The sequence below is a fragment of the Asanoa sp. NPDC049573 genome (assembly GCF_040676615.1).
Taxonomy (GTDB): domain Bacteria; phylum Actinomycetota; class Actinomycetes; order Mycobacteriales; family Micromonosporaceae; genus Asanoa.
On sequence record NZ_JBFAPI010000010.1, the window covers coordinates 175845 to 232108 of the forward strand.

Annotated in this window: 56 protein-coding genes and 1 pseudogene (2 of these 57 cut by a window edge); 35 read left to right on the top strand and 22 right to left on the bottom strand. The window is 70.5% G+C overall.

Annotation, left to right across the window (positions count from 1 at the left end):
* The 9 genes and pseudogenes from AB0J74_RS22855 to AB0J74_RS22895 form a co-directional block, all read right to left on the bottom strand.
* Window positions 1-909, bottom strand: the 5' portion of a protein-coding gene (locus tag AB0J74_RS22855) for a Gfo/Idh/MocA family oxidoreductase (protein WP_363451054.1). The gene continues 69 nt to the left of window position 1, outside the view; 909 of the gene's 978 nt are visible here — the first part of the coding sequence; its start codon is at window positions 907-909; the stop codon falls past the left edge of the window.
* Window positions 910-939: 30 nt separating this feature from the next.
* Entirely contained in the window at window positions 940-1356 is a 417-nt protein-coding gene (locus AB0J74_RS22860; protein ID WP_363451055.1) for a helix-turn-helix transcriptional regulator, read from the bottom strand.
* A 35-nt stretch (window positions 1357-1391) separates the two neighbouring features.
* Window positions 1392-3779, bottom strand: a complete 2388-nt coding sequence (locus AB0J74_RS22865) for an excinuclease ABC subunit UvrA (RefSeq protein WP_363451057.1) — start codon at window positions 3777-3779, stop codon at window positions 1392-1394.
* A gap of 69 nt (window positions 3780-3848) precedes the next feature.
* Window positions 3849-4217 carry a VOC family protein gene (locus tag AB0J74_RS22870; RefSeq protein ID WP_363451060.1) on the bottom strand — a complete coding sequence of 123 codons (369 nt, stop codon included), beginning with the start codon at window positions 4215-4217 and terminating at the stop codon, window positions 3849-3851.
* A gap of 55 nt (window positions 4218-4272) precedes the next feature.
* Complete coding sequence (locus AB0J74_RS22875) at window positions 4273-5982, bottom strand: MFS transporter (protein ID WP_363451061.1); 1710 nt, start codon at window positions 5980-5982, stop codon at window positions 4273-4275.
* Window positions 5983-6184: 202 nt separating this feature from the next.
* The gene (locus tag AB0J74_RS22880; RefSeq protein ID WP_363451063.1) at window positions 6185-7888 is read right to left on the bottom strand and encodes a glycerol-3-phosphate dehydrogenase/oxidase; all 1704 of its coding nucleotides are present in this window, start codon (window positions 7886-7888) and stop codon (window positions 6185-6187) included.
* A 69-nt stretch (window positions 7889-7957) separates the two neighbouring features.
* A complete protein-coding gene (gene glpK / locus AB0J74_RS22885; protein ID WP_363451065.1) occupies window positions 7958-9475 on the bottom strand; it encodes a glycerol kinase GlpK in 1518 nt (505 codons plus the stop codon).
* A 280-nt stretch (window positions 9476-9755) separates the two neighbouring features.
* Window positions 9756-10529, bottom strand: a pseudogene (locus tag AB0J74_RS22890) (MIP/aquaporin family protein); the annotation flags it as partial.
* Between the two features lie 413 nt (window positions 10530-10942).
* Entirely contained in the window at window positions 10943-11638 is a 696-nt protein-coding gene (locus tag AB0J74_RS22895; protein WP_363451067.1) for a PT domain-containing protein, read from the bottom strand.
* A gap of 331 nt (window positions 11639-11969) precedes the next feature.
* Between AB0J74_RS22895 and AB0J74_RS22900 the strand changes: the two genes are divergently transcribed.
* The 6 genes from AB0J74_RS22900 (at window position 11970) to AB0J74_RS22925 (ending at window position 17938) form a co-directional block, all read left to right on the top strand.
* Window positions 11970-12674: a response regulator transcription factor gene (locus AB0J74_RS22900; RefSeq protein ID WP_363451069.1), complete on the top strand. Its 705-nt coding sequence runs from the start codon at window positions 11970-11972 to the stop codon at window positions 12672-12674.
* Window positions 12674-14191 (top strand): HAMP domain-containing sensor histidine kinase, encoded by a 1518-nt coding sequence (locus AB0J74_RS22905; RefSeq protein ID WP_363451251.1) that lies wholly within the window; start codon window positions 12674-12676, stop codon window positions 14189-14191. The genes AB0J74_RS22900 and AB0J74_RS22905 overlap by 1 nt, the downstream gene beginning before the upstream one ends.
* Before the next feature lie 75 nt (window positions 14192-14266).
* Window positions 14267-14650: a DUF1622 domain-containing protein gene (locus tag AB0J74_RS22910; protein WP_363451071.1), complete on the top strand. Its 384-nt coding sequence runs from the start codon at window positions 14267-14269 to the stop codon at window positions 14648-14650.
* Window positions 14647-14919, top strand: a complete 273-nt coding sequence (locus AB0J74_RS22915; RefSeq protein ID WP_363451073.1) for a hypothetical protein — start codon at window positions 14647-14649, stop codon at window positions 14917-14919. The genes AB0J74_RS22910 and AB0J74_RS22915 overlap by 4 nt, the downstream gene beginning before the upstream one ends.
* A 293-nt stretch (window positions 14920-15212) precedes the next feature.
* Entirely contained in the window at window positions 15213-16529 is a 1317-nt protein-coding gene (locus tag AB0J74_RS22920; protein WP_363451075.1) for an N-acetylmuramoyl-L-alanine amidase, read from the top strand.
* 101 nt (window positions 16530-16630) lie between these two features.
* The gene (locus AB0J74_RS22925) at window positions 16631-17938 is read left to right on the top strand and encodes an N-acetylmuramoyl-L-alanine amidase (protein WP_363451077.1); all 1308 of its coding nucleotides are present in this window, start codon (window positions 16631-16633) and stop codon (window positions 17936-17938) included.
* Window positions 17939-17973: 35 nt separating this feature from the next.
* Here AB0J74_RS22925 and AB0J74_RS22930 read toward each other — a convergent pair whose 3' ends face one another.
* Window positions 17974-18624 carry a muconolactone Delta-isomerase family protein gene (locus tag AB0J74_RS22930; RefSeq protein ID WP_363451079.1) on the bottom strand — a complete coding sequence of 217 codons (651 nt, stop codon included), beginning with the start codon at window positions 18622-18624 and terminating at the stop codon, window positions 17974-17976.
* Between the two features lie 70 nt (window positions 18625-18694).
* On the opposite strand from AB0J74_RS22930, the gene AB0J74_RS22935 reads away from it, so the two are divergent.
* From AB0J74_RS22935 to AB0J74_RS22945, 3 genes are all read left to right on the top strand, one after another.
* Window positions 18695-19030, top strand: coding sequence for a heavy metal-binding domain-containing protein (locus AB0J74_RS22935; protein ID WP_363451081.1), 336 nt, complete (start codon window positions 18695-18697; stop codon window positions 19028-19030).
* Window positions 19031-19709: 679 nt separating this feature from the next.
* Entirely contained in the window at window positions 19710-20213 is a 504-nt protein-coding gene (locus AB0J74_RS22940) for a hypothetical protein (RefSeq protein WP_363451083.1), read from the top strand.
* 937 nt (window positions 20214-21150) lie between these two features.
* Window positions 21151-21615, top strand: a complete 465-nt coding sequence (locus AB0J74_RS22945; protein ID WP_363451085.1) for a hypothetical protein — start codon at window positions 21151-21153, stop codon at window positions 21613-21615.
* A 47-nt stretch (window positions 21616-21662) separates the two neighbouring features.
* On the opposite strand, the gene AB0J74_RS22950 is transcribed toward AB0J74_RS22945, so the two are convergent.
* Complete coding sequence (locus tag AB0J74_RS22950; RefSeq protein WP_363451087.1) at window positions 21663-23006, bottom strand: diacylglycerol kinase family protein; 1344 nt, start codon at window positions 23004-23006, stop codon at window positions 21663-21665.
* Between the two features lie 637 nt (window positions 23007-23643).
* Between AB0J74_RS22950 and chvE the strand changes: the two genes are divergently transcribed.
* The 7 genes from chvE (at window position 23644) to araA (ending at window position 32584) form a co-directional block, all read left to right on the top strand.
* Window positions 23644-24783 carry a multiple monosaccharide ABC transporter substrate-binding protein gene (chvE, locus tag AB0J74_RS22955; RefSeq protein WP_363451089.1) on the top strand — a complete coding sequence of 380 codons (1140 nt, stop codon included), beginning with the start codon at window positions 23644-23646 and terminating at the stop codon, window positions 24781-24783.
* 69 nt (window positions 24784-24852) lie between these two features.
* Entirely contained in the window at window positions 24853-26391 is a 1539-nt protein-coding gene (mmsA, locus tag AB0J74_RS22960) for a multiple monosaccharide ABC transporter ATP-binding protein (RefSeq protein WP_363451091.1), read from the top strand.
* Window positions 26388-27629, top strand: coding sequence for a multiple monosaccharide ABC transporter permease (mmsB, locus tag AB0J74_RS22965; RefSeq protein WP_363451093.1), 1242 nt, complete (start codon window positions 26388-26390; stop codon window positions 27627-27629). The genes mmsA and mmsB overlap by 4 nt, the downstream gene beginning before the upstream one ends.
* 8 nt (window positions 27630-27637) lie before the next feature.
* Entirely contained in the window at window positions 27638-28696 is a 1059-nt protein-coding gene (locus tag AB0J74_RS22970; protein WP_363451095.1) for a LacI family DNA-binding transcriptional regulator, read from the top strand.
* 8 nt (window positions 28697-28704) lie between these two features.
* Entirely contained in the window at window positions 28705-30375 is a 1671-nt protein-coding gene (gene araB, locus AB0J74_RS22975) for a ribulokinase (RefSeq protein ID WP_363451097.1), read from the top strand.
* Window positions 30372-31061: an L-ribulose-5-phosphate 4-epimerase gene (locus tag AB0J74_RS22980; RefSeq protein WP_363451099.1), complete on the top strand. Its 690-nt coding sequence runs from the start codon at window positions 30372-30374 to the stop codon at window positions 31059-31061. The genes araB and AB0J74_RS22980 overlap by 4 nt, the downstream gene beginning before the upstream one ends.
* Window positions 31062-31072: 11 nt before the next feature.
* Complete coding sequence (gene araA, locus AB0J74_RS22985; RefSeq protein ID WP_363451101.1) at window positions 31073-32584, top strand: L-arabinose isomerase; 1512 nt, start codon at window positions 31073-31075, stop codon at window positions 32582-32584.
* Between the two features lie 45 nt (window positions 32585-32629).
* Here araA and AB0J74_RS22990 read toward each other — a convergent pair whose 3' ends face one another.
* On the bottom strand, window positions 32630-33232 hold the full coding sequence (locus AB0J74_RS22990) for a DNA-binding response regulator (protein WP_363451103.1): 603 nt from the start codon (window positions 33230-33232) through the stop codon (window positions 32630-32632).
* A gap of 216 nt (window positions 33233-33448) precedes the next feature.
* Between AB0J74_RS22990 and AB0J74_RS22995 the strand changes: the two genes are divergently transcribed.
* A complete protein-coding gene (locus AB0J74_RS22995) occupies window positions 33449-33577 on the top strand; it encodes a hypothetical protein (RefSeq protein ID WP_363451105.1) in 129 nt (42 codons plus the stop codon).
* Between the two features lie 2 nt (window positions 33578-33579).
* Complete coding sequence (locus AB0J74_RS23000) at window positions 33580-33840, top strand: hypothetical protein (RefSeq protein WP_363451107.1); 261 nt, start codon at window positions 33580-33582, stop codon at window positions 33838-33840.
* A 12-nt stretch (window positions 33841-33852) separates the two neighbouring features.
* On the opposite strand, the gene AB0J74_RS23005 is transcribed toward AB0J74_RS23000, so the two are convergent.
* Complete coding sequence (locus AB0J74_RS23005) at window positions 33853-36903, bottom strand: TIR domain-containing protein (RefSeq protein ID WP_363451109.1); 3051 nt, start codon at window positions 36901-36903, stop codon at window positions 33853-33855.
* A 122-nt stretch (window positions 36904-37025) separates the two neighbouring features.
* Here AB0J74_RS23005 and AB0J74_RS23010 point away from each other — a divergent pair, with 122 nt between their 5' ends.
* Window positions 37026-37409, top strand: coding sequence for a MerR family transcriptional regulator (locus tag AB0J74_RS23010; RefSeq protein ID WP_363451111.1), 384 nt, complete (start codon window positions 37026-37028; stop codon window positions 37407-37409).
* Window positions 37388-37720 (top strand): thioredoxin domain-containing protein, encoded by a 333-nt coding sequence (locus AB0J74_RS23015; RefSeq protein ID WP_363451113.1) that lies wholly within the window; start codon window positions 37388-37390, stop codon window positions 37718-37720. Before AB0J74_RS23010 ends, AB0J74_RS23015 begins: the two co-directional genes overlap by 22 nt.
* Window positions 37721-37724: 4 nt before the next feature.
* Here the strand turns inward: AB0J74_RS23015 and AB0J74_RS23020 are convergent, their stop codons facing one another.
* Both AB0J74_RS23020 and AB0J74_RS23025 read right to left on the bottom strand, forming a co-directional pair.
* Window positions 37725-38570: a hypothetical protein gene (locus AB0J74_RS23020; RefSeq protein WP_363451115.1), complete on the bottom strand. Its 846-nt coding sequence runs from the start codon at window positions 38568-38570 to the stop codon at window positions 37725-37727.
* A complete protein-coding gene (locus AB0J74_RS23025) occupies window positions 38563-39066 on the bottom strand; it encodes a SigE family RNA polymerase sigma factor (RefSeq protein WP_363451117.1) in 504 nt (167 codons plus the stop codon). Before AB0J74_RS23025 ends, AB0J74_RS23020 begins: the two co-directional genes overlap by 8 nt.
* Window positions 39067-39272: 206 nt before the next feature.
* Between AB0J74_RS23025 and AB0J74_RS23030 the strand changes: the two genes are divergently transcribed.
* Window positions 39273-41243 (top strand): translation factor GTPase family protein, encoded by a 1971-nt coding sequence (locus AB0J74_RS23030; RefSeq protein WP_363451119.1) that lies wholly within the window; start codon window positions 39273-39275, stop codon window positions 41241-41243.
* On the opposite strand, the gene AB0J74_RS23035 is transcribed toward AB0J74_RS23030, so the two are convergent.
* The 4 genes from AB0J74_RS23035 to AB0J74_RS23050 form a co-directional block, all read right to left on the bottom strand.
* Window positions 41240-41749, bottom strand: coding sequence for a hypothetical protein (locus tag AB0J74_RS23035; protein WP_363451121.1), 510 nt, complete (start codon window positions 41747-41749; stop codon window positions 41240-41242). The two genes, AB0J74_RS23030 and AB0J74_RS23035, sit on opposite strands and share 4 nt — an antisense overlap.
* 89 nt (window positions 41750-41838) lie before the next feature.
* The gene (gene gndA / locus AB0J74_RS23040) at window positions 41839-43293 is read right to left on the bottom strand and encodes an NADP-dependent phosphogluconate dehydrogenase (RefSeq protein WP_363451123.1); all 1455 of its coding nucleotides are present in this window, start codon (window positions 43291-43293) and stop codon (window positions 41839-41841) included.
* Between the two features lie 132 nt (window positions 43294-43425).
* Complete coding sequence (gene malQ / locus AB0J74_RS23045; RefSeq protein ID WP_363451125.1) at window positions 43426-45339, bottom strand: 4-alpha-glucanotransferase; 1914 nt, start codon at window positions 45337-45339, stop codon at window positions 43426-43428.
* Entirely contained in the window at window positions 45339-45689 is a 351-nt protein-coding gene (locus tag AB0J74_RS23050; protein ID WP_363451127.1) for a hypothetical protein, read from the bottom strand. Before AB0J74_RS23050 ends, malQ begins: the two co-directional genes overlap by 1 nt.
* 213 nt (window positions 45690-45902) lie before the next feature.
* Between AB0J74_RS23050 and AB0J74_RS23055 the strand changes: the two genes are divergently transcribed.
* From AB0J74_RS23055 to AB0J74_RS23085, 7 genes are read left to right on the top strand one after another with little or no spacing between them, the layout of a single operon-like run.
* The gene (locus AB0J74_RS23055) at window positions 45903-46412 is read left to right on the top strand and encodes an Asp23/Gls24 family envelope stress response protein (protein WP_363451129.1); all 510 of its coding nucleotides are present in this window, start codon (window positions 45903-45905) and stop codon (window positions 46410-46412) included.
* Window positions 46409-46732: a hypothetical protein gene (locus tag AB0J74_RS23060; protein ID WP_363451131.1), complete on the top strand. Its 324-nt coding sequence runs from the start codon at window positions 46409-46411 to the stop codon at window positions 46730-46732. The genes AB0J74_RS23055 and AB0J74_RS23060 overlap by 4 nt, the downstream gene beginning before the upstream one ends.
* Window positions 46733-46737: 5 nt before the next feature.
* Entirely contained in the window at window positions 46738-46965 is a 228-nt protein-coding gene (locus AB0J74_RS23065; RefSeq protein ID WP_363451133.1) for a hypothetical protein, read from the top strand.
* Window positions 46962-47432 carry an Asp23/Gls24 family envelope stress response protein gene (locus tag AB0J74_RS23070; RefSeq protein ID WP_363451134.1) on the top strand — a complete coding sequence of 157 codons (471 nt, stop codon included), beginning with the start codon at window positions 46962-46964 and terminating at the stop codon, window positions 47430-47432. The genes AB0J74_RS23065 and AB0J74_RS23070 overlap by 4 nt, the downstream gene beginning before the upstream one ends.
* The gene (locus AB0J74_RS23075) at window positions 47432-47965 is read left to right on the top strand and encodes a DUF6286 domain-containing protein (protein ID WP_363451136.1); all 534 of its coding nucleotides are present in this window, start codon (window positions 47432-47434) and stop codon (window positions 47963-47965) included. The genes AB0J74_RS23070 and AB0J74_RS23075 overlap by 1 nt, the downstream gene beginning before the upstream one ends.
* Window positions 47965-48540 (top strand): alkaline shock response membrane anchor protein AmaP, encoded by a 576-nt coding sequence (gene amaP, locus AB0J74_RS23080; RefSeq protein WP_363451138.1) that lies wholly within the window; start codon window positions 47965-47967, stop codon window positions 48538-48540. The genes AB0J74_RS23075 and amaP overlap by 1 nt, the downstream gene beginning before the upstream one ends.
* 23 nt (window positions 48541-48563) lie before the next feature.
* A complete protein-coding gene (locus AB0J74_RS23085; RefSeq protein ID WP_363451140.1) occupies window positions 48564-50186 on the top strand; it encodes an AMP-binding protein in 1623 nt (540 codons plus the stop codon).
* A 48-nt stretch (window positions 50187-50234) separates the two neighbouring features.
* On the opposite strand, the gene AB0J74_RS23090 is transcribed toward AB0J74_RS23085, so the two are convergent.
* Together AB0J74_RS23090 and AB0J74_RS23095 are read right to left on the bottom strand one after the other, a co-directional pair.
* Entirely contained in the window at window positions 50235-51191 is a 957-nt protein-coding gene (locus AB0J74_RS23090; protein WP_363451142.1) for a sporulation protein, read from the bottom strand.
* Window positions 51192-51331: 140 nt separating this feature from the next.
* Window positions 51332-52183 (bottom strand): L,D-transpeptidase family protein, encoded by an 852-nt coding sequence (locus AB0J74_RS23095; RefSeq protein WP_363451144.1) that lies wholly within the window; start codon window positions 52181-52183, stop codon window positions 51332-51334.
* Window positions 52184-52210: 27 nt separating this feature from the next.
* On the opposite strand from AB0J74_RS23095, the gene AB0J74_RS23100 reads away from it, so the two are divergent.
* Genes AB0J74_RS23100 through AB0J74_RS23125 form a run of 6 tightly spaced genes read left to right on the top strand, consistent with a single transcriptional unit; the run spans window position 52211 to window position 55666 of the window.
* A complete protein-coding gene (locus tag AB0J74_RS23100; protein ID WP_363451146.1) occupies window positions 52211-52927 on the top strand; it encodes a M15 family metallopeptidase in 717 nt (238 codons plus the stop codon).
* A gap of 57 nt (window positions 52928-52984) precedes the next feature.
* Entirely contained in the window at window positions 52985-53284 is a 300-nt protein-coding gene (locus tag AB0J74_RS23105; RefSeq protein ID WP_363451148.1) for a hypothetical protein, read from the top strand.
* Window positions 53281-54360, top strand: coding sequence for a hypothetical protein (locus AB0J74_RS23110; RefSeq protein ID WP_363451150.1), 1080 nt, complete (start codon window positions 53281-53283; stop codon window positions 54358-54360). Before AB0J74_RS23105 ends, AB0J74_RS23110 begins: the two co-directional genes overlap by 4 nt.
* On the top strand, window positions 54360-54623 hold the full coding sequence (locus AB0J74_RS23115) for a hypothetical protein (RefSeq protein WP_363451152.1): 264 nt from the start codon (window positions 54360-54362) through the stop codon (window positions 54621-54623). The genes AB0J74_RS23110 and AB0J74_RS23115 overlap by 1 nt, the downstream gene beginning before the upstream one ends.
* 21 nt (window positions 54624-54644) lie before the next feature.
* Window positions 54645-55025, top strand: coding sequence for a hypothetical protein (locus AB0J74_RS23120; protein ID WP_363451154.1), 381 nt, complete (start codon window positions 54645-54647; stop codon window positions 55023-55025).
* Window positions 55022-55666 (top strand): NIPSNAP family protein, encoded by a 645-nt coding sequence (locus AB0J74_RS23125; RefSeq protein ID WP_363451156.1) that lies wholly within the window; start codon window positions 55022-55024, stop codon window positions 55664-55666. The genes AB0J74_RS23120 and AB0J74_RS23125 overlap by 4 nt, the downstream gene beginning before the upstream one ends.
* Window positions 55667-55730: 64 nt before the next feature.
* On the opposite strand, the gene AB0J74_RS23130 is transcribed toward AB0J74_RS23125, so the two are convergent.
* Complete coding sequence (locus AB0J74_RS23130) at window positions 55731-56015, bottom strand: hypothetical protein (protein WP_363451158.1); 285 nt, start codon at window positions 56013-56015, stop codon at window positions 55731-55733.
* 177 nt (window positions 56016-56192) lie between these two features.
* On the opposite strand from AB0J74_RS23130, the gene AB0J74_RS23135 reads away from it, so the two are divergent.
* On the top strand, window positions 56193-56264 hold the 5' portion of the coding sequence (locus AB0J74_RS23135; RefSeq protein ID WP_363451160.1) for a sortase. Its footprint extends 552 nt past the window's final position; 72 of the gene's 624 nt are visible here — the first part of the coding sequence; its start codon is at window positions 56193-56195; its stop codon lies off the right edge, out of view.

Consider the following 56264-nt stretch of genomic DNA (forward strand, 5'->3'; position numbering starts at 1 on the left):
GGCGGGCGGGGTCAGGTTGGTGTGGTCGCCGCCGACGGCACGGGCGAAGGCACGAAGCTGGTGTACGTAGGTCGGCTCGCCGTTGAAGCGTTCCTTGCGCCGCCGGCCGTCGACGGTCAGCGCGAAGCGCGACGGAAGCTGCGGCGTCGCGTAGTTGAAGACCGACATCGTGCCGCGGGTGCCGGTGACCTTGGCCGAGATGCTCAGCAGGTCGGACGACCACATCGAGGCCCTGATCCGGCCCGTGCCGCCGCCCGGGAGGGTGAAGTCGGCCGTCATCGCCCGGTCGACCCGCGGGTCGCGGCGCAGCGTCGCGGCCCGGGCCGCGGTGACCGTGGGCTCGCCGGGGCTGAGCATCCGCAGGCAGTGCACGGCGTAACAACCGGCGTCCATCAGCGCGCCGCCGGCCAGGTCGTACTGGTAGCGGATGTCGCCGAACCGGGGGAGCGGGAAGCACATCGAGGTCTCCACCCGCTCGATCGCGCCGAGGTCGCCCTCGCGGACCACGCCGGCCATCCGCCGGGCCAGCGGGTGATAGCGGTAGTGGAAGGCCTCCATCACCACCAGGCCGGTGCCCGCGGCGGCGTCGCGCACCTCGGCCGCCTGCGCGGCGTTGCTGGTGAAGGGCTTCTCGCAGAGTACGTGCTTGCCGGCCGCGACCGCCGCCAGTGTCCACCGTGCGTGGAGGCCGTTGGGCAGCGGCACGTAGACCGCGTCGAGGGTGGGGTCGGCGATCAGGTCCGCGTAGGAGCCGTGCACCGCGGGCACGCCGTGCCGGCGGGCGAAGGTCGCCGCCCGGCCGCGGTCGCGGGCCGCCACCGCGGCGACCTCGACGCCGTCGACCACCCGGGCCGACCGGATCAGCGCTGCCGGCGTGATGCGCGCGGCACCGAGCACTCCGATGCGCACGTCAGTTCTTCGGCCGGGTGTCCACGCGGATCAACCTACCGCCGGGCCGGTGTCCCGGGCGCGGACCGGGCGGGTGGCGATCTTGGCAACGCAGGCCGGGATGCCGGCCAGCTCGGCGTGGTTGCGGGCGCGGTAGGAGCTCGGCGACTCACCCATCAACTCGGTGAACCGCGAACTGAACGAGCCCAGCGACGAACACCCGACGGCCATGCAGACCTCGGTCACCGTCATGTCGCCGCGGCGCAGCAGCGCCGTGGCGCGTTCGATGCGGCGGGTCATCAGATAGGAGTAGGGCGTCTCCCCGAACGCCGTGCGGAAGCTGCGCGAGAAGTGGCCGGGCGACATGAGCGCGTCGCGGGCCAGCGCGGGCACGTCGAGCGGCTCCGTGTATTCGCGGTCCATCCGGTCGCGCGCGCGACGCAGGCGCACGAGGTCAGCGCTGTCCATGCGACCAGCATCGCATGCCACCTGCCACCTCCCGGTTACTGCTTCTTCGTCCGTTTCGACGCGGACCGGGAGCGGGTGCCGACATAGGCCGCCAGGTGCTCGCCGGTCAGCGTGGCCTGGCCGGCGACCAGGTCGGCCGGCGTTCCCTCGAACACGATCCGGCCGCCGTCGTGGCCTGCGCCGGGGCCAAGGTCGATGATCCAGTCGGCGTGTGCCATCACCGCCTGGTGGTGCTCGATGACGATCACCGACTTGCCGGCGTCGACCAGCCGGTCGAGCAGGGCCAGCAGGTGCTCGACGTCGGCCAGGTGCAGGCCGGTGGTCGGCTCGTCGAGGATGTAGACGCCGCCGTCGCTGCCCATGTGGGTGGCCAGCTTGAGCCGCTGCCGTTCGCCGCCGGACAGGGTGGTCAGCGGCTGGCCCAGTCGCAGATAGCCGAGCCCGACGTCGGCCAGCCGGCCGAGGATCGCGTGCGCCGCGGGGATGCGGGCCTCACCGGCGCCGAAGAAGTCGAGAGCCTCGGCCACCGGCATCGCCAGCACCTCGCTGATGTCGCGGCCGCCGAGCCGGTATTCGAGCACCGCGGCCTGGAACCGCTTTCCTTCGCATTCCTCGCAGACGGTGGCCACGCCGGCCATCATCGCCAGGTCAGTGTAGATGACGCCGTTGCCGTTGCAGGTCGGGCAGGCGCCCTCGGAGTTGGCGCTGAACAGCGCCGGCTTCACGCCGTTGGCCTTGGCGAACGCCTTGCGGATCGGCTCGAGCAGGCCGGTGTAGGTGGCCGGGTTGCTGCGTCGCGAGCCGCGGATCGCGCCCTGGTCGACCGAGACCACGCCGTCGCGGCCCGAGACCGAGCCCCGGATCAGCGAACTCTTGCCGGACCCGGCCACACCGGTGACCACGACCAGCACGCCGAGCGGGATGTCGACGTCGACGTCGCGCAGGTTGTTGGTGTTGGCGCCGCGCACCTCGAGGTGACCGGAGGGCGTGCGCACGGCCGGCTTCACCGCGGCCCGGTCGTCGAGGTGCCGGCCGGTGAGCGTGCCGCTCGCACGTAGCCCGTCGACGGTGCCCTCGAAGACCACCTCGCCGCCGCCGGTGCCGGCCAGCGGGCCGAGGTCGACCACGTGGTCGGCGATCGCGATGGCCTCCGGCTTGTGCTCGACGACCAGCACGGTGTTGCCCTTGTCGCGCAGCCGGAGCAACAGGTCGTTCATCCGGGCGATGTCGTGCGGGTGCAGGCCGATCGTGGGCTCGTCGAAGACGTAGGTGACGTCGGTCAGCGCGGAGCCGAGGTGCCGGATCATCTTGGTCCGCTGCGCCTCGCCACCGGAGAGCGTGCCCGACGGCCGGTCCAGCGAGAGGTAGCCGAGCCCGATCTCGACGAACGAGTCGAGCGTCTCGCGGAGCGCCTCCAGCAACGGAGCGACCGACGGCTCGTCGAGGCCCTTGACCCATTCGGCCAGGTCGTTGATCTGCATCGCGCAGGCGTCGGCGATGTTGACCTTGCCGATCTTCGACGACCGGGCCTGCTCGCTGAGCCGGGTGCCGCCGCAGTCGGGACAGGTGGCGAACGTGAACGCCCGCTCGACGAAGGCCCGGATGTGGGGCTGCATCGCCTCGACGTCCTTGGCCAGCATCGACTTCTGGAGCTTCGGGATCAGGCCCTCGTACGTCAGGTTGATGCCGTCGACCTTGATCTTGGTCGGCTCCTTGTGGAGCAGGTCGTTGAGCTCGCGCTTGGTGAACTTCCTGATCGGCTTGTCCATGTCGAAGAAGCCGGAGCCACCGAAGATCCGGCCGTACCAGCCGTCCATGCTGTAGCCGGGAATCGTCAGCGCGCCCTCGCTGAGCGACTTGGTGTCGTCGTAGAGCTGGGTCAGGTCGATGTCGTTGACCGAGCCGCGGCCCTCGCAGCGCGGGCACATGCCGCCCAGGATGCTGAAGCTGCGCCGCTCCTTGGTCGTCACGCCGCCCTTCTCCAGGGTGACCGCGCCGGCGCCACTGATCGAGGCGACGTTGAACGAGAACGCCTGCGCCGAGCCGATGTGCGGCTTGCCGAGCCGGCTGAACAGGATGCGCAGCATCGCGTTGGCGTCGGTGGCCGTGCCGACGGTCGACCGCGGGTCGCTGCCCATCCGCTCCTGGTCGACGATGATCGCGGTGGTCAGCCCGTCGAGCACGTCGACCTCCGGGCGGGCCAGCCTCGGCATGAACCCCTGCACGAAGCTGCTGTAGGTCTCGTTGATCATCCGCTGCGACTCGGCGGCGATCGTGCCGAACACCAGCGAGCTCTTGCCCGAGCCGGAGACCCCGGTGAACACCGTCAGCCGGCGCTTGGGCAGCTCGACACTGACGTCCTTGAGGTTGTTGACCCGCGCGCCGCGTACCCGAATCAGGTCGTGGCTGTCGGCGACGTGCATGATCGTCTTCGCTCCGTCCGTCGAAGGGGGGCCCGCCGCGGCGGACCCCCCGATCTAACCAAAGGGTGGTCAGCGGTCCTGGAGCAGTCCGAGGACGTTGCCGTCGGGGTCCGTCACGGTAGCCACCAGGCGGCCGCCGCCGACGTCCTTCGCGGCGTCCTTGATCTTGGCGCCCGCGGCGACGACCTCGGCGATCTTCGCCTCGATGTCGGCCACGTGCCAGTAGGCGGTCGGCCCGGTCAGGCCCTGCGTCGCGGCGCCGTTCGGGACCAGCCCGATGTGCTGGCCGGCGGCCTCGAAGCCGACGTAGTAGGGAGCGTCGGCGATCGGCGCGACGCCGAGCAGCGCGGAGTAGACCGCCTTGGCGGCGTCGAGATCGGTGACCGGGTGCAGCACGGTCTGGATGCCCTGGGTGCTGGAAGTGTTGTTGTTGTCCATGCCGCCGACGCTACGGGCGACGGCCCGACCAGGGCTTCTCCGAAACTGACCGGCTTCAGGCCCGCAGTTCGGCCAGCGCCGCCGGGGTCAGTTCGCGCGGCTCCGCGCCGGGGGAGACCAGCAGCACCGTACTGGTCGCGGCGCCGGTCAGGGCGGCGGTGAAGCTGCCGTCGGTGAACTGGGCCAGCGGACCGCGCGGCGACGGGCCGACCGCGACCGCGCGGGCGTCCACGTCGGATGCGTGCGCGGCCAGCACCCGGGCCGCCGCGGCGTGGTCGCCGACGCTATGCAGCAACTGCCCGGTCGCGGCGATGCCGTCGCCGGCCAGCCGCTCGAGGTGGGCGGTCAGCGCGGCCCGTGCGGCCCCGACCTCTTCCGGGTCGACGGCCAGTTCCTCGATCACCACGGTCTCCCGCACGTGTACGACCTCCAGTGGGCTGCCGAGCCCGCGGGCGATGCCGGCGGCGGCGTCGACGGTCGCGGCGGCGTCCGGGGTCGCGCCCACCGCGACGATCACCGGGCGGCCGGTTGCGGCCGCGCTCAGCGGTTCGAGGCGGGCGGTGTCGGCCGGCGTGGCCAGGCCGCGCTCGGCCTCGCCGAGCAGTTTGTGGCCGGTGGAGAGCACGAAGATCGCGAGGACGAACGCCACGGCGCCGAGGTAGAACGGGATCGACAGCGACCAGGCGTCGGCGATCTTGCCCGCGACGAACGGCGCCAGGCCTCCGCCGATGAACCGGACGAAGCCGTACGCCGAGGACGCGATCGGCCGCTCGACCGGCGAGACCAGCATGACGGCCTGGGTGGTCAGCGTGTTGTTGATGCCGATGAACGCGCCGCTGACGATCACCGCGATGATCACCGTGGACGGCGTGCCGACGCCGGCGCCGATCACCGTCATCACGATGCCGAGCGCGGCCAGGTTGGCGTAGAGCACCTTGGCGGTGCCGAACCGGCCCTGCAGTCGCGGCGCGAAGAACACGCTGAACAGCGCGACCAGCAGGCCCCAGCCGGTGAAGACCAGGCCGAGCTTGTGCGCGTCGAGTTCCATCGGGTACGGCGCGTACCCGAGCATGGTGAAGAAGCCCCAGTTGTAGAGTAGCGCGGTCAGGCCCATGATGAGCAGCCCCCGGTGCCGCAACGCCTTCAGCGGCGCCGCGAGGCTGGTCTTCCGCGCGGGCCTGGGCAGCGACGGCACGAACGCGATGGTCGCCACCAGCGCGATGAACATCAGCGCGGAGACGCCGAAGAACGGGCCCTTCCAGCTGATGCTGCCCAACTCGCCACCGAGCAGCGGGCCGACCGCGATGCCCAGGCCCAGGGCCGTCTCGTAGAGGATGATCGCGCCCGCGAAGCCGCCGCTGGCGGAGGCGACGATGACGGCGAGGCTGGTCGCGATGAACAGGGCGTTGCCCAGGCCCCAGCCGGCGCGGAAGCCGACGATCCCGCCGATCGAGTCGGACGCCCCGGCCAGCGCGGCGAACACCACGATGATCACCAGGCCGACGACCAGGGTGCGCTTGGCGCCGATCCGGCTCGACACGGCGCCGACCACCAGCATGGCGACCGCGGTCACCACCAGGTAGCTGGTGAACAGCAGCGAGACCTGGCTCGGCGTGGCGTGCAGGTCGTCGGCGAGGGCCGGCAGGATCGGGTCGACGAGCCCGATGCCCATGAACGAGACGACACAGGCGAACGCCACCGCCCAGACAGCCTTGGGCTGCCGGAACGGGCTGGTGGCCGGGCGGGCATGGGAGGTGGACGGCATAGCTGTAACATACAGGTTATTGCCCGCCCTCGACAGTTGCGGGGTGGCGGCGCCGGTCACATGGGGCGGGGGGCCCGGATCGCCGGCGCCTGGTCGAGACCGGAGTCGAGCAGTTGTCGCGCCTCGCGGCGGGCCGGATCACGCATGGGGGGCCGGTCGCCGGACAATCGGCGATCCGACCCTCCATCGTGCGTCGAAACGGTCAGCCCAGGTCGACGGCGACCAGGCGGGCCGCGTCGGCCGCCGCGTCGTCGGTGGCCTCCTGGGCCTTGCGGTCGGCCTCGATGGCGGCCTCGTAGGCGGAGACCTCGCGGTCGACGTCGACGTCCGTCCAGCCGAGCACCCCGCCCATCAGCCGGGCCACGTCGGGTGCGGCCTGTACGCCGCGGGAGAACGTCTCGAAATAGGACCGGGTGCGCCGGGCCAGGACGTCGTCGAGGTGCAGCGCGCCCTCGTGGCTGGCCGCGTAGACCGCCTCCGCGCGGAGGTAGTCGTCGGCGCCCGGCAACGGTTCGGCCAGGGTGCGGTCGCGCTCGATCAGCCGCAGCACCTCGAAGATCAACGAGCCGTAGCGGTTGAGCAGGTGCTCGATCCGGTGCACGTGCAGGCCCCAGGTATCCGCCAACTCGTGCCGCTGGTTCCACAGCGCCTGGTAGCCGTCGGCGCCGACGAGCGGGATGTTCTTGGTCGGCGACTCCGGCACGTTCTCCTGGTCGAGCCCGCGGACCGCCTCGTCGACGGTGTCCTCGGCCATCTTGCGGTAGGTGGTGTACTTACCGCCGGCCACCACGACCATGCCCGGCACCGGCCGGGCGACCATGTGGTCGCGCGACAGCTTGCTGGTGGCCTGGGCCTCGCCGGCGACCAGCGGGCGCAGGCCGACGTAGACGCCCTCGATGTCCGCTTCGGACAGTGGGTTGACCAACACCCTGTTGACGTGCCCGAGCAGATACTCGATGTCGGTCGAGGTGGCCGCCGGCCGCGCCTTGTCGAGGTCCCAGTCGGTGTCGGTGGTGCCGATCAGCCAGTGCCGGCCCCACGGGATCACGAACAGCACGCTCTTCTCGGTGCGCAGGATCAGGCCCGTGTCGAGCTGGATCCGGTCGCGCGGCACGGTGAAGTGCACGCCCTTCGAGGCCCGGACGTGGAACTCACCCCGGGTGTCGGCGAGTTGCTGGGTGTCGTCGGTCCAGACACCGGTCGAGTTGATCACCTGCTTGGCCCGCACCTCATGGGTGGCACCGGTCATCAGGTCTTCGACGAGCGCGCCGACGACCTGGTCGCCCTCGCGCAGATAGTCGACGACCCGCGCGCGGTTGGCCACCAGCGCGCCGTAGCTGGCCGCGGTGCGCACGACGCTCATCGTGTGCCGGGCGTCGTCGACCTGGCCGTCGTAATATTGAACAGCGCCGATCAGCGCCGTCTTCTTGAGCCCCGGCGCCACCTTCAGCGCGCCGCGGCGGGTCAGGTGCCGGTGGTGCGGCACGCCGCGGGCGGTGCCCGAGGTGATCCCCATCGTGTCGTAGAGGATCAGGCCGCTGCCGACGTACGGGCGTTCCCAGAACCGGTGTTTGAGCGGGTAGAGGAACTGCACCGGGTGCACCAGGTGCGGCGCGATCCGTTGCAGGAGCAGCCCGCGCTCCCGCAGCGACTCGGCCACCAGGCCGAACTCGAACTGCTCCAGATAGCGCAACCCGCCGTGCATCAGCTTGCTGGACCGGCTCGACGTGCCGGACGCCCAGTCGCGGGCCTCCACCAGGCCGGTCGACAGGCCTCGGGTGACCGCGTCGAGGGCGCAACCGGCGCCGACGACGCCGCCACCCACGACCAGGATGTCCAGCTCGCGCTCGGCCATCCCGGCCAGGGCCCGGCTGCGTTGTGCTGCGGAAAGGGCCACGGCCTCCACGTCAACCTCCTGCTGTCATGCGGTGGGGCGCCGCATGCGTGACACGCAGGCGACGCCCCGTTTGGATCCTCAGTGGACCTCGAGCCAACCCATGGTCCGCTCGACGGCCTTCTTCCACATCTTGTAACCCTCGGCGCGTTGCGAGTCGTTCCATTCGGGCGTCCAGCGCCGGTCCTCATGCCAGTGCGCCCGCAACTCCTCGACCGAGTTCCAATATTTGACGGCCAGGCCGGCGGCGTACGCGGCACCCAGCGCGGTGGTCTCCGCGACCACCGGCCGGCTCACCGGCACACCGAGGATGTCGGCCTGCATCTGCATCGCCAGGTCGTTGGCGGTGATGCCGCCGTCGACCTTGAGGATGTCGAGCGTGACACCGGAGTCCTTCTGCGCCGCCTCCACCACGTCCTTGGACTGGTAGCAGATCGACTCCAGCGTGGCCCGGGCCAGGTGCGCGGCCGTGTTGAACCGCGACAGGCCGACGATCGCGCCACGCGCGTCGGACTGCCAGTAGGGCGCGAACAGACCGGAGAACGCGGGTACGAAGTAGACACCCCCGTTGTCCTTGACACTGCGCGCCAGGGTCTCGCTCTCCGCGGCGTTGCGGATGATGCCCAGCTGGTCGCGCAGCCACTGCACGGCCGAACCGGTCACCGCGATCGAGCCCTCCAGCGCGTACACCGGGTCCTGGTCGCCGAACTTGTAGCAGACCGTGGTGATCAGGCCGGCCTTCGACCGGACCACCTCGTTGCCGGTGTTGAGCAACAGGAAGTTGCCCGTGCCGTAGGTGTTCTTGGCCTCGCCGACGGCGAAGCAGACCTGGCCGACGGTGGCCGCCTGCTGGTCGCCGAGCGAGGCCGGCAGCGCCACCTCGCCGTGGAACGGACCTCCGGACTTGGTCATTCCGTAGAGGTTCGGGTCCGACGACGGCCGGATCTCCGGCAGCATGGCCCGCGGAATGTTGAAGAACGAGAGCAGCTCGTCATCCCAGTCGAGCGTCTCCAGGTTCATCAGCATCGTCCGGCTGGCGTTGGTGACGTCGGTGATGTGCAGACCGCCGTCGCGCCCGCCGGTGAGGTTCCACAGGACCCACGCGTCGGTGTTGCCGAAGATGGCATCACCGTTCTCCGCGGCCTCGCGGACCCCGTCGACGTTCTCCAGGATCCACTGGATCTTCCCGCCGGAGAAGTAGGTCGCCGGCGGGAGACCGGCCTTGCGGCGGATCACGTCGCCCCGCCCGTCGCGGTCGAGTGCGGCCGCGATCCGGTCGGTACGGGTGTCCTGCCAGACGATCGCGTTGTAGTAGGGCCGCCCGGTTCGGCGGTTCCAGACCACGGTCGTCTCGCGCTGGTTGGTGATGCCCACCGCGGCGAGGTCGCTTGCCGACAGGTTCTGCCGGCCCATCGCCGTGGTGATCACCTCCTGGGTGCGCTGCCAGATCTCCAGCGGGTCGTGCTCGACCCAGCCCGCCTGCGGCAGGATCTGCTCGTGCTCGACCTGGTGGAGGCCGACCTGGCGCCCCTCGTGATCGAAAATCATGAATCGTGTGCTTGTCGTTCCCTGGTCGATAGCGCCTACGTAATCCGCCATCTCAGTCGTTCCTTCCGGGTTCGTGGGTCCGGGTCGCCTACATCGGGTTGGGCGGCCCCGGATCCAGCGGTCCGCTGCCCGGATCTCGCGGATCTCTACCGGTCCCCGGATCGATGCGTCCCGTGCCGGGACCACCACCCGGGTCGGTCCGTCGCCCCTGTGTGGGGTCGATGTAGCCCCGCTCGCCGCGCGGCGTGTCGGTCTGGGCCTGGCCGCTGGCCTCGACCGGAGTCTCGACCTCGCCACCGCGGCCGGCCGGCGGCGCCTCACCCTGCAGGAACGGCAGGACGCGACCGATCAGGACCACGTAGATCAGACCACCGATGAGGCCACCGATGATCGGCGCGGCAATGGGTACCCACCAATAGAGCTGGTTGTACTGATCTCGCCACGCCGTGCCGTATCCGGTGATGTAGGACGCCAATCTTGGCCCGAAGTCACGGGCCGGGTTGATGGCGTAACCGGCGTTGGTGCCCCACGCCATACCGATCGCAACCACGACCAGACCCACGATGAACGGCGTCAGGTTCGACAGCGGCGGGTCGTTCAGCCGGTCGGTCAGCACGAAGATCAGGAACACCAGGATCGCCGTGCCGATGACCTGGTCCAGGAAGCCGCCCCACAGGCTGACCGGCAACGAGCCGTTACCGGGCAGTGTGGAGAACACGATCTGCGTCTTCGCGGTCAGACCCGGGTCGGCGTTGTGCAGCACCGAGTTGTAGGCCCAACGCACCAGCAGCGCACCGCAGAAGGCACCCAACACCTGAGCGAAGATGTAGGGCACGACGCTCTTCCACGGAAACTTCCTGAACGCCGCCAACGCGATCGTGACGGCCGGATTCAGGTGAGCACCGGAGATGCGTGCCGCGGTGTAGACACCGAGCACAACACCGAAACCCCATGCCCACGAGATGCTGTTGTGGTCACCGAGGGCAGAGCCACCGGCTACTACCTGAGCGACCACACCAATACCGAAGAGCAGCAGAATCATCGTGCCCAGGAACTCAGCAATCATCTGGACCACGATGTTCTGTCTGCTGAGAATTCCTCTCATCCCAGCCACAGCTTCTAGCCCCCCAACAGTGCAACGTGGCGAACCGGATGATCGGCAGTCACCGCCAGGAGCGCGCCTGAGTCCCACAAAGGGATGAAGGCCCCAATCAGGGGATAGACACGTAACTAACGGTTATGTCTGAATATTCGGATTCGCCCTCTATCACCGTCAGTCAAGCACGGGACCTCCGATAGGGCTACGGCCACTCGCTTTAAACCCGAGAATTGCTCTTTTTTCATGGCGAGCTGGGGTAGATGCGAGGTCTCGACCGACTTTCCGCGGGCCGTGCGACGGCCCGAGCGGATCACCTATGTCAGGCTAACCCGCACGGCCGCGTGGGGAGTCCGGATCCACCACCATCCACAATGGTTGGTACGTGACGATGCCGGTGATGCGGGGAACGTCCAGTGTGGTCAGGACGTGGGCGTCGGCTGCGGCGCACCGGTGGGCCGCAGCACGGCACAGGCCTCAAGGGCCGCGGCGTCAGGCGTGGCACCGCCTTCGGCGCCGTGGTCGGAGAGGCAGTTGCGGTAGGCGGTGTCCGCGCCGCGGTTGCCGCCACCGCGCCGACCGGGCTCACCAGCGGGCCGGCCGGTCGGCAGCAGCGACGCGCACGCCTCCTGGGCCTTCTGCCACGTCTGCTCGTCGACGCCTTGCGGCCGCATGCCGCCGAATCCGCCACCCGGGAAACCGCGGCCACCGGGCCGGCCGGACGGGAATGTGGTCGGCCGGCCGGAGGGGAAGGCGGTCGGCCGGCCGGAGGGGAAGGCGGTCGGCCGGCCGGAGGGGAAGGCGGTCGGCCGGCCCCACGGAAAGGCCGTCGGCCGGCCGGACGGGAAGGCGGTCGGCCGGCCGGAGGGGAATGCGGTCGGCCGGCCTGAAGGGCGGCCGGACGGCCGGTCGCTCGGGCGGACCGCGAAACCGGCCGGTGCCGAGGGCAGGGTGATGCCCTGCTTACCCAGGCAGTCCCGGTAGGCGGTGAAGCCGGCGCCGCCCGTACCCGATGCGGGTGTGGCACCGCTCGCGTCGCCGGAGCCGCAGCCCGCGACGGCGAACAGGGTGACAGCGGCGGCAGCAAGGACGAAGCCCGGCCGGAGCAAGCGGGTCAACGACGCCTCCTATGGAAGGTGGTCGTGCCGCGAGGGTTCGGGGCCGGCCCCCCGCGGCACGCGCGCCTCATGCAACCGGTGCGACCTCCGGGTCACCTCGGACCAACCTCGGAATCAGCTCAACGCGGCGTGTCGGGTCACGGTCGGGGCGCGATCGGGCGGCCGCGGGTGCGCATCGTCCGAGCCGCCATCGGCGACCCGTCTGAGCAGGTGTAACGGCGCGTCGTGGGCCGCTGCCGGTGTCGCGGCCATCGACGCGCGACAGATCGTCACAGCCTCTTCCTAGCGCGTTCCCAGGCAGTTCCGAGCGTCGGTCCGTAAGAGATACGGTGTGCCAGCGCGACCGACCCGGGTGCTCGTCGTCGACGACGAGCCCAATATCTGTGCCCTGCTCTCCGCCACGCTCCGGCTGGTCGACTTCGACGTGCGGGTCGCGTCCGGGGGGTTCGAAGCGCTGACCGCGGCCGAGGAGTTCACCCCCGACCTCGTCGTGCTCGACGTGATGCTGCCCGACCTCGACGGCTTCCAGGTCGCCCGGCGGCTGCGCGCCGGTGGCGGGCCGGGCGTGCCGGTGTTGTTCCTGACCGCCAAGGACGCCGTCGAAGACCGCATCTCCGGGCTGACCGCCGGCGCCGACGACTACGTCACCAAACCGTTCAGCCTGGAGGAGGTGGTGCTGCGGATCAGGGCGATCCTGCGCCGCGGCAACCCGGCGACCACCGAACAGGGCGTGCTGCGCTACGCCGACCTCGAGATCGACGAGGACGCGCACGAGGTGCGCCGCGCCGGCCGGCTGGTCGAGCTCTCGCCGACGGAGTTCAAGCTCCTGCGCTATCTGCTGGTCAACGCGGGCCGCGTGGTCAGCAAGGCGCAGATCCTCGACCGGGTGTGGAGCTACGACTTCGGCGGCGACGGCCGGATCGTCGAGTCCTACGTCTACTACCTGCGGAAGAAGATCGACTCGCGCGAGCCGGCGCTGATCCACACGGTGCGGGGCGTCGGCTATGCCCTGCGCCTGCCCCGGGACCAGGAATGATCCCACCGGTGTCGCCGCGGCTACGGCGCTGGCGGCACTGGACCCTGCGTGCCCGGTTGGTGGTCGTCGTGGCGGCGCTCAGTGCGCTGGCGTTGCTGGTCGCCAACGCGATCGGCCTGGCGCTGCTGCGCCGCAACCTGACCGACCGGGTCGACGAGCAGCTCGTCATGATGGGCCAGGCCGCGGCCCAGCGCCGGAGTTGGGAGGCGGTGGTGCCGCCACCCAACCCGTCGTTCCCGCGCGGCCAGTTCGACGTCGACCGGGCGGTCGCCCTGGTGCCGCCGGACGGCACCGCGCCGGTGGTGCGCGTTCAGGACGGGGTGTCGCCACCGGCGTTTCCGCCGGTCGCCGTTCTCGCGGCGCGGGCCGGCGGCGACCCGTTCACCGTCGCGGCGGTCGACGGCACCATGTCGTGGCGGCTGCTGGTCGTCGCCCGCGGCGACGGCGGCCTGTTCGTCTCGGGCGTCTCCCTGCGGGCCGTCGACACCACGGCCGACCTGCTCCTCGCGATCGACCTCGCCGTGACGCTGGTGGTGCTGGCGATCCTCGCGATCCTCGCGGCCCTGGTGGTTCGGGTGGGCCTGCGTCCGCTGACCCGGATCGAGGGCACCGCCGCGGCGATCACCGGCGGCGACCTGTCGCGCCGGGTCCGCGACGCCGACCCGCACACCGAGCCCGGCCGGCTCGCCGGCGCCCTGAACGCGATGCTCGACCGGATCCAGGCCGAGGTGTCGGCGCGCACCACCTCCGAGCGGCGGTTGCGGCAGTTCGTCGCGGACGCCTCGCACGAGCTGCGCACGCCGTTGACCTCGATCGGCGGCTTCGCGCAGCTCTACCGGTACGGCCGGATGGGCCCCGGCCCGCAGCTCGACGAGACGATGGCCCGGATCGAGGCCGAGTCGGCCCGGATGGGCCTGCTGGTCGAAGACCTGCTCCAGCTGGCCCGGCTCGACCTGCAGCGGCGCCCCGAGCGGCGGCCGGTCGACCTGCTCGCCATCGCGGCCGACACGATCCGGGACGCGCACGCCCGGCAGCCCGACCGTCCCGTTCAGCTGGCCACCGCCGACGGCCCGCAGGACGCGCCGTTCGAACCGGTGACCGTGCTGGGCGACGACCACGGGCTGCGCCAGGTCGCCACCAACCTCGTCGCCAACGCTCTCCAGCACACGTCGGCGCCGGCGACCGTGACGGTCACGGTCGGCCGCCGCCTGCCGGGCGCCGTCGCGGGGCGGCCCGCCGCGGCCGTCGGGGAGATACCCGCCGACCGGCCGCTCGCCGTGCTGGAGGTTGCCGACACCGGCCCGGGCGTGCCGGCCGAGCACGCGGAGCGGATCTTCGAACGGCTCTACCGCGCCGACCCCAGCCGGAACCGCCGCAGCGGCGGCTCCGGCCTCGGACTGTCCATCGTGGCCGCGATCGTGTCCAGCCACGGCGGTCGGGTCGAGCTCCATGCCGGGCCGGGCACCGGCGCCACGTTCCGGGTGTTGCTGCCCGAGGACGGCCGGGTCGTGAGCTGACCCAAGATCACCCATTCGGGTGACAGCCGTGCCGGATGCCGGCGCGGCCGGTCGCACCGGTGAGTAGGTTGACGGGTGACCGTTGAGGACCGGATCGGCGACGCCGTCAACGTTCTCGTCACGATCGTCGAGGCCGCCGGCGCGGTCATCATCGGCGTGGGCGCGCTGGTCGCCTTCGTGCGGCTGCTGATGGTCGCCGTGCGCAGTCGCGACACGGCCTCGTTCGCGCTCGTCCGGCTCAGCCTCGGCCGCTACCTCGTGCTGGGGTTGGAGTTCCAGCTGGCCGGCGACATCCTGCGCACCGCGATCTCGCCGTCGTTCAGCGACATCGGCCAACTGGCGGCGATCGCGGCGATCCGAACTGCGCTCAACTACTCGTTGCGCCGCGAGATCGACGAGGAACGCCGCCAGCTGGCCGCCGATCGCGGCGGCACGGGCGAGGTGCCGCCGCGGGCATGAGCTTCGGCGATGTGGTCGAGCTGGGAAGCACCCTCGCCGTCGGCATGGGGGTGGTCGTGACGGCGGCGGTGCTGGCCGCGACCCGGCGCCCCCTGGCCGCGCTCGCCGCGTTGCTCGACTTCCTCGTCGCGGCCGGCCTGCTGCACCTGGCCGCCGATCCGACCTACCTGCGTGCCCTCTCGGCCGGCATCGTGCTCGCGATCCGGCACCTGATCAGCTGGACGCTGCGCACCGACAGCCAGGTGCTCGCGCGGCCCCGAGATCCCTAGAGCGCCTTCTTCGCGTCTTCGTAGCTGCCTTCGGGCGCCGTCGCGGCCGGGCTGTAGAAGAGGTTGAGCATCCCGGTCCGGAAGGTCTCCGACTTGGTGAGTGTCAGCGGGAATTTCGTTGGGCGCCTCCACCACGCCGTCGAGCGACATGAACAACTGCTCCACAATCCTCCGCATAACGGCGACCCTGGCGGCGCGGATCTGAAACGATTATGCGGCATTCGGCGGAACTGTCTTACGTGGACACCCGTGCGGTTCGGCCGTTCAAAGCGTGCCTGGAAAGGATATCCGCGATGGTCGGTCGCGCCCTGCTCGCTGTCGTGGCAGCGGCTACCCTGGCGGGTGCCGCCGCCGGGCCGGCCGCTGCGGCCGCCGGCCGGGCGCCGTCGGCGTTCGACTCCGCCGCTGCCCGCTACGACGTGCCCCGTGACCTCTTGCTGTCGCTCGGCTGGGCCCAGTCACGGCTGGACCAGGGCGCGGTCGGGCGCGGGGGCGACTGCGGCGTCATGCAGCTTTCGGTCGGGCGCACCCTGCCGGTGGCCGAGGCGTTGACCGGGCTGTCCCGCGGCGACCTGTGCGGCAGCGAGGCGGCCAACGTGGCCGGCGCCGCCGCGGTGCTGCGCTTCTATTCCGACCGCGACGGCCTTTCCTCGGCGGCCCGATCCGACGTCAACCGGTGGTACGGCCCGGTGGCCCGGTTCGCCGGACCGGTCGACGACTCGATCGCCCGGCTGTTCGCCGACACGGTCTACGACCAGTTGGCCGCCGGGTTCGCCGGGCCGGCGCGGGTCGCGGCCCGGCCGGTGGCACCGGAGCGCGGCCGGTTCGAAGACGTGCCGGCCTGGGGGACCGCGTCCGAGCGCAGTCCCGACCACCCGCCGGCCGTCTGGGCGCCGGCGCACAAGGACAACTACGAGGTCGCCAACCGGGAGAAGAGCGGGCCGATCGACTTCGTGGTCATCCACGTGACGCAGGGCTCGTACGCCGGGACGATCGCCTGGTTCAAGAACCCGGAATCGGAGGTGAGCGCCCACTACACCTTCCGGTCGTCGGACGGCGCGGTCACCCAGTCGGTGCGGGAGAAGGACATCGGCTGGCACGCCGCCAACAAGGACTACAACGCGCGCTCGATCGGCATCGAGCACGAGGGTTTCATCGAAAACCCGGCCTGGTTCACCGACGCGATGTATCGGTCGTCGGCGGCGTTGACCCGGATCCTGACCCGGGAGTACGGGATTCCGCGTGACCGCAAGCACATCATCGGCCACGGCGAGGTGCCGACGGCCGACCACACCGACCCGGGACCCTACTGGAACTGGACCTACTACCTCGAATTGGTCAACGGGAACTTCCTGAAGGGCACGGGCATCGTCGACACGCCGACCGGCCGGCTCAACGTGCGCGGCGGGCCGGGGACCGGCAGCCCGGTTGTCGGCTCGGTGGCCGACGGCACGAAGGTGACCATCTTCTGCCAGCGCGCCGGCAGCAAGGTGACCGGCACGTTCGGGACCAGCACGGTCTGGAACCGGATCGGCATGGACCGGTGGGTGTCGTCCACCTATCTGCGCACCAGCCAGCCGGGGTTCATTCCCCGCGTGCCGCGTTGCTGAAGGAAACATTCACTTGCAGCTCGCCTCGCGGTCTTTCTTTACATCGAAGTTCATCACAGTGTACGGTTCGGCCATCGCCCTGACTGCGAAGGGATTTCGCGATGGTCCTTCGTCTGATGCTGTCTGTCGTGCTGGCCGCCGCTGCTCCCTTGGTTCCCGCGGACCCCGCGCCGACGGCGGTCTTCGGAGCCGCGGCCGCGCGTTACGACGTACCCCGTGATCTGCTCCTGTCCGTGGGTTATGCGCAGTCGCGACTCGACCAGACTGCCAGCGGGCAGGTGGGTGCCCACGGGATCATGCAGTTGACCGATGCGGCAACGCTGCCGTCGGCGGCGGCGTTGACCGGGTTGCCGCAACGCGAGTTGCGCACCGGGCTCGCGGCCAACGTGTCGGGTGCGGCGGCGGTGTTGCGCTCCTACGCCGACGCCGAGGGGCTCTCCGCGGTGGCCCGATCCGATGTCAACCGCTGGTTCGGGGCGGTCGCCCGGTTCTCCGGTGCGGCGGACCCGGCGGTGGCGCGGTTGTTCGCCGACACCGTGTTCGCTCAGCTCGCGTCAGGATTCGCCGCCGGCCCGTTCGACGTGCCGGGCCGCCCGGTGGCGCCGGACCGCGGCAAGCTCGCGGCGGTGCCCGCCTGGGGCAGTGGCGACGTCGGCATCATGAGCGCCGACTACGGCCCCGCCGTGTGGGCGCCGGCCGACCCCGGCAACTACACGGTGTCGAACAGGACGACCAGCTATCCCGTCAACTACGTGGTCATCCACATGACGCAGGGTTCGTACGCCGGCAGCATCAGTTGGTTCCAGAACCCGGCGTCGAACGTCAGCGCGCACTACATCTTCCGGTCGTCGGACGGCGCGGTGACGCAGGCGGTGCGGGAGAAGGACATCGCCTATCACGCGGGCAACTGGGACTACAACACGCGTTCGATCGGCATCGAGCACGAGGGGTTCGTCGACAACCCCGCCTGGTTCACCGACGCGATGTATCGAGCGTCGGCGGCGTTGACGCGCAACCTGACGACGAAGTACGGAATCCCGCGCGACCGGGCGCACATCATCGGCCACCGCGAGGTGCCGGGCGCGACGCACACCGACCCGGGCCCCAACTGGAACTGGACCTACTACATGCAACTCGTCAACGGTGTCACCGGAACCGGCAGCGGCACGGTCGACACGGCGTCGACCAACCTGAACGTCCGCGGTGGGCCCGGCACCGGGTTCGCGGTGGTCGGCACGGTCGCCGATGGCGCCGCCGTGACGGTGTGGTGCCAGGCGGCCGGCACGACGGTGACCGGCACGTTCGGCACGAGCAACGTGTGGAACCGGATCGGCACCGGGCGTTGGGTCTCCGACACCTATGTGCGCACGGGGTACAACGGGTTCATCCCGGGCGTGCCGCGCTGCTGACGGGCTCTGCCGGACCGCCTTGGTCGAAGCCGGCTTCAGAGCCGGGAGACCTGGTAGTGGCTGATCAGCCAACCGCGGTCGGTCCGTCGGGTGACGACGCTGAGGGAGACGGTCAGGGTCGGCCGGTCGGTGAAGGCGAAGTCGACGGCGAGGTAACCGAGGACCAGATCCTGGGCGAGACGGCGGGTCTCGCGAATCTCGTACGCCGCGGTCATGCCCATGGGTTGTCCGTCGTAGTAGACGGCGACGTCGTCGGGCCCGACGGTGTAGGGATGCAGGCCCTGGAAGATGGCGTCGTCGGTGAAGCAGGCCGCGACGCCGGGTGGGTCGTGGGCGTCGACGGCGGCTTTCCAGCGGTCGAGGACGCTGCGCAGGATCGCCTCCTCCGTGGCGCCCGGCCGCCCGGGGTCACTCGGGTGCGGCGTCAGTGGCGTCACCGTGTCGTTGCGCCAGACGCGCAACGGCATCGAGGCGAGGACGGTTTCGAGGTGGTCGGCGTCGTCGGCGCTGAAGAGCCCCCAGCTGCGCCACTCGCCGGGCCGCAACGGCGGTCGCCACAGCCGCACGAGGTTGCCCTGCGCGGTCAACACGGCCGAGCGCGCGGCTTCCCGGGCGCGCATCTCGGCGACCGCGTCGTCCGAGGTGCCCGGCGGCACCGTCGTCACCATGTCCACAAGGAACTCCACGGCTCTTCACCTTACGGAGGAAACGGGACTTTCCGCGCCTCAACGCCGTGGTGACCGTCAGGATGGAGCCATGACGACGACGGAGTTCCTCGCCTCGACGACATTCGAGGTGCCCGGCTACCGGACCGAGCGCACGCTGGGTATCGCCTGGGGCATCATCGTCCGGAGCGTCGGCGTGGTCCGCGGCGTGACCGGCGGCCTGAAGGCGTTGCGGCAGGGCGAGGTCCCCGAATACACGTCGGTGGTCGACGCGGCACGGCACACCGCCTTCGAACGGCTGATCGCCCACGCCCACGAACTGGGCGGCAACGCGGTGGTCGGCGTCAGGTTCGATTCGTCCGACATCGGCAACGGCTTGTCCGAGATCGTGGCCTACGGCACGGCCGCGGTCGTCGTCGCCCCGTAACCGTCGGCGTCGGGCCGATCTCGGGGCTCGCGACCGGCAGTGATCAAAAAGGCCTGCGCGTAGCAGCCGCCTGCGGCTGCGGGCCCGGCCTTGCCAACGATCTTTGGCGGCCGTGCCTTTGGGTGTTGGCCTTGGCGGTCTGGCCTGCGGTGTTGGGAGGGTTGGGTGCGCGGTCTGGGGCGTTGCTGCGCGGTTCGCGGCAGGTTGCGGCCGCGCTCCGCGGTACTGGCCGGAGTTGGGTGTGCGGTTCGCGGGTGGGTGAGGTTTGGGTTCGCGCTCTGCGGGGTTGGGCGGGCTGTGCGCGCTCCGCGGTGTTCGCTGGGTTGGGTCCGCAGTCCGCGCCAGCCGCGATAGGCGAGCAGCACCTGCAGCAGCCGGGCCGCGGTGCCGGAAATGCCGGCGGGTGCGCGGTTGCCGGCGAACCAGGCGAAGGGCGGCGGTCACGGGCTCTGGGCGCAGGTGCGGGTGTCAGACAGGTTTGAAAACTGGCCGGCAGAGTCAGCAGGCAGCATGAGGCCGGCCGGGGTCAGCCGGCGCCGGGATGCCGGCCAAGCGCGGTTCAGTCGCGATGCGCTGCCGGCGTTCGAGTTTGTGCCCTTCCGGTCTCCCCGCCCGCCTGGCGTTTTCATGATCAGCTAGCATTTCGGCCGTTCATGTATCCCTATATTTAGGAGCGGGCATGCGGCGCGGTATCGCGACGTTGATCATGGTTTCGGTTGTCGCACTGGGCGCCGCGGCGTGCGGTTCGTCCGGCGACGACGCCGGTTCCGCGAGCGCCGCCGGTGGTGCGTCCGCGTCGGCGGCGGCCGGCGGGGCGTCGGACGCTACCGCTACGGCCTGCAAGGAAGCTATCGCGGCCAGCGAGGCCGGTGCCAAGGACTTCGGCAGCGGCATCGACGAGATGCAGAAGATGGTGCTCAGCATCACCGCGGACAGCGACGACGCGGAGCTCGAGGCCAAGGGCACCGAGCTGGAGAACAAGATGCGCGCCAGCTTGAAGACGTGGTCGGACAAGCTCACCGCCCTTGCCGGCCAGGACCTCGACGCCGACGTGAAGACCGCCCTCACCGACGCGGCCACCACGGTCACGAAGATCAACGACCCGAACGACGACTCCGACGCCGCAGCGGCCCGCACCGCCCTGACCGGCGTCGCAGACAAGATCAAAGCCGCCTGCGCGTAGTTTCGCTCTTTCGCGGCCGTCCTGGAAACGGGGCGGCCGCGAGTCTTTTGCGGGGTCGGGCCTCACCGACGGCGGGCTGGCCTTCCGGCCGAGCGCACCACCGGCGTGCCGACTGGGCCTCATGCTCAGCCGACGAGCCGACGAGCCGACGAGCCGACGAGCCGGCGCGCCGACGCGCCGACGCGCCGACGAGCCAAGCCGACGTGGCGACGTGGCGAGCGAGCCGATGTGCCGAGCGAGCCGACCAGCCGAGCCGACGTGTCGAGCGAGCCGACGGGCCGAGCGAGCCGACGTGTCGGGCGAGCCGAGCCGACGTGCCGAGCGAGCCGACCAGCCTAGGACGTGGCGAGCGTGGCGACGTGTCGAGCGAGCCGACCAGGCGAGCCGACGTGTCGAGCGAGCCGACCAGCCTAGGACGTGGCGAGCGTGGCGATCTGTCGAGCGAGCCGACCAGCCGAGCCGACGTGTAGCGCGAGCCGACCAGGCGAGCCGACGTGTCGAGCGAGCCGACGAGCGAGCTAGCCGACGTGCCGACGCGGTGCAGCGAGGGCGATCGGGTCGGCCTTGGCGGACCCGGTTCGCCGCCCACCCCACATCTCGAGCCATCTGGGTCACGGTCAGTAGCTGGCGCGCAGGCGTCGGTTGCTGCGAGCTCACGCACCCCGGGATCGGCACGGAAAGCCCGCGCGGCCCAGGGACCGGCGCCGACCGGGCGTGCTCCCCAAGACCACCCGCCGCGCACGTTGATGAATTCGTGGCGACGCGGCGGTGACGGCCGGCTGGCCTGGCCAGCACGCCGGGCGGCATCGTCGCACATCACCCTACGCAGGTGGTTTGACCAGGTCAGGGTCGTGGCGTTCGCCACCTGAGCGGGTCGCCGATCTTCAAGATCAGTTATGTTTTGCCCGTTTGGCTGTCCCAGTATTTAGGAGCGGTTATGCGGCGCGGTATCGCCACGGTGTTCGTTCTCGGGGTTGTCGGCCTCGGTGCCGTCGCCTGTGGGACGGGGGGCGAACCGGCCGGCTCTCTGCCCAGCAGTGACCCGCAGGGCATCGCGGGGGACGCCCAATCCGTCGCTACCGCCAACGCCTGCAAGGAAGCCATTGCTGACAGTGAGGCCCGGCAGCAGGAGCTTGCGGACTCCCTCGACAAGTTGGCCCGCGCCAACGGGGCCGACGAGGCCGCGCCCGTCGAGAAGGCCGTCGACGACACGATGCGTTGGTGGGCCTACCAACTGACGCTGCTCTCACGGCAGGACATCGACAGCATCGTCAAGACGACCCTGACCGATGCGGCCGGCACCATCTCCAAGCTCAACGATCCGAAGACCAAAACCACGCTGCGTCAGGCGATGCCCACCCTCGAGAGCATCCCGACCACGCTCAAGAACGTGTGCCTCTAGACCCGAACGTCAGGGCCAGCCGCCCGAGATGGGCATCCCGACCACGCTCAAGAACGTGTGCCTCTAGACCCGAACGTCAGGGCCAGCCGCCCGAGATGGGCCCAGTCCAACGCCGGGCGGGCGGCGCGCACTCCCGGGCGGTGGCGCGGCACGCGTACCCGCAGCGCGCCGGGCCGGATCTCGCACCGCAACGGCGTCGGCAGCAGCAGCGCCTCGCCGTCGACGCCGACCGGGACGGGCGACCCGCCGGCCTCGATGACCGCCGACCGGGCGGCCAGCACCATGACCGACTCGGAGCGGCGCCCCCGCAGCATCCGGACAGCGTCAGCGGTCGAGTCGACGGTCAGCGCGATCACGCCCAGCCGCCCGCGGTCCAACCGGGGGCGATGACCCAGACCCGCGAAATCATCCACAGTGTACGGGTTGTTGCTCACCAGAATCGCCTGCGGTGCGCGGCACACCGTCGCGCCGACCCGCAGGGACAGCGTCGGCCCGGTCTGCTGTGCGAGCAGGTCGGGCAGCAGTGCGAGCGCCGTGCGGGCCTTGTCCGCCCGGTAGGCGTCGCTCTGCACGATCGACGCGTACACCCCGAACGACGCGTTGTTGACAAATGTCCGGTCGCCGATCCGGCCCAGGTCGACCCGCACCTCCACGCCGTCGGTGAGGGCGTCCAGGCAGCTGGCCGGGTCGTCGCGGTCCAGGCCGAGGTCGAGCGCGAAGTGGTTGCGGGTACCGGCCGAGATGACCAGGAACGGCAGGTCGTGCTCGGCCGCCACGCCGGCGACGATGGCCTGCGTGCCGTCACCGCCCGCCACGCCGAGCAGGTCGGCGCCGCGACGGACCGCGTCCTGCGCCAGGGCGGCCACGTCCGTTGTGCCGCTGGTGTCGAGCAGCGCGACCTCGGCGCCCAGCCGGCGGGCGCGGGCCACCAGGTCGAAGCGCCCGACCTTGCCGCCGCCCGAGCGCGGATTCATGATCAGGAAAGGGTGACCGGGCGGCGGGGTGACGGTCTCGCGCGGTGCGAGCGCCGCCTGGGTCAGGGCGCGGCGGCCGGCGGCGCCGGCGAGCACGAGCAGGCCGGCCGACACCGCGGCGACCCAGACCAGGTGGTGCAGCGCGAACACCAGCAGCACCGCCACCGGCGCGGCCAGCAACAGGACCGCGGCCAGCCAGCGGAGCAGGCCGGAGTGCGCCACGAACCACCAGATCGCGGCCGCGGTCGCGACCAGGCAGACGGCCGCGATCACCAGCATCGAGACGCTGCCCCGCAACCCCGCGACCAGCACCGGCACCACGAAGGCGGCGGCAACCGCGAGCAACGCCGCCCGGGCCAACCAGCGGTGCGCCAGCGACGACCCCGACCGAGCCGGGGCCGTCGACTGCGTGACCATATCGTCCAATTTTACGCCGACTCACCCGAAGCGGGGCACGCTTCCCTCAGCGCGGACACGCCTCATTGCGTGCCTCGGTGAGAGGCGGGGATGTACGAGCACGCGCTATCGGTCTGTCGGTTGCCGGCCTTGTCGAACGGAAATGTCCGTCCATCTCGGGCGGTCCGGCCTCGGCGTCGACTGCCGGTCGCCCTACCCGCGGCGTCGTCGACCACGAGCAGCGTCCAGGCGTCGTGGATGTGCGGCGGCAGGCGTGCGCCACCGCCTCGGCCGCGCCGCCGCTGGGCCACCACTCCGAGCGCCACGAAGCGATCGGCCAATGTGTCCGGCATGGCGTCACTCTCGGTGGTGACCGGTTGCAGCCGCTGTTAACGCTCACAAGGGGACCGCTATGCCGTGGGCACGCAGCGTCACGTTTCCCTCCGAAACGGCGCCCGAAAAGTATGCGCGACGCGGCTTCCGGCGCGTTCTTCCGCCCTGGGGTGGGAGCGTGCCACCTGCGTCGTCCTTGTTACGAGACCGTGACCGCCGGATGACGGTAGGAGGGGTTGACGCTGTCGTTGTTAGCGCTAACACTGTGGCTCGTTGTGATCCGCGAAACGTTGATGGCATCAAACCCCCGGAGGGGAGACAGCTTGTGAACAGACGACTTCTGGCCGCTCTGGGCGCCGCGGCGGTGGCGCTGAGCCTCGCGGCCTGCAGCGGTGAGGGCGCGGGCAGCGGCACCGACACCGCGTCGCAGGCCCCGGCCGACCTGACGATCGGCGTGTCCATGCCGACGCAGACCTCGGAGCGGTGGATCGCCGACGGCAAGTCGGTCAAGGAGAAGCTCGAGGCCAAGGGATACAAGGTCGACCTGCAATACGCGGGCGACGACATCCCGACCCAGTCGCAGCAGGTCGACCAGATGATCACCCAGGGCGCCGACGCCCTGATCATCGCGGCCATCGACGGCACGGCCCTGAGTGGCCAGCTCCAGGCCGCCGCCGACAAGAAGATCCCGGTCATCTCCTACGACCGGCTGATCCGCGACAGCCCCAACGTCGACTTCTACGTCAGCTTCGACAACTACAAGGTCGGCGTCGCGCAGGCCACCGCGCTGCTGGTCGGCCTCGGGCTGCAGAACAAGGACGGTTCGAAGGGCAGCAAGACCGGGCCGTTCAACGTGGAGTTGTTCGCCGGCTCGCTCGACGACAACAACACCCGGTTCTTCTTCAACGGCGCGATGGACACGCTCAAGCCGTTCATCGACAGCAAGGCCATCGTGGTCAAGTCGAAGCAGACCGGCGTCGAGCAGATCGCGATTCTGCGCTGGCAGCAGGAGACCGCGCAGAAGCGGATGGAAGACCTGCTGACCTCCAGCTACAACGACGGCGCCAAGGTCGACGGCGTGCTCTCGCCCTACGACGGCATCTCCCGCGGCATCATCACCGCGCTGCAGAACGCCGGCTACGGCAACGCCGCGAAGCCGATGGCGGTCGTCACCGGCCAGGACGCGGAGATCGCGTCGGTCAAGCTGATCAACGACGGCGTGCAGAACTCGACCATCTTCAAGGACACCCGGCTGCTGGCCGACCAGGCCGCCATCGCCGCCGAGGCGTTCCTGAAGAAGCAGACGCCGGAGGCCAACGACACCAAGTCGTACAACAACGGTGTGAAGGTCGTCCCTTCGTACCTGCTGCCGATCGAGACCGTCTACAAGGATGACATCCAGAAGGTCCTCATCGACTCGCAGTACTACACGGCCGACGAGGTCAAGGCCGGCCAGGCCAAGTGACCGACCGGCAGGCCCGGTGACCATGCGGTCACCGGGCCTGCCGCCCGCACGCACGCAGAAGGAGGACGGATGACGGACGTGCTGCTGGAGATGCGCGACATCACCAAGACTTTCCCCGGTGTGAAGGCGCTCGAAGACGTCTCGATCACCGTCCGCCGTGGCGAGATCCACGCGATCTGCGGCGAGAACGGCGCGGGCAAGTCCACCCTGATGAAGGTGCTCTCGGGCGTCTACCCGACCGGGTCCTACGACGGCGAGATCGTCTTCGACGGCAAGCCGGTGCACTTCAACGGCATCCGCGACAGCGAGGCCGAGGGCATCGTGATCATCCACCAGGAGCTGGCCCTGGTGCCCTACCTCTCGGTCGCCGAGAACATCTTCCTCGGCAATGAGCGGCGTGGCCCCGGCGGCCTGATCGACTGGAACCGGACCAACGCCGAAGCGGCCTCGTTGCTCAAGTCCGTCGGCCTCGACGAGAACCCCGTCTCGCCGGTGATCCAGCTCGGCGTCGGCAAGCAGCAGTTGGTCGAGATCGCCAAGGCGCTGTCCAAAGAGGTCAAGCTGCTGATCCTCGACGAGCCGACGGCGGCGCTCAACGACATCGACTCGGCGCACCTGCTCGACCTGCTGCGCCGGCTGCGCGACCGGGGCATCACCTGCATCATGATCTCGCACAAGCTCAACGAGATCACCGCGATCGCCGACTCGACCACCGTGATCCGCGACGGCCGCACGGTCGAGACCCTCGACATGAGCTCCGCCGAGTCGACGCAGGCCCGGATCATCCGCGGCATGGTCGGTCGTGACATCGAGAGCTTCTACCCCGACCGGGAAGCGACGCCGGGCGAGGAGGTCTTCCGGATCGAAGACTGGACCGCCTGGCACCCGACCCAGGACCGCAAGGTCGTCGACGGCGCCAACCTGAGCGTGCGCGCCGGCGAGGTGGTCGGCATCGCCGGCCTGATGGGCGCCGGCCGCACGGAGCTGGCGATGAGCGTGTTCGGCCGCTCCTACGGTCGCGACATCAGTGGCCGGATCTTCATGCACGGCAAGGAGGTACGCGCCCGCACGGTCGCCGAGGCGATCAGGAACGGCATCGCGTACGCCACCGAGGACCGCAAGCGCTACGGGCTCAACCTGATCGCCGACGTGTGCCGCAACATCTCGGCCGCCGCGCTCGGGAAGCTGTCGCGCAGCGGTTGGGTCAACGGCAACGAAGAGATCAAGATCGCTGAGCAGAGCCGGCGCGACCTCAACATCAAGACGACCAGCGTGATGGCCACCGTCGGCAAGCTCTCCGGTGGCAACCAGCAGAAGGTCGTCCTGTCGAAGTGGTTGTTCACCGACCCCGACGTGCTGATCCTCGACGAGCCGACCCGGGGCATCGACGTCGGTGCCAAGTTCGAGATCTACACGATCATCAACCGGCTCGTGGCGCAGGGCAAGGCGGTCGTCGTCATCTCCTCGGAGCTGCCCGAACTGCTCGGCATGTGCGACCGCATCTACACCCTCTCGGCCGGCCGCATCACCGGTGAACTCCCGGTGCGCGAGGCCACTCAGGAAAACCTCATGGCGCTCATGACCAAGGAGAAGGAGCTCGCCGGATGACCAGCACCAAGCCCCCCGAGACGCGGGAGTCCGGCAGCGCCCCCGCCGTCGCGCTGCACACGGGCACCAGCGACCCGCGTACGCTGATCATGCGCAACCTGCGGCAGAGCGGTATCTACGTCGCGTTCGTCGTGATCGTCGGGCTCTTCGCGATCCTCACCGACGGCGTCTCGCTGAGCCCGGGCAACATCACCAACATCCTGCTGCAGTACTCGTACATCCTCGTTCTGGCCATCGGCATGGTCATCCTGATCATCGGTGGCCACATCGACCTGTCGGTCGGCTCGGTGGTGGCGTTGACCGGCGCGGTCTCCGCGGTGCTGGTCATCCAGCAGGGGATGCCGTGGTGGGTCGGCGTGGTCGCGGCGATCGTGGTCGGTCTCGCGGTCGGCGCCTGGCACGGCTTCTGGGTCGCCTACATCGGCATGCCGGCGTTCATCGTGACGCTGGCCGGCATGCTGCTCTTCCGCGGTCTGACCCTGCAGGTGCTCGACAACATCTCGCTCTCACCGTTCCCCGCCGGATACCAGAAGGTCGCCAACGGCTTCCTCAACGGCCTGCTCGGCGGCCAGGGCTACGACGCGTTCACCCTGATCATCGGTGCGGTCGCGGTCGCCGGCATCGCGGTCAGTAGCTACCGCACCCGCACGGCCCGGGTCCGCTACGAGCAGTCGGTCGAGTCGTTCCCGCTGTTCGTGCTGCGGATCCTGCTCATCGGCGCGGTCATCATGTATTTCGCCTGGCAGCTCGCCCACGCCCGCGGCCTGCCGATCGTGTTGATCATCCTGGCCGTCCTGGTGATCGCCTACGGCATGGTCACCCGTCGCACGGTTTTCGGGCGTCAGGTGTACGCCATCGGCGGCAACCTCTCGGCCGCCCAGCTCTCCGGCGTGAAGGTCAAGACGGTCAACTTCTGGATGTTCGTCAACATGGGCTTCCTGGCCGGTGTCGCGGGCGTCATCTACTCGTCGCGCTCCAACGGCGCGCAGCCGGCCGCCGGCAACATGTTCGAGCTCGACGCGATCGCGGCCGCCTTCATCGGCGGCGCGGCCGTGGCCGGCGGCGTGGGCACCGTGGTCGGCGCGATGGTCGGTGGTCTGATCATGGCTGTGATGAGCAACGGCATGCAGCTGATGGGCGTCGACCAGTCGATCCAGTCGGTGGTCAAGGGTCTGGTCCTGCTGTTCGCGGTCGCGTTCGACATCTACAACAAGCGCCGCGTCGGCGCCAACCGCTGAACAGACCCATGGACGTACCCACCGCGGACGCCACGCCGACCCGGCCGCTGGCCATGTCGGACGTCGCCGCCCGCGCGGGCGTGTCGCACCAGACCGTGTCGCGGGTGATCAACCGCCATCCCAACGTGGCGGTGGCCACCCGGGCACGGGTCCTGGCCGCCATCGAGGAGCTCGGCTACCGACCCAACGGGCCGGCCCGCGCGCTGGCCACCGGTTCGACCCGGACCATCGGTCTGGCCACCGCCAACATCAGCCAGTACGGCCCGGCGCAGACCATGGTCGGGCTCGAGCACGCGGCCCGGGAGGCTGGCTATTTCCTCAGCGTCTCGGTGCTCGATGACACCAGCGCGCGCACCCTGACCGAGGCGATCGACCGGCTGGCGGCCCAGTCGCTGGACGCGATCATCGCGCTGGGCACCCATGACGAGGCCGTCCGCGCCCTGCGTCAGGTGCACACCGCGGTCCCGCTGATCGCCGTGTTGGCGGGCGCCGACGGCCACGACCCGGCGGTCTGGGTCGACCAGGAGGCCGGCGCCGCGTTGGCCACCCGGCACCTGCTCGAGCTCGGCCACCGCACCGTCCATCACGTGGCCGGGCCGGCCGGATTCGTCGAGGCGGCAGCGCGGGCCAGCAGCTGGCGGGCCGAGCTGGAGGCGGTCGGCGCGCCGCTGCCGTCCGTGCTGCGCGGCGACTGGGGGCCGGCCTCCGGGCACGCCGCCGGCCGCGAACTCGTCGCCCGCCGGCGTGGCGGTGAGCCGGTCACCGCGGTCTTCGTGGCCAACGACCAGATGGCCTTCGGGCTGCTCAACGCGTTCCACGAGGCCGGGCTGCGGGTGCCCGACGACGTCAGCGTCGTGGGGTTCGACAACGTCCCGGAGGCGCCCTACTCGATCCCGCCGCTGACCACGGTCCGGCAGGACTTCGCCGAGCTGGGGCGGCGCGGCGTGCAGCTCGTGCTCGGGCTGCTGGGTGGTGAACAGGCGCGGCCGCGACCGGTCGCGCCGCAGTTGTTGGTGCGGGCGACGACCGCACCGCCGGCTCGCGGCCGGGGCCGCGGGGAAGGTTGATGACAGGCATGGCAGACGCATACGTCGTCGGGGTCGACTTCGGCACCCTCTCGGGCCGGGCGGTGGTCGTGCGGGTCGCGGACGGCGCCGAGCTGGCCAGCGCGGTGCACCCCTATCAGCACGCCGTCATCGAGCAGCGGTTGCCGTCGACCGGCGCGCCGCTGCCACCGGACTGGGCATTGCAGATGCCGGCCGACTGGGTCGACGTGCTGCGCACCGCCGTCCCCGAGGCGGTCGCGGCCAGCGGGGTCGACCCGGCCGACGTCGTCGGCATCGGCACCGACTTCACCGCCTGCACCGTGCTGCCCACCACCGTGGACGGCACGCCGCTGTGCGAGCTCGACGCGTTCCGGGACCGGCCGCACGCGTACCCCAAACTCTGGAAGCACCATTCCGCGCAGCCGCATGCCGACCGGATCAACGCCCTCGCCGCGGAGCGTGGCGAGGCCTGGTTGGCCCGCTACGGCGGCAGGATCTCCAGCGAGTGGGAGTTCGCCAAGGCGCTGCAACTGCTGGAGGAGGACCCCGAGGTCTACGCCGCGACCGACCGCTGGGTCGAGGCGGCCGACTGGATCGTCTGGCAGCTCTGCGGCCGTTACCTGCGCAACGCCTGCACCGCCGGTTACAAGGGGATCTACCAGGACGGCGGCTACCCGTCGCCGGACTACCTGGCCGCGCTCAACCCGGCCTTCCGCGACTTCGTGACCGACAAGCTGGAGCACGAGATCGGCCAGCTCGGCGCACTCGCGGGTGGGCTGAGCGCGCAGGCGGCCGCGTGGACCGGCCTGCCCGAGGGCATCGCCGTCTGTGTGGGCAATGTGGACGCCCACGTCACCGCGCCGGCCGCACAGGCGACGGAGCCCGGGCAGATGCTGATGGTGATGGGCACCTCGACGTGCCACGTGATGAACAGCGACTCGCTGGGCGAGGTCCCCGGTATGTGCGGGGTCGTCGACGGCGGGATCGTGCCGGGGCTCTACGGCTACGAGGCCGGGCAGAGCGGCGTCGGCGACATCTTCGCCTGGCACGTCGACAACTTCGTACCCGCGTCCTATGTGGAGAACGCGACCGCGCGTGGCGTCGGGGTGCACGATTATTTGACGTCGCTCGCGGCCGAGCAGGAGGTCGGCGCCCACGGCCTGGTCGCGCTCGACTGGCACGGCGGCAACCGCTCGGTGCTGGTCGACCACGAGCTCTCCGGCGTGCTGGTCGGCGCCACCCTGGCCACCCGGGCCGAAGACGTCTACCGGGCGCTGCTGGAGGCGACCGCGTTCGGCACCCGCACGATCGTCGAGGCGTTCGAGACCAACGGCGTCCCGGTGACCGAGTTGGTGGTCGCCGGCGGCCTGTTGCGCAACGCGTTCCTGATGCAGCTGTACGCCGACGTCTGCCGGCGGCCGCTGTCGGTGATCGGTTCCGAGCAGGGCCCGGCGCTCGGCTCCGCGATCCACGCCGCGGTGGCCGCGGGCGCCTACTCCGACATCCACGCGGCGGCGCGGGCGATGGGCAAGGTGCACCGCGCGGTGTACGTGCCGGACGAGGAACGAGCCGCCGCCTACGACGCGCTCTACGCGGAATACCAGCGGTTGCACGACTATTTCGGCCGGGGCGCGAACGACGTGCTGCACCGGCTCCGGGCCGTCCGCCGCACCGCGCTCTCGAAGGGGGACCACGCATGACCGCACCATCCCAGGCCACCCGCGCCGAGCGCGGCCTGCACCGGGACCAGCGCGCGCGGGTGGCCGAGCTGCACGGCGAACTCGTCCGCTACGCGCTGGTCGCCTGGACCAGCGGCAACGTCTCCGAGCGGGTGCCCGGCGAGGACCTGTTCGTGATCAAGGGCAGCGGCGTTCCCTACGACGGGCTCGACTGGGCCGGCATCACCGTGTGCGACCTGCACGGCAACGTCGTCGACGGGGTACGCGCACCGTCCAGCGACACCGCCGCGCACGCCTACGTCTACCGGCACCTGCCGGCGGTCAACGGCGTCGTGCACACGCACAGCCCGTACGCGACGGCCTGGTCCGCCCGTGGCGAGGCGATCCCGTGCGTGATCACGGCGATGGCCGACGAGTTCGGCGGCCCGATCCCGGTCGGCCCGTTCGCGCTCATCGGCGACGACTCGATCGGCCAGGGCATCGTCGCCACGCTGACCGGGCAGCGCTCGCCGGCCGTGCTGATGCGCAACCACGGCGTCTTCACCATCGGCGACAGCGCCCGCGCTGCGGTGAAGGCGGCCGTGATGTGCGAAGACGTGGCCCGCACCGTGCACCTGGCGCGGCAACTCGGCGAGCCCCTCCCGATCGACCAGGCCGCGATCGACTCCCTCTACGAGCGGTACCAGAACGTCTACGGGCAGCGTTGAAAGGAAACATCGTGATCGACGACCCCTTTGCCGGCAAAGAAGTGTGGTTCCTGACCGGCAGCCAGGGCCTGTACGGCGAAGACACCCTCCGCCAGGTCGCCGAGCAGTCGCAGCGGGTGGCGGCCGCCATCGACGCGTCCGGTGAGGTGCCGGTCCGGGTCGTCTGGCAGCCGGTGCTGACCAGTTCCGACGCGATCCGCGAGCTGATCGGCCGGGCCAACGAGTCGCCGGCGTGCGTCGGGGTGATCACCTGGATGCACACGTTCTCCCCGGCCAAGATGTGGATCGCCGGTCTCGACGCGCTACGCCGCCCGCTGCTGCACCTGCACACCCAGGCCGACGCCGCCCTGCCGTGGGCGACGATCGACATGGACTTCATGAACCTCAACCAGGCCGCGCACGGCGACCGCGAGTTCGGCTTCGTGCTGACCCGGCTGCGGGTCCCGCGCACGACCGTCGCCGGCCACGTGAGCGACCCGGCGGTGGCCGCCCGGATCGGCTCGTGGACCCGGGCCGCGGCCGGCGTGGCCGAGGCCGGCGCGCTGCGCCTGGCCCGCTTCGGCGACAACATGCGCGACGTCGCGGTGACCGAGGGCGACAAGGTCGAGGCCCAACTGCGGGTAGGGGTCTCGGTCAGCACCTGGGGCGTCAACGACCTGGTCTCCGTTGTGGACGGTGCCGACGACGCCGCGGTCGACGCGCTCGTCGCCGAATACCTCGATCTCTATGAGCTGGCGCCCGACCTGCGCCCGGGCGGTGACCGGCACGGCAGCGTCCGCTACCAGGCCCGGGTCGAGGCCGGCCTGCGGGAGTTCCTGTCGAAGGGCTCGTTCGGCGCGTTCACCACCAACTTCGAAGACCTCGGCGGCCTGCGCCAGCTCCCCGGCCTGGCCGTGCAGCGGCTGATGGCGGCCGGCTACGGCTTCGGGGGAGAGGGCGACTGGAAGACGGCGGCCCTGCTCCGGGTGCTCAAGGTGGTCGGCGCCGGCCGCCCGGGCGGCACCTCGTTCATGGAGGACTACACCTACCACCTGGCGCCCGGCACCCCGAAGGTGCTCGGCGCCCACATGCTCGAGGTCTGCCCGTCGATCGCCGGCGACCGCCCCCGGGTCGAGGTGCACCCGCTGTCGATCGGCGGCCGCGAGGACCCGGCCCGGCTGGTCTTCACCGCGGCCACCGGGCCCGGTGTCGTGGTCGGCTGGGCCGACCTGGGCGACCGCTTCCGCTGGGTGGCCAACGACATCGACCTGGTCGAGCCCGACGAGCCGCTGCCCAACCTGCCGGTCGCCCGGGCCGTCTGGACCCCGCGCCCGGACTTCTCGACGGCGACGGAGAGCTGGCTCACCGCCGGTGGCCCGCACCACACGGTTCTCTCGACGGCGGTGACCACCGAGGAGATCGGCATCCTGGCCGACCACCTGGGCATCGAGCTGGTCCAGATCGACGCCGGCACCACCCGCCGCGGCCTGGCGAAGGAACTGCGCTGGAGCGCCGCCTACTACCGGCTCACACAGGGGTTGTGAGGCCCTCCTGAGGACAGGACAACTCGGTCGGCGGTTGACCTACGGTCAGAGCCAGCCCTCGTCGCGGGCGCGGATCAGCGCCTTTGTGCGCCCGTCGACACCAAGCCGCGCGTAAAGCCCGGCAAGCAGGCGGAACATCATCCGCTCCGAGTAACCCGCCTCCTGCGCGAGGCGGGGCACCGTCGTGCCGTCGGCGAGCTTCCGCAACCAGTGGATCTCGTCGGCGGTGATCGGACGGCTGGCGGACTCGGCGGTCAGGCCGGCGACGAGCGACCGCAACACATCGAGCGGCACCAGGCTCCGGCCGTCCAGGGTGGCGCGTAGGACATCCGCGACCGCCGCCGGCGTGGCGTCCCTGTCCAGGACGCCCGCTGCGCCGGCGGCGACCGCCCGGACGACCTCGGCCAGGCCGGGTACGTCGATCACGCCGACCACGAGCGCGTCAGCGCGCACGGTGCGCAGCGCGGCCAGCAAACCCCAGTCGGCTTCCTCGGTCAGGCCAAGGAAGACCAGCGGCTCGCCCGGGCGACGGGCCCACTCCAGCAGATCGGTCGGGACCTCCGCGGGACCGCCGTGTTCGCTCAGGGTGACGGCGAGGCCGCGCGCGTACATCGGCAGGCGGTCGACCACGGCGACCCGTAGCGTCATCCGGTCCTCCCCGCCGATGGACTACGCGGACCGTCATGGTCACCCCCGCGTGACGCGCCCGGTTCGCCGACACCCCGCCAGGTCCTGGCATGGCGCTGACACGTTACGGAAGGTCCGCGCAGGATCATGCCACTCGATAGGTCATGGACCGGCAATGGCTGCATTTCGTACGTTTGCTAACACGCAACGCCACCAGACGGATGGTGGAGGTCAGCGATGGCGCCGGTCCGGGTGAGATCGAAGAAGCGCAAAGGGGATGACGGAAACGATTTCCTGGGCTGGCTCTTGCTGATTGTCGTGATCATCGCCGCCATCAGCGCGCTCGTGCCGCAACTCGGGAGATGACCATGGTCAACAGCAACTACGGACATGGTCGGGTTCGGGTACGTGCGCAGTCGGACGCTCCCGGCCCGCAACTCGCCGTCAACCCCGACGCGGCTTCGCTCGGTGTCGGGGACGTGGTGGTGCCGAACTACGCCGACCTCACCGCACAGGCCGACCATCCGCCCGGCGTGATCCTCCAGATCGCCGCGGGCCTGGCGACCGTGCGCTGGGCGCCGGGCGACCGGACGACGCAGGTCCCGCGCGAACACCTCACCAAGCGATGAGCTGGCGTCGGCCTAGTCGCCGTCTGCCGCTCGCGTCGCCACCTCGAGCGTCGTGCGGTCGGTGACCGGCTCGAACAACGCGAGTTGCGCCGTGCTGCGGCGACGTGCTCCCTTGACCGGCGCGATCCGGCGGGCGGCCGCGTACATGTCGATCGCACGCGGCAGCCGGTAGGCCTCGCCGCAGAGTTCCAACCCCGTGAAGGCCAGCCCCGCTGCGTCATACACGGAGTATTCCCGGGGTGCCCGGTCCAGCCGCAGCCACGCCTCGGTGCAGGCGGCATGGAAGGCGGTCGTGGCCCGCCTGAGGTCGCCGAGACGGAAGTGGACGACGCCCTCGACCGTCCGGGCGGCCAACGCCATGAGCCCGGGCGGTTGCTGGGCGGCGGTCTCGATGGCGGCTGCGGCGTTCGCCACCTGACCGTCGAGCAGGTAGGCAAGAGCCAAGGTGACGTTGGCGTTGCGGGACAGCGCTTGATGCCCGGTCCGGATGGCGATCTCGGCCGCCTCGACAGCGCAGGGTAGGGCGTTGTCGATCTTCTTGCTGTCGCAGTGCAGCGCGGCCAGCCCGTCGAGGAGCCGCCCTGTCAGCAGCAGGTCGCCGGCGTTCCGCGCGACATCCAGGCCGTCTTCCAGCACCTTCAGTGCGTGACCCGTGCCGAGTTGTCCGAGCAGCCAGCCCTCGTTGAGGCACAACAGGGCAGTCACTTCCGCCAGTCCGTCGTCACCGACCGTTGGCAACCACCGCCGGACCTGGCTGAACTCGCGGCCGGCGCCGGCGAAGTCGCCCATCCGGGCGAGGCACGCCCCGCGCCCGATGCGCGCCATGGCGGCCTCGTAATGCATCGTCTTTGTCCGGCACTTGCGGGCGCTCTCGTCGTACAGCGCGGCCGCCGACACCAGATCGCCGTTATCCTGCTGAAGGTCGGCGAGTTGGATGCCGAACCTGATCCGGTCGTTGGGCGCCTTCGCTATCCACGGATCGGACAGCACCTCGTGCAGGCGGGCGGTCCATCGGCCTGTGTGGTCCGCCTCGCCGGACAGTGCGGAGACCAGGTAGGACATGTTCGTTGCGCGTGACCGGGTGCGCTTCTCTATCTTCGCATCGACCTCCTCGCGCCATCGGATCAGCACGCCGCTCTGGCCCCAGCGGGTCAGGTAGTCGTCGTCGATCGACTCCATGAGCTCGACCGCGACGGCGTAGTCGCCTGCCGCGATGAGCAGCTCGATCTGGTTGAGGTGCGGCTGGAGGTCGTCAGGTCCGCGCACGTCCAGCGCCTGGCCCAGCAACGCGTAATAGTCGGCCGCCCGCCGGCGCAACACGGGCAGTGCGAACACAGGCTCGACGCTCCGCCAGTCGTCGGCTCGGCCAGCCGGAATGGCCTCCAGCACGCACCGCGCGTCGGGGTTGGGCGGCAGGAAGTAGCGGTCGCCGTCGCGCCGGACGAGGTGGCGGACGGCGAGGGTCTCGAGCACCGGTGCGCTGTCCAGGCCTGGCACGTACGGGGCGAGAAGGTGATCCACCGCCGCGGGCCGCACCGGACGGCCATACACCGCGAGCGCCTGGATGACCCGGCGATCCGTGCGTCCGAGCCGTGCCAGCACCGCGTCGATGAGCAGCGGGAACGGCTCCCGCATACCGTCGTCGCGCCGCGCGGCGATCTCCTGGAACATGCCGGCCAGGGTGAGGTCCGGGTCGGACCGCAGCAGACAGTAGGTCAATTCGAGGAAGCGGGGGTTGCCGTCGCTGATGACACCGAGGAGGTCGAGATCCTTCTCGGGCATGTCACCGATGACCAGCAGCCGGTCCGCGTCGAGCTCCGTCAGGAATGGCACGGTGTGTGGCGTGGGCAGGCCGCTGAGGTCGCACACCTCGACCCGGTCGCCGAACGTGCGGCGGAGCGCGGCCGCGCGGTCGCGTCCGACAACCATCAGGATGCGGACCTGATGTCCTGGTCGCGTCACCAACTCGGTCACGATGGCGCGCAGGTCACGGTCGCGTACCTGGCCACGCTCGTCGAGGATGCCGTCGGCGTCGTCGATCGCCACGATGGCCGGTGTCTGGTCGAGCGCGCGTAACACCGCGTCCAGCCGGTCCCGCCAGGGCAACTTCTGGCGCAGCACGCGGCGCACGTTGATGTGGTCAGGCGCCAGCCGGGCCAGATCGTCGAGGAACGCCGCCGCGGACACCTGCCTGTATCCGCGCACGGCGAGGTAGACGAAGCCGGCAGCTGGCGCGGTGAACTGCTGGTCCGCGAGCTTGCGCCGATATTCGCGGAGGAAGGCCGTCTTACCGGTGCCGCCGTCGCCGGTGATCAGGCCCAGTCGGACGGCCGGTCGGTGCAGCGCCTCGTCCAGTGCCGTCATCGCCGGAATCCGGTCCTGAAACTCGATCTCCGGCAGGTCGGGCATCTCGTTGACGAACTCGATGGCGGCGTGGCGTCGGACCGGGCTGTCCTGGCCACCCTCGCGCTGCCAGTCGGCGCGGACCCGTTGGTGGAGACGCGACTGGGCGCCCAGCGGGTCCGCTGCCCGTCGCCTTTCCTCCCGAGCTCGGGCAGCTGCCTCGTGGGCCGCGACCGTGTGGCGGCCGTCGCGTGGATCATCTGCTCCCGCCAGGTACGGGCGGGCGCCGTATTCGGGGCCGGACTCCTCGACGAGCGCTGCCTGCAGCTGCGCCCATGCGTCCGGTTCGGTCGCGAAGTTGATCCGCGGTAGTTCGATGATCCCTACCGGCACACCGGGGTTTTTGGTCATCTGTGCCACGATCAGCCGCACGCGCTGTCGGCGCCGGTTCAGGTGATGGGCGTAGAGGATCTCCCGACGCACCCACTCCTTCTCCGCGACCGCGTCGGTCAGCACGACGATCATGACGTCAGCGCTGCTGATCGCCGCCTCGATGGAGCGGTCGAAGCCCTGATCGCGCCGGAATCGGGCGTCGTAGGTCGCCGAGAAGCGCGGCGAGCGGGACAGCTCCTCGGCGAAGCGCTTCGCGTGCACGAGGCCGTCCTGGCGCGCGTAGGAAATGAAGATGTTGAGATGGTCGCGGGCTCTACCGTCGTCCACCGCTGCCTCCCGGCGCTGACTGCATGCAGTTTCCTGGCAGAGCGGTGGCAGGGTCAAGACAGACAGTGACGGGACGCGTACGGCTTGCCTTGACGTCGGTGGGAAGGTCTAGCGTCGGTCGCATGCTGATCGGGGAGCTGGCCGAGGCGGCCGGCACGAGCACCCGGGCGTTGCGTTACTACGAGACGCACGGGTTGTTGCGGGCCGGGCGGTCGGCCAACGGCTACCGCGTCTACGACGACGCGGAGCTGCGGGTGGTGCGGGAGATCCGGGCGTTGCTCGGCATCGGGTTCGGGATCGACGACATCAAGCCGTTCGTCGCCTGCCTGCGGGCGGGGCACCCGTCCGGTGACGTGTGCCCGGATTCGGTGGCCGTGCTCCGGCGCAAGATCGCCGAGGTCGACGCCGGGATCGATCGGATGGTCGAGGTGCGCGACCGGCTCCGGAGTCAGCTGACCATCGCCATCGAGAGCCGGGAGACCTCATGCTCCAGCAAGACCTGCTAGTCACCGTCACCGACGAGACGTTCGCCGCGCGGGTGCTCGGCGCCCCGTTGCCGGTCGTCGTCGACGTCTGGGCCGAATGGTGCCCACCCTGCCATGCGATCTCCACGAGCCTGGCCGAGCTGGCCGTCGAGCTCGACGGGAAGATGACCGTGGCCACCCTCGACGCCGACGAGAACCCGCAGACCTGCCGGGCCTACCAGGTGCGGTCGCTGCCCACGTTGCTGATCTTCAAGGCCGGCGAGCTGGTCAGCGCGACCGTCGGTGCCCGGCCGAAGTCAGCGTTGCGCTCGCTGCTGGCCGGGCACCTCTGACCGTCTAGCGCCAGTCGTCGATCGCCTCCACGGCCAGCCGGGCGAACAGCTCGGCATCGTCGCGATCGACCTGCCACTGCTCCCACGGGCGCAGCGTCAGCACCGTCACCACGTCGCCGACCCGGACGACCACGATCCGGTGGTTCGACGGGCTGTTGTTCGCCCGGTCCGGCGGGATCGACATCGCCTCCACGATGTGCACGGCGTCGTCGCCATAGCGCGGTTTCCGATCCGTCGTGATCGTGTAGGTGATGTCGCCTTCGGCGGCCTTCCCGCACGTGGCCAACTCGGTGCGCAACCGGCGCATGACCACGGCCGCGCCGCCCGCGCGATACGCGGAGATCGTCTCCGTGACGGACCCCTCCGGCGTCGACCCGGCCGGTGCGTCCTGGGCCTGGTAGTAGGTCTGCCTGGACCGGCGGACCGTCATCGCGTCGTCCGCGGCCAGCGGATCGTCACAGAGCGCGGGCACCTGCTCGTCGCGTGGCGGTGACTGGACACCGATCTCGTCGCGGCGCATGTCCCGCGGCACGACGAGGAACGCGCGGTCGGGGATGGTCGTGATCGACGGCTGCGCCGACGTCACCGAAGGAGGCGGCGTCGGGACCGGGGACGGGGCCGCGGTGGCGCTGGGCGACGGCGTGTTCGTCGGCCCGGGTGGCGGCGGCCCGGGCCGGCCGAAGGCCGCGACCCCGGTCGCGACCAGGGCGACGACGACGGCACCGGTCATGACGGCCAGCCGGCGGAGGGCCCGCTGGTCCGCGGCGCGGCGGACGGCGGCCGCGGACGCCAGCCAGGAACCGTCCACATCGGAGATGAGCTGCGCCCATCCGTCCTCGACGTCACGCATCGCGTACCTCCAGCTTGGTCGCGGTCTCGGTGAGCTGGGCCGCGAGCCGTTGCCGGCCCCGGGACAGCCAGGACTTGACGGTGTTGGGGGAGACGCCGGTCTCGGTGGCGATCGCCTCGACGGACTGGTCGCACAGGTAGTGCAGGGCGAGCACCTTCCGTTGGTTGGCCGGCAGGGCCCGCAGTGCCTCGATCAGCACCACGGTGTTCTCGCTCGGTGGTGGCGCGTTCGGTGGCGGCCCGCTGTGCCGCAGCAGCGCGCCGAGCCGGCCGAGCCGGCGCCAGCGGTCCCGGGCCAGCCGGCCGATCACCAGCCGGACCCAGGCCTCCGGCGCCGGATGTGCCGCCACTGTCTCCCAGCGGCGCCACGCTCGGGCGTATGCCTCCTGCACCGCGTCCTGTGCCTCGGTGCGATCGCCGACGACGGCGACCGCGTAGCGCAGCGTGCGTACGGACGTGGTGCGGTAGAACTCGTCGAAACTCGGTGCGTCCCGCACTCGATCTCTCCTCCCCGCTTGTGCCTCGTTCACGGCCCGGGGGCGGTACCGGTTGCGGCCGGTGACTGTCGGGTGTTAAACCGTTTGCGTCCGGGAGCCCGCACCTGGTGAGGTGGCAGGACCGCGACAAGAAGGGATTTCCGAGATGCGTGCAGCTCGCGTGTTCGTTCCGTTGGCCATCACCGCCTACGCAGAGGACACCTCGCTTGCGCACGCTCAACCTCGGGATCCTGGCACATGTCGACGCCGGTAAGACCAGCCTGACCGAGCGGATCCTGCACACCGCCGGCGTCATCGACGAGATCGGCAGCGTCGACGACGGCAGCACGCGGACCGACTCGCTCGCCCTCGAACGGCAGCGCGGCATCACGATCAAGTCCGCCGTGGTCTCGTTCCCGCTCGACGGCGTCACCGTCAACCTGATCGACACACCCGGACACCCCGACTTCATCGCCGAGGTGGAGCGGGTGCTCGCCGTGCTCGACGGGGTCGTCCTGGTCGTCTCCGCCGTCGAGGGCGTCCAGCCGCAGACCCGGGTGCTGACCCGCGCGCTGCGCCGGCTCGGCATCCCGCTGCTGGTCTTCGTCAACAAGGTCGACCGCCGCGGTGCGCGTCCGGCGGCGCTGCTCGGCGACCTGGCCAGCCGGCTCGAGCTGCGCCCGCAGCCGATGGGCACCGTCGAGGCCGCCGGCAGCCACGCGGCCGCGTTCGTGCCGAGCGCCGGGAGCCCGCCGGGCCTGGTCGACCTGCTCGCCACCCGCTGCGACGAGCTGCTCGCCGCGTTCGTCGCCGACGGCCGGGTCGCCGAGGGCCGGCTCCGCGCCGAACTCGCCGCACAGACCGCACGATCCTGGGTGCACCCGGTGTACGCCGGTTCGGCGATCACCGGCACCGGCGTACCCGAGCTGATGTCGGGGATCCGGGACCTGCTGCCGGCAGCATCGGGCGACCCGGCGGCCGCGCCGTCCGGCACGGTGTTCAAGGTGGAGCGGGGCGCGGGCGGCGAGAAGCTGGCCTACGTGCGGATGTTCGACGGCACGCTCGCCGTTCGGGACCGGGTGCCGCTGCGCAACGCGCGGGGCGCGACCGACGCGAAGATCACCGGAATCGGCGTGTTCGAGGCCGGCGCGCTGGTCGAGCGCCCCGCGGTGCCGGCCGGCCGGATCGCCGTGCTCCGCGGCCTGGCCGAGGTGCGGATCGGCGACACGATCGGCACGCCGCGCCCCGGCGCCGGGCGGCATTTCGCGCCGCCGTCACTGGAGACCGTGGTGGTGCCGGACCGGCCCGGTCGCGGCGGGGCCCTGCATGCCGCGCTCACCCAACTCGCCGAGCAGGACCCGCTGATCGACCTGCGCCGCGACGACGTGCGCGACGAGACCTCGGTGTCGCTCTACGGCGAGGTGCAGAAAGAGGTCATCCAGGCCACCCTGGCACAGGAGTACGGGCTCGCCGTGGAGTTCCGCCCGTCGACGACGATCTGCGTGGAACGGGTGACGGGCACCGGTGAGGCGCTCGAGCGGATCGGCGAGGGGCCGTTCCTGGCCACCGTCGGCCTGCGCGTCGAGCCGGGCCGGCCCGGCTCGGGGTTGGCGTTCCGGCTCGCGGTCGAGTTGGGCTCGATGCCGCCGGCGTTCTTCGCCGCGGTCGAGGAGACGGTGCACGGCGTGCTCGCCGAGGGGCTGCACGGATGGCAGGTGGTCGACGCCGTGGTGACGATGACGCATTCCGGCTACTGGGCAAGGCAGAGCCACGCGCACGGCACGTTCGACAAGAGCATGTCGAGCACGGCCGGCGACTTCCGCAACCTGACGCCGCTGGTGCTGATGACCGCGCTGCGCCGGGCCGGCACCGTGGTCGAGGAGCCGGTGCACCGGTTCCGCCTCGACCTGCCCGCCGACCTGCTCGGTGCGGTGTTGCCGGTGCTGGCCAAGCTCGGCGCGGTGCCCACCGGCACGGTCACCGACGGGCCGGCCGCGGTGGTCGAGGGTGACGTGCCGGTCGCGCGGGTGCACGACCTGGAGACCCGGCTGCCGTCCCTGACCCGGGGCGAGGGCGTGCTGGAGAGCGCCTTCGACCACTACCGCCCGGCCGGCCACCCGAGGCTGGAGCGCCCGCGCACCGACCACAACCCGCTGGACCGCCGCGGATATCTCCTGCACGTGCAGCGCCGGGTCTAGACCTTCTCGAGCTCCGGGGGCACCGGCAGGTTGACCTTGCGCAGCACCGTCGCGATGGCCTCCTCGACCTGGATGGCGTGGTCGACCAGGTCGGGGATGGCGTAGCCGCCGAACAGGTCGCACGGCTTGTCGAAGGTCAGCGTCGAGTCGTCCCCCGGCTGCTCGGAGACGGTCAGCCGGACGGGGAGGTATTCGATGACCGCCGGATCGTGCTTGTAGAGACCTTCTTCGATCACCAGGTTGTCGGCCAGGTAGGTGACCGCCCGGAGTTGATGGCCGGCGAGCCGCATCACCTGGCTGGGGTCGAACGTGGAGATGTTGACCAGGCCGTCGCCAGCGGTGCGGTTGGACAGGTTCTCCAGCGCGGGCCAGCCACCGCCGCCCTTGGCCTCGGCCATCGCCGTGCCCCATGACCAGGCCGGGACCGCGCGTTCCCACTGCTTGCGGAACTGGTCGAAGGGCCGCCCCGTGTGGATCACGAAGCGCCGGACCGGCCGTGTCACCATCGCTACGCCTTGCTCGCTCATGATTCTCTCGCCTCTCCCCGTCGCCGCGGCCCCGACTCATGAACGGGGCCGCGGCTGGGAGGCGGCGCCTAGGCGTCGACCTCCCGCTTGTCTTCGGCCCACATCGTGTGGAAGGAGCCCTCGCGGTCGACGCGCTGGTAGGTGTGCGCGCCGAAGTTGTCGCGCAGGCCCTGGATCAACGCGGCGGGGAGCCGGGGGCGGCGGAGCGCGTCGACGTAGGCCAGCGAGGAGGAGAACACCGGGGTCGGTACGCCGCCGCGGATCGCGGTGACCAGCACCCGGCGCCAGCTGTCGAAACCGTTGGTGAGGGCCTGCGCGAAGTAGGGGGCCACCAGCAGGCTCTCCAGGTTGGGGTTTTCCGCGTACACCTCGCGGATCCGGTCGAGGAACTTGGCCCGGATGATGCAGCCACCGCGCCAGATCGTCGCCATCGCGCCCGGGTCGATGCCCCAGTTGTTGTCGTCGCTGCCGGCGCGGATGTGGTCGAAGCCCTGCGCGTACGCCACGATCTTCGAGGCGTAGAGCGCGTTGCGGACGTCTTCGACGAACTGCTTGCGGTCTTCGACCAGACCGGCGATGTCGGTGTCGGCGGCCTTGCCGGCGTAGGTCTGCTGCGCGGCCTCGCGCTGGGCGACGTGACCGGACAACGACCGGGCGAACGTCGCCTCGGCGATGCCGGTGATCGGCACGCCCAGGTCGAGCGCGCTCTGCACGGTCCACCGGCCGGTGCCCTTCTGCTCGGCGCGGTCCAGCACCACGTCGATGAACGGCGCGCCGGTCTTCCCGTCAGTGTGTGCGAGCACCTCGGCCGTGATCTGGATCAGGAACGAGTCGAGGTCGCCGCTGTTCCACTCGCGGAAGATCTCGGCGATCTCCGCCGGCGAGGCGCCCAGACCGGCGCGGAGCAGGTCGTAGGCCTCGGCGATGAGCTGCATGTCGGCGTACTCGATGCCGTTGTGCACCATCTTCACGAAGTGCCCGGCCGCTCCCGGGCCCACGTGGGTGCAGCACGGCGTGCCGTCGACCTGGGCCGCGATCTTCTCGAAGATCGGGCCGAGCTTGCGGTAGGACTCTTCCGAGCCGCCGGGCATGATGCTCGGGCCGAGCAGCGCGCCCTCCTCGCCGCCGGACACGCCGGTGCCGACGAAGTGCAGGCCCTTGGCGGAGAGTTCGCGCTCGCGCCGGGCGGTGTCGACGAAATGGGCGTTGCCCGCGTCGATGACGATGTCGTCCTTCTCGAGCAGCGGGACGAGTTCGTTGATCACGGCATCGGTCGGGCCGCCCGCCTTGACCATGATGATGACCGCGCGCGGCCGCCGCAGCGACGCGACGAAGTCTTCCATCGACTCGCTCGGGACGAAGTCGCCCTCGTCGCCGTGCTCCTCGACCAGGCTGCGGGTGCGGTGCACGCTGCGGTTGTGCAGGGCCACGCTGAACCCGTTGCGGGCCAGGTTGCGGGCCAGGTTGCGCCCCATCACCGACAGGCCGGTGACGCCGATCTCGGCGCGGGCTTCCGTGCTCATCTACCCCTCCGTGCTCTTCTGTCACGCCGGACGCCGGCGCGAATCGTGATCAAGACCCGGTGAGCCGCCGTCCGTGCTGACGCGGGTGCCCCGTTCGGGCGATTGCAAACCACTTTTGCCCAATTGATCCCGTCAGTCCCGTGGCCGCGCGGCGGCCAGCAGGCGCGCGATCGCGCGTACCCCCGGATGGTCCTGGATCTCCTCCCGCGGCAACGGCAGCGGCAGCCGCCAGTTGGGGTACTGGTCGGTCGTGCCCGGCAGATTGGGCTGGCGGGTCTCGCCGAGGACATCGTAGAGCGAAGCAGCGATCAACCGGGCCGGGCTGGCCGCCAGAGCGGCATGCAACGCTGTGACGATCGAGTCATCGTCCTCTTCGGACAGCAGGCCGGCGGCCCGCAACATGGCGATGAGTGCCTGCCTGTCCGCTTGCGCGCGCTCGTGTTCCGCTTCTTCGCCGGTCGCCAGCAGGCCCAGCCGGGCCCGGACCCGCACGTGCTCCTCGGTGAGAAAGCCCATCGCGGTCGGCAGGTCGTGGGTGGAGACCGAGGCCAGGGCGTTGCGCGGCCACTTCCGCGGCGGGATGAACCCGGCCTCGTCGCGGGTGAACCACAACACGGTCGAGCCGAGCATGTTGCGGCCGCGCAACGCCCTGGTCACCGACGGTTGCACGGTGCCGAGGTCTTCGCCGATCACGACCGCGCCGGCCCGTTGCGCCTCCAGCGCCAGGATGCCGAACATCGCGTCGGCGTCGTACCGCACGTAGGTGCCCTCGGCCGCTCCGGCGCCCGGCGGGATCCACCACAACCGCGACAGGCCGGCGACGTGGTCGACCCGGAGCCCGCCGCCGTGCCGGAGCAGGGCGCGGAGCATGTCGCGGTAGGCGGCGTAACCGGTCGCGGCCAGCCGATCGGGCCGCCACGCGGCCAACCCCCAGTCCTGTCCGAGCTGGTTGAACGCGTCCGGCGGCGCGCCGACCCGGACGCCCTGCGCGAGCACGTCGCCGAGCTGCCACCCGTCGGCGCCGCCCGGGTCGACGCCGACGGCGAGGTCGTGCACGATCCCGACCGGCATGTCGCCCGTGGCCGCGGCGGCCGCCGCGAGCTGCTCGTCACACAGCCGCTGGAGCCAGGCGAAGAAGCCGACCCGCTGGCCGTACGCGTCGCGGACGGCGCGCGTCGCCGCGCTGTCCGGGCCGCGCAGCTCCGCCGGCCACTGCCGCCAGTCGGTGCCGTGCTGTTCGGCCAGGGCACAGTAGGTGGCGAAGCCGGTGCGCTCGGCGTTCGCTTCCTGGCTCGACGCCAGCGGGTAGAGCAGTTCGAGCGCGGTCCGCTTCGCCTGCCAGACCGCGTCGTAGTCGATCAGGTCGCCGTCGTCGGGCCGCAGCGCGTCGACCTTGGCCCGCAACACGGCGTCGGCCCGCGCGTACTCGGCCGTGTCGGTGACCCGGATGTAGAGCGGGTTGGCGAACCGCCGGCTCGACGGCGAGTAGGGAGAGGCCTGCACCGGCTGGTTGGGCCCGATCGCGTGCAGCGGGTTGAGCAGCACCAGACCGGCGCCGGTGCCGGCGGCCCAACCGGCGAACTCGCGCAGGTCGCCGAGGTCGCCCATGCCCCACGAGCCGGCGCCGCGCAGCGCGTAGAGCTGGAGCATCCAGCCCCAGGCCGCCGGTGGTGGCGGGAGCCTGCGCGGTGCGACCACCACGGTGACCTCCTGGCCGCCGCAGGCCAGCCGGTGCCATCCGAGCGGCAGCCCGGTCAGGTCGGGTCCGACGCCGCGGGTACTCCCGTCTTCGAGCGTGACGGTGCCCGGCCCGGGCAACGCCCGCGACTGGCCCTCGCGGAGCACGATCGTCGGCGGCAGCCGGTCACCGGCCGGGACCGCCTCGAGCGCGGCCGTGATCGCCGACGGGCTGGTGGCGTCGACGTCGAGCAGGCCGAGGACCCGCACGACGATGTCCCGATCGACCTGGGCCCGGTGGCCGTCTGCGGCGTCGTAGGCGGTGACCACTCCGTGTGCCGCGGCGAGCCGGCGAAGGTCGCGCTCCATCAGCCGGTCACTTTGTCGAGGTATTGGAGCAGGTCGTGCGCGGCCAGCTCGACCTCCTTGTGCTTCCACGACGAGGCCCGGTAGACGACCGCGATGAGCCCGCTGCGGTGCAGCCGACGCAGGTCGCCGTAGACGAACGCGTAGCGGGCCTTGGTCTCGTCGGCCGCGCCCTCGGTCAGGCCGAGGTGCCATTCCGCCAGCTCGGCCCACGAGTGCTTCTCGAGGTAGGCGTTCTCGTCGTCGGCCCGCGGCTGCACGACACCCCAGTCGCTGTTGAGCACATACTGCTTCGCGTCGATCAGCTGCCGCGCTTTGCGCACGGCGTCCTTGTTGAGCGCATACCTGGCCATGTGGCCATGTTCCCCGAACAGCTCGCGCCCATGCCGTGCACACGCCGCGATCGGGCGCCCTTCGGACATTGGCTCGGATACACCCCGGAGCGGTCAGTCCGTGGCCGATGATCTTCTACGCTGACTGAAATCTGGTGGTTTAACAGCAACGATTACGGTAAGTCAACTGTCATCGCACAACTTGTCATCAATCCTCACGAACAGGACGTAGTGATGACGCAGACTGCCAGTAGAACCGACCAGCGATCGGACCAGGGTTCCCAACAACATCTTCGCGGTGGGGGACACAACGGTGGCCAGATCACGGTCGCCGAGGGTGTCGTACAGAAGATCGCCGCGATGGCCGCACGGGAGGTGTCCGGCGTCTACGCGATGGGCTCCGGCGCGGCCCGGACGGTCGGCGCGATGAAGGACATCATTCCCGGCACCTCCGCGAGCTCCTCGCAGGGCGTCGGGGTCGAGGTGGGCCAGAACGAGGCCGCCGTCGATCTCGACATCGTCGTGGAGTACGGGGTATCCGCCAACGAGCTGGGCCGGGGCATCCAGCGCAACGTGAAGTCGTCGGTCGAACGGATGACCGGGCTCGACGTCATCGAGGTCAATGTCAACATCAATGACGTGCACCTGCCCGACGAATCCGAAGGCATGACCAGTGGCCAAGGCAGCGGCAGCCTGAGCACGAGCACGACGACCGGCCGCGGCGGCGACGTCCGGGTGTCATGACCGCGCAACCGATGAGCGACGTCGACGCCACGATCGACGGTGTCGACGTCGACAGGCTCGCGGCCGCCGCGGAAGACTGCCCGGCCGTCGACGCGCTCGTCGACGGTGCGCCCGCGATGGCCGCCACGTATCTTCCCCGGCGCCGGGTCAGCGGGATCCGGATCGAAGACGACGTGGTGACCATCCAAGTGCGGCTCCGATGGGGGTCGACGGTCGGGCAGCTGGCCCAGCAGGTCTGGTCGGCGGTGCCGCCGCTGGTCGGCCGGCACCGGGTCGACATCGTGGTCGCCGACATCGCGGAGCCAGCCACGGGGGGTTGAGAGCAATGACCAAGACGATTTTCGGTACGGCGATCGGCATCGCGCTCGGATTCGCCGTGGCGTTCGGCAACTTCGGCGACCTGGCCCTGGTCGGGCTGTTCGCGCTGGTCGGTTACGGCGTCACCAAGGTGGTCACCGGCAGCGTCGACGTCGGCGCCACGATGCGGCCGCTGCGCGACCGGTTCCAGCGCGGCAACGTGCAGCGAGGCACTCTCCAGCGGAGCAACCGGTGACCGACGAACGACCGGCGGGCGCCGCGGAGCCGAGGTTGACGCCGGCGACCGCTCAGACCGTCGCCGAGGCGTCGCCCGCGCCGCCGACAACGCGCCAGGACCCGGACTACCTCGGCCAGGTGGTGATCTCCGAGCGGGTGGTGGCCAAGCTCGCGGCGCAGGCAGTCTACGAGACGCCGCGCGCCGGTGCGGCCGCGCCGCGCCTGTTCGGGAGTGTCATGCCGGGCGCCGGACACATGGGCATCCGCGCCTCCGACCTCGCCGCGCCGCCCAAGGTCAACGCTCAGATCGACGCGTCGGTGGTCTACATCGACATGGCGATCAGCGTTCGCTGGCCCGAGTCGCTCAGCGAGGTGACCGGGCGAATCCGCGACACGGTCGAGGACCGGATCAAGGCCTGGACCGGGCTGACCGTGGCCCGGGTGCGAATTTCCGTGACCGACCTCGTCGCCGACGGAGTGTCCTGATGAAGAAAGCCAACCGGATCCTCGCGATCGCCTTCGCGCTCGGATTCATGTTCCTGGCCGTCCTGATCGTGGTCGAGTTGATCTTCGAGCGGGCCGGGGCCGGCCCGGCGATCGTCAACTGGCACAGCATCTACGACTGGATGGCCACCCGGACCTGGGACTCGCGGAGCGTACGGATCATCGGCGGGCTGTGTGCCCTCGGCGGTCTTCTGCTCCTGGCCCTGCAGCTCGTTCCGCGAAAGAAGCCGCGGTTGCGGGTGCGTGGGGCCGACGACGAGATCGACGTCGGGATCGACCGGAGCAGCGTGGTGCGCACGGTGCAGCAGGCGGTCGGCGACATGGACGGGATCAGCCGGGCCCGGGTCGCGCTGCGCGGCAACAAGGTGACCGTGGACGCCCGCCGGCGGGCCGAGAAGTCCGAGGACACCACCACCGAGACGGTGGCGGACGCGACCCACCGGGCGGTCGACGCGCTGCACCTGCGCCGACCACCCAGGATCTCGGTCAAGCTCGACACGGCGAAGGAGCGGTGATGTTACGCGGACACGCCGACCGGATCACCCGGATCGTCCTGATCGTGATCGCCGCGTGCTTCCTGGCCATCGGGGGCGCGATCATCGCCGCGAACACGGGCGTGTTCGCCAGCGGGTTCCCACAGCGCACCTTGCTGGAGAACCCGGCCGTGTCGTGGATCGGCGGGCACAGCACGTGGTTCTGGCCGATCGCCGCCGCGGTGGCCACCGTGCTGGGCGTGCTGGCGCTGTTGTGGCTGCTCGCCGTGCTCCGCGGGCCGAAGAAGACGCGCGACCTCTCCATCGACGGCAGCGCGAGCACCACACTCGGATCGAGCGCGTTGCGTGACGCCCTGACCAACGAGATCCAGGGCTACCGCGGTGTCGATGCCGCGAAGGTGCGGGTCTACGGTGACCCGGTCCAGCCGAAACTCGGCGTGTGGGTCAACCTCACCGCCGACGCTCGCGTCGCGGAGGTGCGCGACCGGATCGAGCAGCAGGCACTGGCGCACGCCCGCGAGGCGCTGAACGCCCCGGCGTTGCCGGTGATCCTCGATCTGGGCGTGAGCAAGAAGAGCAGCCCGCGCGTCGAGTGACCGGAACGCGGTAGCGTGCCGGTGTGACCCAGCTCGCATACGCCAGCGGACCGTCCGACACGGAGTTGCTGGCCGACACCATCGGGCAGAACCTGGCCCGCACCGTCGAGCGGTTCCCCGACCGCGACGCGCTGGTCGACGTGCCCAGCGGCCGCCGGTGGACCTATCGGGAGCTGGCCGCGGACGTCGACGAACTGGCCCGGGCACTGCTCGGGATCGGCGTGGGCAAAGGCGACCGGGTCGGCATCTGGGCGCCGAACCGTCCGGAGTGGGTGCTTGTCCAATACGCGACGGCGGCGATCGGCGCCATCATGGTCAACATCAATCCCGCGTACCGCCGGCACGAGGTCGGTTTCGTCCTGCGCCAGTCGGGGATCTCGGTCCTCGTCTCGGCACTGCGCCACAAGGGCAGCGACTACCGCGAGATGGTCGAGTCGGTGGCCGGCGAGTGCCCCGCCCTGCGCACGGTGGCCTACCTCGACGATCCGACCTGGACCGACCTCGTGGCCTCGGCGGCCGGCGTCGCCCCGGCCGACCTCGACGCCCGCGCCGCGACGCTGACGAGCGACGACCCGATCAACATCCAGTACACGTCGGGTACGACCGGCTTTCCCAAGGGCGCCACGCTCTCGCACCACAACATCCTCAACAACGGCTATTTCGTGGGCGAGTTGCTCGGCTATTCCGAACAGGACCGGATCTGCATCCCGGTGCCGTTCTACCACTGCTTCGGCATGGTGATGGGCAACCTGGCGGCCACGTCGCACGGCGCCTGCATGGTGATCCCGGCGCCGTCGTTCGAGCCGGCGGCGACGCTGGCCGCGGTGGCGGCCGAGCGGTGCACCTCCCTCTACGGCGTGCCGACCATGTTCATCGCCGAACTCGACCTGCCCGACTTCGCCGGCTACGACCTGCACACCCTGCGCACCGGCGTGATGGCCGGCTCGCCCTGCCCGGTCGAGGTGATGAAGAAGGTGGTCGACCGGATGCACATGTCGGAGGTGTCGATCTGCTACGGCATGACCGAGACGTCCCCGGTCTCCACCCAGACCCGGGTCGACGACGACCTGGACCGCCGCACGGGCACGGTCGGCCGGGTCCTCCCGTTCCTCGAAGTCAAGATCGTTGACCCCGCTACGGGTGTGACGCTCCGCCGCGGTGAGCCCGGGGAACTGTGCACGCGGGGCTATTCGGTGATGCTGGGCTACTGGGACGAGCCGGAGAAGACGGCGGAGGTGCTGGATTCGGCGCGCTGGATGCACACGGGAGACCTGGCGTCGATGCGGTCCGACGGCTACGTCAACATCGTCGGCCGCATCAAGGACCTGATCATCCGGGGCGGTGAGAACGTGTACCCGCGCGAGATCGAGGAATTCCTCTACCGCCATCCCAAGGTCGCGGACGTGCAGGTGATCGGGGTGCCCGACGAGAAATACGGCGAAGAGGTTCTCGCCTGCGTGATCCTGCGCGACCCGGGTGAGAACCTGACCGTCGAGGAGGTGCGCGCGTTCTGCCAGGGGCAGTTGGCGCACTACAAGGTGCCGCGCTATGTGCGGATCGTCGACTCGTTCCCGATGACGATCAGTGGCAAGGTCCGCAAGGTCGAGATGCGCGAGTGGGCGGTGCGGGAGCTCGGCCTGGGTTGAACGGGGAGCGGGGGCGGCCCGCACCGGACCGCCCCCGCCGATCCCGGGTCATTCCCCGAAGTCGCCGGAGTCGCCGTCGTCTTCGAAGACCTCTTCGATGAGCTCACCGGCGACGAGGCCGCCGGCCACGCCGAGGGCCGCGCCCGCGACCACGCCGCCCATCCCGCCGCCGTGGTGGCCGTGGCCGGGCATGCCGTGATGGCCGCCGCCGTGGCCGGCGAGGAATGACCGGCGCTGGTCGAGCGCCTGCCTGACCCAGCCGTCGACGACCTGGGTCCAGTCGGCGCTGTCGGCGTGGGAGTGCGGCACGGTGTAGCGGCCGTAGGCGTCGTGACCGCCGGTGAACACGCCGCCGCGCTTGTCGAACTCGAGGACCACTTCGACCGTGTGCGCGTTGGTGACGAAGCTGAGCTCGATCTCGGCGACGCCGTGCCCGTATCGCGGCGCCGGCCAGAACTCGATCTCCTGGTAGAACGGCAGTGTCTGGTGTGCACCGTGGATCCGGCCGTATTCCAGGTCGGCGCCCTTGAACCGGAACCCGAGTGTGCCGAACGCGTCGAGGATGCGCTCATGCACCGGCAGCGGGTGCACGGCGATCGGGTCGAGGTCGCCCTTGTCGACCGCGCGGTCGATCGCCACCTCGGTGCGCAGCCCCATCGTCATTCCGCGCAGGCGTTGCCCGAACACGTCGGTGACCGGCGTTTCCCATGGCATGTCGACCTGGAACGGGATGGACAGCCGCTGGCCGGCGGCCAGCCGGGTGCGGCCGGCCACGGCCGTGCGGTGGAACTCGCCCATCGCGCCGTGGTCACCGGCGCCGGTCTCGACCTCGACCCGGGTGACGAGGCCGACCGTGATGTGTGCGAGCTCGACGTCGCTGGTGCCGCCGGTGAGGTTGACCTGGCCGGTCAGCGGCAGCCCGGGGCGGGTGTTGGGATTGGGCAGGACGGTGTCGACGCTGGGCCCGCCGACCCCGAGCGCGCCCAGCATCTTCCTGAGGACCACGTGTCGTATCTCCTGTGTCGAAATGAGAGTCGGTCGCAAATGGCTTGCGGCACAACACTTCTCGGCGATGCTCCACATCGGAGAATGCGGCCGTGCGGTGCGACCGTACCAAGCGAGTCTGACAGTTCGCTGAGAGTGACCTAGTAGCGCCCGAGCTCGGCGGCCGGTGCCATCACGATCCGTGGTGTGGCTGCCGGGTCGAGCCAGCGCAGCACCTTGAGCAGGTCAGACTCGGCGAGTGCGACGCAGCCCGCGGTCGACCGGCCGGGCACCATCACGTGCAGGAAGATGCCGCTGCCGCGCGGCGGGGTCGCCTGCTTGACCGGTATGTTGTAGTTGATCACGGCGAAGTAGCGGTATTGCGGATCGACCTGCCAGAGCGCTTCGCTCGCGCCGCCCGGGTCGGCACCGTGGAAGAACGAGTTGTAGCCGGCGGTCGCCGGGTTCTCGTTCCAGTAGTCGTTCTCCACCAGCCGGTGGTAGCCGTATTTCACACCGGGGTTGGCGGCGATGCCGTACATCGTGCCGCCGAAGGAGTAGACGCCGGTCGGGGTCGCGAGGTCGCCCTCGACCTTGCTGTCCTTGAAGCCCTTGGTGCCCAGCCGCGCCGGCATCGCGTCGAACGCCGGCGTCCATGAGTTGCCGTTCTTCGCGAACGCCTGGAGCGTGCCGGTGCTCGTGCCGAAGCCGTTGGACTTGACGACGACCACCTGCCTGGTGCCGCTCGGCAGGGTGCGCAGCCGCGTCGCGTCGTTGGCCCGCTCGGTCGCCTTGGGCGACGCCGGCTTGCGGGTCGGCCGCGCGATGTGCGTCGGCGTCGCGGGCGGGGTGACCACGATGTCGGCCCGGCGGGCGAGCTGGTCGCGGGCCACGCCGTCGGTGGGCGCCACTGCCGGCTGCCCGTCGGCCTGCTCACCGCTGACCACCTGGCCACAGGCGGAGAGTGCCAAGACCGCCAGGAGGGCCACGGCCGAACGCCGCACTGCGCTCACGTAAATCCGATCCGTATCGTATGGACGATGCTGCGGTCGAAACCCTACCGGCTCCTCGTGCTGGCGGTGACCCTCGCGCTCGCCGGTTGCGCTGCGCGACCGGCCGAACCCGTGACGTGGTTACCCCGGACGGCTCCGCCGACCCCCGCGAGGCCGTCGCCGAGCGGGTCCGCCGCCGCTGTTTTCGCCGCCAGGACCAGCCCGGTCACTGCTGCCGAGCTGGGCGCGAGCTGGAAGGCCGGCTGCCCGGTCGGTCCGCAGGACCTGCGCCAGGTGAAGCTGACCTACTGGGGTTTCGACGACCAGGCGCACACCGGCGTGATCGTGGTGCACCGCACCGTGGCCGCCGACGTGACGAAGGTGTTCGGCACCCTGTTCGCGAAGCGGTTCCCGATCCGCGCGATGGAGCCGGTCTCGGCCTACGGCGGCAGCGACGACAGGTCGATGGCGGCCGACAACACATCGGCGTTCAACTGCCGTAACGCCGTCTCGTCGGGCAAGCCGTCGTGGTCGGTGCACGCCTACGGCAAGGCGATCGACATCAACCCCGTGGAGAACCCGTACCTCTTCGGTGACGAAGTCCTGCCACCGCAGGGAAAACCCTTCGTCCACCGGTCGCCCTATCGCCCCGGCATGGCCGTCAAGGGCGGCGTTCTGGTCAAGGCGTTCGCGTCGGTCGGCTGGAAATGGAACGTCGGCGGTGCCAACCCGGACTATCAACATTTCAGTACGACCGGCAGGTGACGCCGGCCGCCGGTCACGGGCTGCGGGATCACGACCGCGCTTGGTAGCGTGCCGGCCATGCGGCGGGACGGTCCGGACGACGAGCGACGACGGCAGGGGCTGGCCGACGCCCGGGCCGAGGTGGCGCATCTCCAATGGACCGCGCGGCGCAACTTCCGGTGGTCGGTCGCCTTCGGTTGCGTGTTCTTCGGCCTGCTCGGCCTCTGGTCCTTGATAGCCGGTGACGATCCTGCGCCCAACGTCCTGATGCTGGTGGGCGGCGTCGCCGCGCTGGTCACATTCACCGTCCGCAGTTGGCTGCTGCTCGGCGCTGCCGCCGCGCTGTGCGTGGCCGGCCTGGTCTGGATCCTGGCGTGAGCTTCCGGGTGGCGCCGGAAGCGCTGACCGGTTACGCGCGCCAGGTCGACCGCGCCGGGCAGGACGTCGTCGAGATCAAGAGCTATCTCGGCCGCTACGTCGACGCGCCGAAAGACGGCGGCGAGGTCTTCTCGGTGGCCAAGGAAGGCCACGTCCACGCGGCCGAGACCATCGACCGCACGCTGGCCCGCATCGCCGCCCTCCTGCAGGAGTCGGCGCCCGAGCTGGACAAGGCCGCCGCCTACTACCAGAGCACCGACCTGGCCGCGGCGGCCACCCTCGACGCCGCGTTCCCCGGCACCCAGGCCTGCCCGACGGCGGCGGTCGAGATCGAGTTGGCCGACAACCCGTGCCAATACACGAGTTTCGTCGACTCACGCGACGCCCGGTCGGCGCTGCGACCGCCGGGCGACGCCGACCAGCCGGCCAACCCGCTCGGCTTCATGGATCTGATCAGCCCGGCACACTGGGCCAACGAGGCGTTCAGCATCGTGTTCGGCTTCGACCCCATCGAGTGGTTGCAGCAACGGCTGTTCGGCGACTGGGAGGCGTTCGCCGCGATGGCCCCGGTGACCGCGAACGTCGGAATCGGCCTGTCGGCGGTGTCCTACAACCTGCAGTCCGGCAACGCGCTGCTGAAGAGCCGGTGGGACGGCCACGCGGCCGAGAGCGCCTACCGTTTCTTCACCGACGCCGACGAGGCGATCCTCACGATGCGGGCGCCGCTCGACGCCGTCAGCCGGTCCTACACCGAGATGGCCGAGGCGGTCTGGTCGATGGGCGAGGCCCTCGGCGGCGTCGTCAAGTCGATGATCGACACGGCGATCGTCATCGGCATCGCCGCGGCGGCGGGCACCGCGCTGTCGTGGACGGGCGCCGGCGCGGTGGTCGGCTACGGCGTCGCGGCCGGCGAGGTCGCCTACCTGCTCAAGCTGTGGGGCACCGCGACGGGCCTCTACCAGGCGATCTACGCCGCCGTGCTGGCTTTCCGCGGCAAGCTGACCGCCGAGCTCAACGACCTCGACCAGGCCAAACTGCCCGAACTCGCGGGCCGCTACGACCACCCGGCGATCTGATGACCGACCTGGCCGGCGGTGACCCGCGCCGCTCCCGACAGGTGCGCCGCGTCCTGGCGGCCCTCGCCGCCAGCGACGACGACCTGATGCGCGAGATGTCCCGCGCCCTCCTGAGCGGCGAGATGACCCTGCGACAGGTCGCCGACAGCGAGGTCTACGGCGCCGCCCTGTCCCGCTCGTTCGCCCGCTTCTGGTCCGACTACGAGCGACTGGGGCCCGAGGAGCGCGCCGCCCTCGCCCGCCGGGCCGACGGCGGCGAATAGGCCGATGGGATGATCGGGAGCGTGAACGTCCGCCGTCTCGCCGCCGTCGACATGTACGGCTCCGTCGGCGTGGCCTGGCGCCGGTGGGTGATCCTGGGCGAGTTCCTGCTCGGCGTGGTCGGCGGCCTGGCCCTCGGTCTCTATCTGATCCTGCGCGGCGGCGGCACCGGGCCGGCGGTGTTCGGCGTCTGGGTGCTGGGTCTCGGCCTCAACTACCTGCCGCTCGCCGGGCACGCCCTGACGCTCGTCGCGCCCGGCGCACTCGAGCGCGAGCTGGCCGGCGTCGACCTACCGGCGGCGCTGCGCTACTACTCGGTCCGGCAGTTCTGGGTGGTCGTGCCGCTGCTGTTCCCCGCCCTCGAACTGGCCCGCTGGCTCAAGGGGATACGGTCGTCGACGTGACGGTTGTGGAGCTTCGGCAATACACCCTGGTGCCGGGTGGGCGCGACACGCTCGTATCGCTCTTCGACGCGCACCTCGTCGAGTCCCAGGAGGCCGACGGCGCGACGATCGTCGGCCAGTTCCGCGACCTCGACCGCGACGACCGGTTCGTCTGGCTGCGCGAGTTCCCGTCGATGACCGACCGGCTGGCCGCCCTCACCGCGTTCTACTCCGGCCCGGTCTGGAAGCAACACCGCGACGCGGCCAACGCGACAATGATCGACTCCGACGACGTGCTGCTGATGAGGGCGATCCAACCCTTCACCGGCTACGGCACCCGCGGCGCACCCACCGATTCCCTGATCGTGGCGGGCCTGCGGCCGCTCGCCGGCGACGCGCTGACCGGCTACGCCGAGCACTTCGCCCGCGAGGTGCGGCCCAGTCTCGGCGCGGCCGTGCTGGGCACCTGCCAGACGATCCACGAGCCCAACACGTTCCCGGCCCTCCCGGTGCGCGAGGGGGAGGACCTCTTCGTCTGGTTCGCCCGCCTCAGCTCGGCGGCCGACTTCGACGCCTTCGCCGCGCGCGTCCGAGCCCTCGACAGCGGCGCACCGGTCACCCTGCTGCGCCTGGCACCGACGCCCCGGTCCGCGCTGCGCTGAGGTTTCCTGGCGGGCAGCCGCCGGCGTACGTCCCGGGTAGGGCGTACGCCGGCCACGGTCTGGATCAGGCCGCCTGGTTCGCCTTGGCGCGCTCGCCGCGGGCGCGGACGATCTGCACGATGAACAGGATCGGCGCGATGAAGGCGTAGTAGAACATCCGGAACTCGCCGCCGTCGAAGATGAAGGCGAGGTAGATCGCGTACGCCAGGAAGCCGACGCCGAACAGCGCGCTCAGGATGCGCATGCCCTTGCCGGCGCCGAAGCCCACGCCGGCGATGACGAGCTGGATCACGCCGGACACCGCGAGCGCGACGACATACGTGTAGAAGGTGCTGTCGCTGACATCCATAATCTGTTCCCCGTTTCGGAGGTGATCAAAGATCCACACCGTACGCGGACATCGATGATCTCGGCCGCCCCGACGGGGTGGCCGAACGTGCAGATTCGCTTGCCGGGTCGGTGGACGCGGGGCCCGGAATCCAGGTTTCGGCCCGATCGGTCCGTTTTCGTGCTTATCGTCCACTGTGTGATCGCCCGCCGGTGGACATCTTGTGTCGTGGTGGGCGCCGGGTTCGTGTTGCTCGCCCTGGCCGGCGCG

Coding starts and splice junctions, on each gene's coding strand:
- AB0J74_RS23105 (WP_363451148.1), top strand. CDS start 52,985: ATGCGGCGGGACGGTCCGGACGACGAGCGACGACGGCAGGGGCTGGCC.
- AB0J74_RS23020 (WP_363451115.1), bottom strand. CDS start 38,570: ATGCGTGACGTCGAGGACGGATGGGCGCAGCTCATCTCCGATGTGGAC.
- AB0J74_RS22915 (WP_363451073.1), top strand. CDS start 14,647: ATGAGCTTCGGCGATGTGGTCGAGCTGGGAAGCACCCTCGCCGTCGGC.
- malQ (WP_363451125.1), bottom strand. CDS start 45,339: ATGGAGCGCGACCTTCGCCGGCTCGCCGCGGCACACGGAGTGGTCACC.
- mmsA (WP_363451091.1), top strand. CDS start 24,853: ATGACGGACGTGCTGCTGGAGATGCGCGACATCACCAAGACTTTCCCC.
- AB0J74_RS22860 (WP_363451055.1), bottom strand. CDS start 1,356: ATGGACAGCGCTGACCTCGTGCGCCTGCGTCGCGCGCGCGACCGGATG.
- AB0J74_RS23100 (WP_363451146.1), top strand. CDS start 52,211: ATGCTGCGGTCGAAACCCTACCGGCTCCTCGTGCTGGCGGTGACCCTC.
- AB0J74_RS22980 (WP_363451099.1), top strand. CDS start 30,372: ATGACCGCACCATCCCAGGCCACCCGCGCCGAGCGCGGCCTGCACCGG.
- AB0J74_RS23050 (WP_363451127.1), bottom strand. CDS start 45,689: ATGGCCAGGTATGCGCTCAACAAGGACGCCGTGCGCAAAGCGCGGCAG.
- amaP (WP_363451138.1), top strand. CDS start 47,965: ATGTTACGCGGACACGCCGACCGGATCACCCGGATCGTCCTGATCGTG.
- AB0J74_RS23055 (WP_363451129.1), top strand. CDS start 45,903: ATGACGCAGACTGCCAGTAGAACCGACCAGCGATCGGACCAGGGTTCC.
- AB0J74_RS23010 (WP_363451111.1), top strand. CDS start 37,026: ATGCTGATCGGGGAGCTGGCCGAGGCGGCCGGCACGAGCACCCGGGCG.
- AB0J74_RS22945 (WP_363451085.1), top strand. CDS start 21,151: ATGCGGCGCGGTATCGCCACGGTGTTCGTTCTCGGGGTTGTCGGCCTC.
- AB0J74_RS23015 (WP_363451113.1), top strand. CDS start 37,388: ATGCTCCAGCAAGACCTGCTAGTCACCGTCACCGACGAGACGTTCGCC.
- AB0J74_RS22995 (WP_363451105.1), top strand. CDS start 33,449: ATGGCGCCGGTCCGGGTGAGATCGAAGAAGCGCAAAGGGGATGACGGA.
- AB0J74_RS23115 (WP_363451152.1), top strand. CDS start 54,360: ATGACCGACCTGGCCGGCGGTGACCCGCGCCGCTCCCGACAGGTGCGC.
- AB0J74_RS22925 (WP_363451077.1), top strand. CDS start 16,631: ATGGTCCTTCGTCTGATGCTGTCTGTCGTGCTGGCCGCCGCTGCTCCC.
- AB0J74_RS22935 (WP_363451081.1), top strand. CDS start 18,695: ATGACGACGACGGAGTTCCTCGCCTCGACGACATTCGAGGTGCCCGGC.
- araB (WP_363451097.1), top strand. CDS start 28,705: ATGGCAGACGCATACGTCGTCGGGGTCGACTTCGGCACCCTCTCGGGC.
- gndA (WP_363451123.1), bottom strand. CDS start 43,293: ATGAGCACGGAAGCCCGCGCCGAGATCGGCGTCACCGGCCTGTCGGTG.
- AB0J74_RS23130 (WP_363451158.1), bottom strand. CDS start 56,015: ATGGATGTCAGCGACAGCACCTTCTACACGTATGTCGTCGCGCTCGCG.
- AB0J74_RS22865 (WP_363451057.1), bottom strand. CDS start 3,779: ATGCACGTCGCCGACAGCCACGACCTGATTCGGGTACGCGGCGCGCGG.
- mmsB (WP_363451093.1), top strand. CDS start 26,388: ATGACCAGCACCAAGCCCCCCGAGACGCGGGAGTCCGGCAGCGCCCCC.
- AB0J74_RS22875 (WP_363451061.1), bottom strand. CDS start 5,982: ATGCCGTCCACCTCCCATGCCCGCCCGGCCACCAGCCCGTTCCGGCAG.
- AB0J74_RS22870 (WP_363451060.1), bottom strand. CDS start 4,217: ATGGACAACAACAACACTTCCAGCACCCAGGGCATCCAGACCGTGCTG.
- AB0J74_RS22990 (WP_363451103.1), bottom strand. CDS start 33,232: ATGACGCTACGGGTCGCCGTGGTCGACCGCCTGCCGATGTACGCGCGC.
- AB0J74_RS22920 (WP_363451075.1), top strand. CDS start 15,213: ATGGTCGGTCGCGCCCTGCTCGCTGTCGTGGCAGCGGCTACCCTGGCG.
- AB0J74_RS22950 (WP_363451087.1), bottom strand. CDS start 23,006: ATGGTCACGCAGTCGACGGCCCCGGCTCGGTCGGGGTCGTCGCTGGCG.
- AB0J74_RS23065 (WP_363451133.1), top strand. CDS start 46,738: ATGACCAAGACGATTTTCGGTACGGCGATCGGCATCGCGCTCGGATTC.
- glpK (WP_363451065.1), bottom strand. CDS start 9,475: ATGGCGGATTACGTAGGCGCTATCGACCAGGGAACGACAAGCACACGA.
- AB0J74_RS23000 (WP_363451107.1), top strand. CDS start 33,580: ATGGTCAACAGCAACTACGGACATGGTCGGGTTCGGGTACGTGCGCAG.
- AB0J74_RS23060 (WP_363451131.1), top strand. CDS start 46,409: ATGACCGCGCAACCGATGAGCGACGTCGACGCCACGATCGACGGTGTC.
- AB0J74_RS22970 (WP_363451095.1), top strand. CDS start 27,638: ATGGACGTACCCACCGCGGACGCCACGCCGACCCGGCCGCTGGCCATG.
- AB0J74_RS23075 (WP_363451136.1), top strand. CDS start 47,432: ATGAAGAAAGCCAACCGGATCCTCGCGATCGCCTTCGCGCTCGGATTC.
- AB0J74_RS22940 (WP_363451083.1), top strand. CDS start 19,710: ATGCGGCGCGGTATCGCGACGTTGATCATGGTTTCGGTTGTCGCACTG.
- AB0J74_RS23035 (WP_363451121.1), bottom strand. CDS start 41,749: ATGGTGACACGGCCGGTCCGGCGCTTCGTGATCCACACGGGGCGGCCC.